Annotated in this window: 48 protein-coding genes (1 of these 48 only partly in view); 26 read left to right on the forward strand and 22 right to left on the reverse strand. The window is 66.9% G+C overall.

Features of this window, described 5'->3' with window-relative positions; all coding sequences use genetic code 11:
- The 3 genes in view from IF64_RS0111200 to IF64_RS0111210 are tightly spaced (at most 46 nt apart) and all read left to right on the forward strand, a layout consistent with a single transcriptional unit that may run on beyond the window.
- On the forward strand, window positions 1–232 hold the end of the coding sequence (locus IF64_RS0111200; protein WP_030532003.1) for an HpcH/HpaI aldolase/citrate lyase family protein. It extends 632 nt beyond the left edge of the window; only the last 232 of its 864 coding nucleotides appear in the window; the start codon falls outside the window, past its left edge; it ends in the stop codon at window positions 230–232.
- Between the two features lie 46 nt (window positions 233–278).
- Window positions 279–1,616 (forward strand): TRAP transporter large permease subunit, encoded by a 1,338-nt coding sequence (locus IF64_RS0111205; RefSeq protein WP_030532004.1) that lies wholly within the window; start codon window positions 279–281, stop codon window positions 1,614–1,616.
- 16 nt (window positions 1,617–1,632) lie between these two features.
- The gene (locus tag IF64_RS0111210; protein WP_030532005.1) at window positions 1,633–1,860 is read left to right on the forward strand and encodes a hypothetical protein; all 228 of its coding nucleotides are present in this window, start codon (window positions 1,633–1,635) and stop codon (window positions 1,858–1,860) included.
- Window positions 1,861–1,890: 30 nt separating this feature from the next.
- Here IF64_RS0111210 and IF64_RS0111215 read toward each other — a convergent pair whose 3' ends face one another.
- Window positions 1,891–2,874: an Lrp/AsnC family transcriptional regulator gene (locus IF64_RS0111215; RefSeq protein WP_030532006.1), complete on the reverse strand. Its 984-nt coding sequence runs from the start codon at window positions 2,872–2,874 to the stop codon at window positions 1,891–1,893.
- Window positions 2,875–3,035: 161 nt separating this feature from the next.
- Here IF64_RS0111215 and IF64_RS0111220 point away from each other — a divergent pair, with 161 nt between their 5' ends.
- From IF64_RS0111220 to IF64_RS0111255, 8 genes are all read left to right on the forward strand, one after another.
- Window positions 3,036–3,914 carry a substrate-binding periplasmic protein gene (locus IF64_RS0111220; RefSeq protein ID WP_084705794.1) on the forward strand — a complete coding sequence of 293 codons (879 nt, stop codon included), beginning with the start codon at window positions 3,036–3,038 and terminating at the stop codon, window positions 3,912–3,914.
- 43 nt (window positions 3,915–3,957) lie between these two features.
- Window positions 3,958–4,725 carry an amino acid ABC transporter ATP-binding protein gene (locus IF64_RS0111225; RefSeq protein WP_036876276.1) on the forward strand — a complete coding sequence of 256 codons (768 nt, stop codon included), beginning with the start codon at window positions 3,958–3,960 and terminating at the stop codon, window positions 4,723–4,725.
- Entirely contained in the window at window positions 4,722–5,381 is a 660-nt protein-coding gene (locus tag IF64_RS0111230; protein WP_051757733.1) for an amino acid ABC transporter permease, read from the forward strand. The genes IF64_RS0111225 and IF64_RS0111230 overlap by 4 nt, the downstream gene beginning before the upstream one ends.
- Window positions 5,378–6,025, forward strand: a complete 648-nt coding sequence (locus IF64_RS0111235; protein ID WP_030532010.1) for an amino acid ABC transporter permease — start codon at window positions 5,378–5,380, stop codon at window positions 6,023–6,025. Before IF64_RS0111230 ends, IF64_RS0111235 begins: the two co-directional genes overlap by 4 nt.
- Window positions 6,026–6,075: 50 nt before the next feature.
- Complete coding sequence (locus IF64_RS0111240) at window positions 6,076–8,118, forward strand: oxidoreductase (RefSeq protein WP_030532011.1); 2,043 nt, start codon at window positions 6,076–6,078, stop codon at window positions 8,116–8,118.
- Window positions 8,119–8,123: 5 nt separating this feature from the next.
- On the forward strand, window positions 8,124–9,335 hold the full coding sequence (locus tag IF64_RS0111245; RefSeq protein ID WP_169741940.1) for an FAD-dependent oxidoreductase: 1,212 nt from the start codon (window positions 8,124–8,126) through the stop codon (window positions 9,333–9,335).
- A gap of 44 nt (window positions 9,336–9,379) precedes the next feature.
- Window positions 9,380–10,081 carry an HAD family hydrolase gene (locus IF64_RS0111250; RefSeq protein WP_036876279.1) on the forward strand — a complete coding sequence of 234 codons (702 nt, stop codon included), beginning with the start codon at window positions 9,380–9,382 and terminating at the stop codon, window positions 10,079–10,081.
- Window positions 10,082–10,201: 120 nt separating this feature from the next.
- Entirely contained in the window at window positions 10,202–10,660 is a 459-nt protein-coding gene (locus tag IF64_RS0111255; RefSeq protein WP_030532014.1) for a DUF3592 domain-containing protein, read from the forward strand.
- 89 nt (window positions 10,661–10,749) lie between these two features.
- Here the strand turns inward: IF64_RS0111255 and IF64_RS0111260 are convergent, their stop codons facing one another.
- Window positions 10,750–11,706 carry a peptidoglycan DD-metalloendopeptidase family protein gene (locus IF64_RS0111260; RefSeq protein ID WP_211252564.1) on the reverse strand — a complete coding sequence of 319 codons (957 nt, stop codon included), beginning with the start codon at window positions 11,704–11,706 and terminating at the stop codon, window positions 10,750–10,752.
- A 385-nt stretch (window positions 11,707–12,091) separates the two neighbouring features.
- Here IF64_RS0111260 and IF64_RS0111265 point away from each other — a divergent pair, with 385 nt between their 5' ends.
- Together IF64_RS0111265 and IF64_RS0111270 are read left to right on the forward strand one after the other, a co-directional pair.
- The gene (locus IF64_RS0111265; RefSeq protein WP_048807853.1) at window positions 12,092–12,520 is read left to right on the forward strand and encodes a hypothetical protein; all 429 of its coding nucleotides are present in this window, start codon (window positions 12,092–12,094) and stop codon (window positions 12,518–12,520) included.
- A 5-nt stretch (window positions 12,521–12,525) separates the two neighbouring features.
- Entirely contained in the window at window positions 12,526–12,906 is a 381-nt protein-coding gene (locus IF64_RS0111270) for a hypothetical protein (protein WP_157575512.1), read from the forward strand.
- Between the two features lie 87 nt (window positions 12,907–12,993).
- On the opposite strand, the gene IF64_RS0111275 is transcribed toward IF64_RS0111270, so the two are convergent.
- Entirely contained in the window at window positions 12,994–15,447 is a 2,454-nt protein-coding gene (locus IF64_RS0111275; RefSeq protein ID WP_030532018.1) for a beta-glucosidase, read from the reverse strand.
- A 213-nt stretch (window positions 15,448–15,660) separates the two neighbouring features.
- Here IF64_RS0111275 and IF64_RS0111280 point away from each other — a divergent pair, with 213 nt between their 5' ends.
- The 7 genes from IF64_RS0111280 (at window position 15,661) to IF64_RS0111310 (ending at window position 23,428) form a co-directional block, all read left to right on the forward strand.
- A complete protein-coding gene (locus tag IF64_RS0111280) occupies window positions 15,661–16,605 on the forward strand; it encodes a LysR substrate-binding domain-containing protein (protein WP_036876283.1) in 945 nt (314 codons plus the stop codon).
- Between the two features lie 92 nt (window positions 16,606–16,697).
- Entirely contained in the window at window positions 16,698–17,888 is a 1,191-nt protein-coding gene (locus IF64_RS0111285; RefSeq protein WP_030532020.1) for a cytochrome P450, read from the forward strand.
- A gap of 30 nt (window positions 17,889–17,918) precedes the next feature.
- Window positions 17,919–18,245: a 2Fe-2S iron-sulfur cluster-binding protein gene (locus IF64_RS0111290; protein ID WP_030532021.1), complete on the forward strand. Its 327-nt coding sequence runs from the start codon at window positions 17,919–17,921 to the stop codon at window positions 18,243–18,245.
- Window positions 18,223–19,527, forward strand: coding sequence for an NAD(P)/FAD-dependent oxidoreductase (locus IF64_RS0111295; RefSeq protein WP_030532022.1), 1,305 nt, complete (start codon window positions 18,223–18,225; stop codon window positions 19,525–19,527). Before IF64_RS0111290 ends, IF64_RS0111295 begins: the two co-directional genes overlap by 23 nt.
- A 26-nt stretch (window positions 19,528–19,553) precedes the next feature.
- Window positions 19,554–20,753, forward strand: coding sequence for a cytochrome P450 (locus IF64_RS0111300; protein ID WP_030532023.1), 1,200 nt, complete (start codon window positions 19,554–19,556; stop codon window positions 20,751–20,753).
- Between the two features lie 164 nt (window positions 20,754–20,917).
- On the forward strand, window positions 20,918–22,264 hold the full coding sequence (locus tag IF64_RS0111305) for an MFS transporter (protein ID WP_048807856.1): 1,347 nt from the start codon (window positions 20,918–20,920) through the stop codon (window positions 22,262–22,264).
- Window positions 22,265–22,399: 135 nt separating this feature from the next.
- Window positions 22,400–23,428 carry an AraC-like ligand-binding domain-containing protein gene (locus tag IF64_RS0111310; protein ID WP_048807857.1) on the forward strand — a complete coding sequence of 343 codons (1,029 nt, stop codon included), beginning with the start codon at window positions 22,400–22,402 and terminating at the stop codon, window positions 23,426–23,428.
- Here IF64_RS0111310 and IF64_RS0111315 read toward each other — a convergent pair.
- Together IF64_RS0111315 and IF64_RS0111320 are read right to left on the reverse strand one after the other, a co-directional pair.
- Complete coding sequence (locus IF64_RS0111315; protein WP_030532026.1) at window positions 23,407–23,709, reverse strand: EthD family reductase; 303 nt, start codon at window positions 23,707–23,709, stop codon at window positions 23,407–23,409. The genes IF64_RS0111310 and IF64_RS0111315 overlap by 22 nt on opposite strands.
- Window positions 23,709–24,968, reverse strand: coding sequence for a styrene monooxygenase/indole monooxygenase family protein (locus IF64_RS0111320; RefSeq protein WP_030532027.1), 1,260 nt, complete (start codon window positions 24,966–24,968; stop codon window positions 23,709–23,711). The genes IF64_RS0111315 and IF64_RS0111320 overlap by 1 nt, the downstream gene beginning before the upstream one ends.
- Window positions 24,969–25,300: 332 nt before the next feature.
- On the opposite strand from IF64_RS0111320, the gene IF64_RS0111325 reads away from it, so the two are divergent.
- On the forward strand, window positions 25,301–25,801 hold the full coding sequence (locus tag IF64_RS0111325) for a flavin reductase family protein (protein WP_051757737.1): 501 nt from the start codon (window positions 25,301–25,303) through the stop codon (window positions 25,799–25,801).
- Between the two features lie 50 nt (window positions 25,802–25,851).
- Here IF64_RS0111325 and IF64_RS0111330 read toward each other — a convergent pair whose 3' ends face one another.
- Genes IF64_RS0111330 through IF64_RS0111360 form a run of 7 tightly spaced genes read right to left on the reverse strand, consistent with a single transcriptional unit; the run spans window position 25,852 to window position 35,745 of the window.
- Window positions 25,852–27,249 (reverse strand): aldehyde dehydrogenase family protein, encoded by a 1,398-nt coding sequence (locus IF64_RS0111330; RefSeq protein WP_036876383.1) that lies wholly within the window; start codon window positions 27,247–27,249, stop codon window positions 25,852–25,854.
- A gap of 30 nt (window positions 27,250–27,279) precedes the next feature.
- Complete coding sequence (locus IF64_RS0111335; protein WP_030532030.1) at window positions 27,280–29,181, reverse strand: FAD-binding monooxygenase; 1,902 nt, start codon at window positions 29,179–29,181, stop codon at window positions 27,280–27,282.
- 55 nt (window positions 29,182–29,236) lie between these two features.
- Window positions 29,237–30,703, reverse strand: coding sequence for an NAD-dependent succinate-semialdehyde dehydrogenase (locus IF64_RS0111340; RefSeq protein ID WP_030532031.1), 1,467 nt, complete (start codon window positions 30,701–30,703; stop codon window positions 29,237–29,239).
- Window positions 30,700–31,773, reverse strand: a complete 1,074-nt coding sequence (gene hpaD, locus IF64_RS0111345; protein WP_051757738.1) for a 3,4-dihydroxyphenylacetate 2,3-dioxygenase — start codon at window positions 31,771–31,773, stop codon at window positions 30,700–30,702. Before hpaD ends, IF64_RS0111340 begins: the two co-directional genes overlap by 4 nt.
- A gap of 29 nt (window positions 31,774–31,802) precedes the next feature.
- Complete coding sequence (hpaE, locus tag IF64_RS0111350; RefSeq protein WP_030532033.1) at window positions 31,803–33,296, reverse strand: 5-carboxymethyl-2-hydroxymuconate semialdehyde dehydrogenase; 1,494 nt, start codon at window positions 33,294–33,296, stop codon at window positions 31,803–31,805.
- A complete protein-coding gene (gene dapA / locus IF64_RS0111355; RefSeq protein ID WP_030532034.1) occupies window positions 33,293–34,252 on the reverse strand; it encodes a 4-hydroxy-tetrahydrodipicolinate synthase in 960 nt (319 codons plus the stop codon). Before dapA ends, hpaE begins: the two co-directional genes overlap by 4 nt.
- Window positions 34,249–35,745: a fumarylacetoacetate hydrolase family protein gene (locus tag IF64_RS0111360; protein ID WP_030532035.1), complete on the reverse strand. Its 1,497-nt coding sequence runs from the start codon at window positions 35,743–35,745 to the stop codon at window positions 34,249–34,251. Before IF64_RS0111360 ends, dapA begins: the two co-directional genes overlap by 4 nt.
- Window positions 35,746–35,858: 113 nt before the next feature.
- Here IF64_RS0111360 and IF64_RS0111365 point away from each other — a divergent pair, with 113 nt between their 5' ends.
- The 4 genes from IF64_RS0111365 (at window position 35,859) to IF64_RS0111385 (ending at window position 41,344) form a co-directional block, all read left to right on the forward strand.
- Window positions 35,859–36,536, forward strand: a complete 678-nt coding sequence (locus tag IF64_RS0111365) for a GntR family transcriptional regulator (RefSeq protein ID WP_036876289.1) — start codon at window positions 35,859–35,861, stop codon at window positions 36,534–36,536.
- Between the two features lie 557 nt (window positions 36,537–37,093).
- Entirely contained in the window at window positions 37,094–39,412 is a 2,319-nt protein-coding gene (locus IF64_RS0111375) for an ATP-binding protein (RefSeq protein WP_030532038.1), read from the forward strand.
- A 124-nt stretch (window positions 39,413–39,536) separates the two neighbouring features.
- Window positions 39,537–40,832, forward strand: a complete 1,296-nt coding sequence (locus tag IF64_RS0111380) for a styrene monooxygenase/indole monooxygenase family protein (protein ID WP_030532039.1) — start codon at window positions 39,537–39,539, stop codon at window positions 40,830–40,832.
- A complete protein-coding gene (locus IF64_RS0111385) occupies window positions 40,829–41,344 on the forward strand; it encodes a flavin reductase family protein (RefSeq protein ID WP_030532040.1) in 516 nt (171 codons plus the stop codon). The genes IF64_RS0111380 and IF64_RS0111385 overlap by 4 nt, the downstream gene beginning before the upstream one ends.
- 446 nt (window positions 41,345–41,790) lie before the next feature.
- On the opposite strand, the gene IF64_RS0111390 is transcribed toward IF64_RS0111385, so the two are convergent.
- The 10 genes from IF64_RS0111390 to IF64_RS0111435 all read right to left on the reverse strand — a co-directional run bounded on the left by IF64_RS0111390 (window position 41,791) and on the right by IF64_RS0111435 (window position 52,705).
- A complete protein-coding gene (locus IF64_RS0111390; protein ID WP_084705796.1) occupies window positions 41,791–43,188 on the reverse strand; it encodes an MFS transporter in 1,398 nt (465 codons plus the stop codon).
- 46 nt (window positions 43,189–43,234) lie between these two features.
- Window positions 43,235–44,350 carry an alcohol dehydrogenase catalytic domain-containing protein gene (locus IF64_RS0111395; protein WP_030532042.1) on the reverse strand — a complete coding sequence of 372 codons (1,116 nt, stop codon included), beginning with the start codon at window positions 44,348–44,350 and terminating at the stop codon, window positions 43,235–43,237.
- Window positions 44,351–44,404: 54 nt separating this feature from the next.
- Entirely contained in the window at window positions 44,405–45,412 is a 1,008-nt protein-coding gene (gene dmpG / locus IF64_RS0111400; RefSeq protein WP_030532043.1) for a 4-hydroxy-2-oxovalerate aldolase, read from the reverse strand.
- Entirely contained in the window at window positions 45,409–46,356 is a 948-nt protein-coding gene (locus tag IF64_RS0111405; RefSeq protein WP_030532044.1) for an acetaldehyde dehydrogenase (acetylating), read from the reverse strand. The genes dmpG and IF64_RS0111405 overlap by 4 nt, the downstream gene beginning before the upstream one ends.
- 31 nt (window positions 46,357–46,387) lie before the next feature.
- Window positions 46,388–47,329, reverse strand: a complete 942-nt coding sequence (locus tag IF64_RS0111410; protein WP_030532045.1) for a 3-carboxyethylcatechol 2,3-dioxygenase — start codon at window positions 47,327–47,329, stop codon at window positions 46,388–46,390.
- The gene (locus IF64_RS0111415) at window positions 47,326–48,213 is read right to left on the reverse strand and encodes an alpha/beta fold hydrolase (protein WP_030532046.1); all 888 of its coding nucleotides are present in this window, start codon (window positions 48,211–48,213) and stop codon (window positions 47,326–47,328) included. Before IF64_RS0111415 ends, IF64_RS0111410 begins: the two co-directional genes overlap by 4 nt.
- On the reverse strand, window positions 48,210–50,012 hold the full coding sequence (locus IF64_RS0111420) for an FAD-dependent monooxygenase (RefSeq protein ID WP_051757740.1): 1,803 nt from the start codon (window positions 50,010–50,012) through the stop codon (window positions 48,210–48,212). Before IF64_RS0111420 ends, IF64_RS0111415 begins: the two co-directional genes overlap by 4 nt.
- A gap of 113 nt (window positions 50,013–50,125) precedes the next feature.
- Window positions 50,126–50,926, reverse strand: coding sequence for a 2-keto-4-pentenoate hydratase (locus tag IF64_RS0111425; RefSeq protein ID WP_030532048.1), 801 nt, complete (start codon window positions 50,924–50,926; stop codon window positions 50,126–50,128).
- Between the two features lie 62 nt (window positions 50,927–50,988).
- Window positions 50,989–51,612, reverse strand: a complete 624-nt coding sequence (locus IF64_RS0111430) for a cysteine hydrolase family protein (RefSeq protein WP_030532049.1) — start codon at window positions 51,610–51,612, stop codon at window positions 50,989–50,991.
- Window positions 51,613–51,631: 19 nt separating this feature from the next.
- A complete protein-coding gene (locus IF64_RS0111435) occupies window positions 51,632–52,705 on the reverse strand; it encodes an LLM class flavin-dependent oxidoreductase (protein ID WP_030532050.1) in 1,074 nt (357 codons plus the stop codon).
- Between the two features lie 188 nt (window positions 52,706–52,893).
- On the opposite strand from IF64_RS0111435, the gene IF64_RS0111440 reads away from it, so the two are divergent.
- The gene (locus tag IF64_RS0111440) at window positions 52,894–53,613 is read left to right on the forward strand and encodes a GntR family transcriptional regulator (RefSeq protein WP_030532051.1); all 720 of its coding nucleotides are present in this window, start codon (window positions 52,894–52,896) and stop codon (window positions 53,611–53,613) included.
- Window positions 53,614–53,766 lie beyond the last annotated feature (153 nt).

The raw sequence follows: 53,766 nt of genomic DNA on the forward strand, positions 1-53,766 counted from the left end.
GCTCGGCATGTTCGGACGCAGCGCGCTCCATCCCAAACAACTGCCCACGATCAAAGCAGCCTTCGCACCGACGGATGACGAGGTTCGCAGGGCCCGCGAAGTCGTCACCGCAGCAGCCGGCGGAGAAGCAGACGGAACGGGAGCGTTGGCACTCCCCGATGGCCGGTTCATCGACGCGCCGATCATCGAGTCCGCCCGCCGAACCCTCCAGCTAGCAGAACGGCTCACCTGAGCCGTTATCCCGTTCCCCTTTTTCCTACAACGAAGTGGATTCCCTCATGCTCGGCATCTGGGCGCTGGTCGCCTACATCGCGATCATCATCGTGTGGAACGGCGTATTCAAACGCAACATCGGCGAGGCCATGATCCTCGGCTTCGTCGCGGTCGCTGCCTTCGGCGGTAGCTCGTTCTTCGACACCTTCTGGGCCGGCATCGAAGGAGCTGCGACCGAGGAGATCGTCTTCGCGGCACTGACGTTCGTGTTCATGGGCTTCGTGCTCAGTAAGACCGGGGTCGTCGACCAGCTGATCGCGATGCTCAACTCCCTATTGGGCAGACGTCGGGGTGGCGCTGGATACGTATCGACGGTGGCGTCCGGCTTGTTCGGCGCGGTCTCCGGCTCGGGTTCGGGCAATGCCGCGGCCGTAGGGTCGGTGACGATTCCCTGGATGGAGAACTCGAACTTCAGTCCGAAGCTCTCCGCGACCGTGGTCGCAGGCAACGCCGGGCTCGGTATTGCCATTCCGCCCAGCTCCTCACTGTTCATCCTCACCGGGTCCGCGGCCGTTGCAAGCTACGTAACGGCCGATCAACTCTTCGTCGCCTTGTTCCTGGGCGGCGCCTGGACACTCGTCTATCGCCTGTTGGTGATGTTCTATTTCGTCCGCCGGCACAAGATCGGCGCCGTCGATCCGGCGCTTATCGAGCCCTTCCGGCGAACCTTTGCAGCCGGGTGGTCGAGCCTGCTCGTGTTCGTCGGTATCGCGATCCCGGTGCTGCTGACGTCCGGCTCCACTGGCGATGCGATCGTCACGTGGATCGGTGAAGGGCCCGCCGATGAAATCTCCATCATCACGTGGATTCCGGTACTCGTGACGATGATCGGCCTCGTCCTCGGCCGCAAGGCGTTACCGCGCCGTGCTTCCGGCTGGTGGCAGTTACTCGGCGAGGTCGGCCCACGGTACGCCGTCATCGGCGCGACACTCTTCTTCGCCTTCGCCGCCGCCGAGTCACTCGGCGAGCTCGGTCTCGCGGAGCAGCTCGCGTCACTGTTGGGCGACCTCGACATGCCGCCGTTCTTGGTGGCGCTCGTCATCGGCCTGATCGTGGTGGGCGTCGCGGCACCACTGACCGGCACCGCGACCATCGCCGCGGTGGGCCCGGTCGCCTTCACCACGCTGCTGTCCGCGGGCGTGTCGCCCGTGCCTGCCGCGGTCGCGATCCTGGTGTTCGCCTCGACCGAAGGCGCATCCCCGCCCGGGGCCGCACCGATCTACATCGCCAGCGGTATCGCACGCGTCAACCCCGCTCGCACGTTCGTCCCGCTCGTTCTGTGGTATGTCCTGCCGATCCTCGTCATCGGCTCGCTGATCGCCGTCGGCGTACTGCCGGTCTGACACGAAGGAGACTCTGATGATCACACGGACTGTGGACGGTACGTTCCGCGTCTGTTTGGCGCTGTTCCTCATCGGCGGCGTGATCGTGGTGGCCGCTCAGGCATTCGGTCTCCTCGTCGGAAACGGACCGCTTGTCGAAGCCGCGGTCGAATGGGCGGGAACGCCGACCTTCGTCCTGGCGGGAGCAGCCGGCCTACTCGGCTTCATTTTGTCCTATTTGAAGGGATGGGACACCAGCGACTGATCCTTGACACGCTGCGGCGCAACGGAGGGGTCACTCGAGAAACTCCATCGGACCGGACTGTTCGGAGTACCGTCCGTCGACGACCATGTTCCACACGCGCTTGTAGGTACTGGTCTGGATGAGAATCTCGACACGCCGGACTCCCTCGATCCGTCCCAACACACCGGTGACGTAGCCGTACATGTCCGGGTGGTCAGGCAGCACGATCTGCCCAACGAGATTGTTCCGACCGGCTGTAGCGGCGAGGTACTTCGTACCCTCGTTGCGCGCCAGCGCTTCGCCGACGTGCCCGAGGTGAGCCGGTTCGACCTCGAGCCACACCCAGAACTCGGCGTTGAACCCAAGGACTTCGGGCTCGATGAGCACGCGGAAATCGAGCAGCTCCCGCTCGCGAAGCGAGTCCATGATGCGGCGCGCGGTGTTCTCCGATTTGCCGATGGCGGAGGCCAGCTCCGGTAGAGGTGTCCGGCCGTTGCGGATCAGCAGTTCGAGAACGGTCCGTTCGGCCTGAGTCAACTGCGCACGCGGCAACTCGCGAGACCGCACATCCACCCGTCGCTCCACCGCTTCCGGCAGCCAGTCCTGACCGGACGTGTAGGTGTGCATCACCACGAAAACCTCCGCGGAGACGTCGAACTCGGCCGACAACCGCCCGATGCGTTTCTGCAACGCGGCCGCGTCGGGTACGACGAACTCCGCGACGCTGCCCACGGAACCCACGACACCGCCGAGGAACCGCACATCACCCCTGGCCCGCAAGGTCTCGAGGAACTCCGTGTCCCCCGCACGCGGCCCCGTGAACTGCACCATCGCGGGTACACCGAGCCCCAACCGCGCCACGTCCGTACGACCGATCAGACGCAGCATGCCTGCGCCGTGCATCGCTTCGAACCGTCTACGCGCCGTGCTCGGGGAGCAGCCGAGCTCGTCGGCGACTTTCGGCCACGGAGCCCGGCCGTCGGAGTGCAGGACACGGATCACAGCCGCGTCCACCTCGTCGATGAGTGGTCCCACCTGTCCACCTCGGCTTGCCTTGCGCGCTCGAAACATCCGGATTCAAGAACTTACATGATTGAATCATCCGCACTATTGCCATTCAGTGACTCGATCCTCCAAACTGTCAGCCACGCCACACCTCCCCGCCGTTCGCACCCACCGACACAAGCGAGGTCGCGATGTTCCGTCTCCGCCAGAGCACGAGAGCCGCCGGGAACCAACGTTTCACACCAGTCCTACTCGTCGGCATCACCTCCCTCATCGCTGCGGGCGCCTGCGGACTACCGGGCACCGGTTCGACAGTTCCCGAGGACTGCAAGCCCACCGCCGATGTGCAAACCCTCAACGAAGGCGAACTCACGGTTCTGGTCGCTGAGCACCCACCGTTCGTCTCGATGAGCGGCAACGAGTTGACGGGCATCGACGGAGAACTGATCAACGACATCGCGGCGGATCTGTGCCTCGAGCTCAATGTCAGGTCGACGTCGTTCTCCGCGGTGATCGAGGGCCTCAAGACCGGGCGCGCAGACCTGTCCGCCGGCAACTGGACACTCGACGACGAGCGCCGGCGACTCTTCGAGGTCAGCGACGGCGTCTACACCAGCGGTATGGGCATCGTGACTCGCGACCGAGGCTGGTCCGCGGTCGGCGACCTCCAGGGCAAGTCTCTCGGAACGCCCCAGGGCTACCTCTGGGTCGACCAGCTCAACGATGTCTACGGCGCTGACAACGTCCGCCAGTACCAAACGGACACCGCCGTCCTCGACGACGTCAAAGCAGGCCGAATCGAGGCCGGTGTCGTCAGCCTGGCCGCCAACACGTGGCGCCTACGCCAAGACCAATACGCAGGGCTGACGATGACGGAAATGAAGCCGACCCGGCATATTCCGTACACACAGGACCCGGCGACGTCGGTGGCGCTCATCGCCAAGGGCAACACCGCGCTCAAGAAAGCCACCAACACGGCTATCAAGGACTACTACACATCCGGCAAGCTCGGGAAGGCGCTGGAGAAGGCAGGCCTCGACCCTGACACCGCCTACCCCGGCGGCGCGTGATTCCCGTCCGTCACGCCCTTCCCGCCGAAGCGATTGGCACATCATGACTTTCGACAAGGCCCGCGTCCTCCTCCGAGCCGAGGCGATTGAGAAGTCCTTCCGCGGCAGCACCGTGCTCGACGGCATATCCATGGATGTCCACGCCGGTGAGGTCATCGCGCTCATCGGGCCGAGCGGCGCGGGAAAGAGCACGTTCCTTCGCTGCCTGAACTACCTCGAACAACCGACCAGCGGACACCTCAGCCTCGACGGCGAACCTGTGTTCGCCGATCCGTTGAAACCGTCGAAGTCGGAACTGCTGAGCCTGCGCAGACGTGTGGGCATGGTGTTCCAGGCGTTCAACCTCTTTCCTCATCTGTCGGTCATGGAGAACGTCACCATGGCGCAGCGACTCAACGGACGCCGCGCCAAGGACGAGGCCGAGGAGTACGCGCTGAAGCTGTTGAGCCAGGTGGGGGTCGAGGAGAAGGCCAAGGCCCGCCCCTCCGAGTGTTCCGGCGGCCAACAACAACGCGTCGCCATCGCGCGAGCGCTCTCCCAGGACCCGGACGTCATGCTGTTCGATGAACCGACCTCGGCGTTGGACCCCGAGGTCGGCAACGACGTTCTGAAGGTGATGCGCGATCTGGCCGACGCCGGCACGACGATGATCGTGGTCACGCACGAGATGCGGTTCGCAGAACGGGTCGCAGATCGGGTATTGCTCCTCGACGAGGGGCGAATCCTGGAAGAAGGACCGCCGACCCGCGTGTTCCATCAGCCCGAGCACGCACGCACCAAGCGCTTCCTTGAGGCGGTGCTCCACCGATGAGCGGCGGAGCGGACGTCGGCACCCTGTTCCAGGTGATCGGCACGGGTTTGGTCGTGACAGTCGTGATGACCGTCGTCGCCTTCTGCGCAGGCGCAGTGATCGCGGTGCCCGTCGCCTTGATGCGCACCTCACGAACGTGGCCGCTGCGCGCTCCTGCCGTCGCGTTCATCGACCTCGTGCGCGGCATCCCCATCCTGGTATGGCTGCTCATCATCTTCTACGGACTCGGCAACATCGTGTCGCTGGATCCACTACCCGCGGCTCTCATCGGCCTGACCCTCATCTCGAGCGCGTATCTCGCCGAGAACTTCCGTGCCGGCATCGAGAACGTGCACGCCGGACAGAAGGAAGCGGCAGCTGCGCTCGGCCTGAGCCGCGCCCATCAGTTCTGGCGCGTGGTCGCACCACAGGCCGTCAACATCGCCATGCCGCCCTCCGCCTCGTTCGCCGTAGCGTTACTCAAAGACACGGCGATCGCCGCGATCATCGGCGTTACCGATATCATCTTCTTCGCCCAGCAGGAGGTGGCACGCGGTGCACCGGCCGTCGCAGCCTTCCTCATCGCAGGGGTATTCTATCTGATCGTCAGCATTCCCCTGTCGTACTTCTCCCGCTTCGTGGACCACAGGATTCGCAAGAAGGTGGTCGTCGTATGACATTCCTGAACGACTGGGCACACTGGCTGCCAAGTCTACTGCAGGGACTCGGGACGTCACTGCTTCTGACCCTGTGCGTCGCGGCGATAGGGTTCCCACTCGGTCTCGCTCTGGCACTGCTGAGCATCGCCCCTGTGCGAATAGTGCGAATCCTGTCGATCGCCTTCATCGAACTGTTCCGTGGCATTCCACTTCTGGTCGTGATATTCTTTGCCTACTTCGGGTTCCCGGACATTGGAATCGTGATCAGTGCGTTCGCCACGATCGTGGTGGCACATTCACTGAACCTGGGTGCCTATTCCAGTGAGGTCTTCCGGGCCGGGATCCTGCACGTGGGAGCCGGACAACGCGAGGCGGCGACGAGCCTCGGACTGACCCAATGGCACGCGTTCTCCCGAGTCGTGCTCCCCCAAGCCTTGCGGGCCGTGCCCGGACCCCTCATGTCATTTCTCATTATGGTCTTCCAATCGACGTCACTGGCGTTCGCCATCGGCGTCGGAGAGATGACCAGTAAATCATTCTCCATCGGATCGACGACATTCGACTACCTTTCGGTTCTCGTACTGGCCGGCATCATCTACGCCGTCATCTGCATCGCCTCCGCACGCGTCGTCGCCAGGGCCGAAGCGAAGATGCGCACATAAATCGCCTATCCGACTGAATCCGAACCTCTCACTCGCACGAAGGCAGATTCATGATCGAGGATCCACTTCTGACTCCTTACCAGCTGTCCGGCTTGAATCTCAGGAATAGAATAGTAAGCACTGCACATTCATCCCGATACACGAGCGGAGGAATCCCCACGGAGCGGTACCGGGCCTACCAAGAACAGAAAGCCCGAGGCGGGGTCGGTCTCGTCACACTCGGCGGATCGGCCGTCGTCTCACGTGATTCTCCGCCGGCCTTCGGCAACATCACGATGTACAAGGACGAGGTCGTCGGCGCCCTGGAACGCGTCGTCGATTCGTGTCGAACGTACGGTAGCGGCGTCTTCCTCCAGCTCACCCACCTGGGTCGGCGTACGACCGACCACACCGGCGACTGGCTTCCCACTGTGTCGTCGGCGTCCCTGAGGGAACCCGCGCACCGCGCATACCCGAAGGCCGCGGAACCGTGGGACGAGGACCGTATCGTGGCAGACTTCGCCGCAGCTGCGGAACGGGCCATGGCAGCCGGCGTCGATGGGATCGAACTCGAACACTACGGACACCTCCTCGATGCGTTCGCCTCGCCTTGGCATCTGTCGAGGCTGTCACCGGACGACCGTGCCCGTGCGACGCAGCTACCGGAACGCGTCATCCGCGCCATCACCGATGTCATCGGCGACGACATGGTCCTCGGCGTACGGATGGCCGTTGACGAACGTCGGGCCGACGGGCTGGACCTCGATGCAGCACACTCCCTGCTGAGACGCTACGTCGCCCTGGGGATTCGCTTCGTCAACGTTGTCGTCGGGACGATCGAGTCGGCCACCCGCCTGTCGGAGGTCATACCGGGTGCCGGCCACAAGTCGGCACCGTTCCTCGATACCGTGGCCGAGGTGAAACGTTCGCATCCGGACGTCACCGTGCTGCACGCCGCCAAGATCGACGATGTCGCTACCGCCCGACACGCGATCTCGAACGGCTTTATGGACCTCGTCGGGATGACCCGTGCGAATATCGCCGACCCCTATCTCGTGACAAAGATCCGGGAACGGAGGGAACGCGATATCCGCCCGTGCATCGGCGCGCGGTACTGCCTCGAGGGCGGTACGACCGGTGGCGTCGTATGCGTGCACAACCCGGCTGTCGGACGTGAAACGCACTTGCGTCACGAGATCGACACCACCGCACGGCGTTCTCGCAAGGTGGTCGTCGTCGGCGCAGGCCCTGCCGGACTCGAGGCAGCACACGTCGCCGCCAAGCGGGGACACGAGGTCACCGTGCTGGAAGCCGCGTCCGAGGCGGGAGGCCAGGTCAACCTGCTCATCGCCAACGACCGCAGGCGCGACCTCGCCGGCGCCGTCGATTGGCGGCTCGAGCAGGCCAGGAAGTACGGCGTCGAGTTCCGTTTCGGCGTGTTCGCCGACGAAACCATCGTGCTGGCGACGAAGCCGGACGTCGTCGTCGTGGCCACCGGCGGTCTCGCCCGCACGCCGTCGGAGGCCGGGCTGCATCTCGCCGACCAGGTCGACGACATCTGGACCGTCTTCGAACAGCCCCACAGACGTTACGGACGGGTGCTGCTGTACGACGATGACGGACGTTACCCCTCACTCGATGCCGTGGAGGTGCTGGCAAAAGCGGGCAACACAGTGACCTACGCCAGCCCCGAACGGTCGGTAGGTGTGGAGGTCGGAGCGTTGAACTTCGCCGATTTCCAGGCGACGTTCGACCGCCACGGCGTGACCTTTGCCATCGCCCGCGGCCTTCACTGCGTGGAACCGCACGAGAACGGGGCGACGATGACGGCCACACTCGAGACAGAAGCCGGCGCTCCGGCCGAGCGCGTCACATGCGACGCGGTCTTCTACGCAGGAGGAACAAACCCCAACGACGAGTTGTACCACGCACTGCGCGCCCACTCATCGAACGAGGGGCGGGTAGACTACGACGCGTTCATCCGCGGTGATCCGCAGCCGCAGCCACACGTTCCGGACTCGCGATTCGCGCTCTACCGTGTCGGGGACGCGATCACCAGCCGGAATATGCACGCGGCGATCCTCGACGCCCACCGCCTGGCGTTGGGGGTGTGAGTGGCGTGCACCGAACCAGTAACAAGGCGCTTCGCGTCGCGGTCGTCGGCCTCGGTGCAGTGGGTTCGCAGGTACTGTGGCAACTCAGCCGTCGATCCGATGTGGACGTACATGGGTTTGAGTCCTCCTACGCCGGGCACCCGGAAGCGGGAGCAGGGGGCGAGTCTCGTCTGTACCGCAACTTCGAAATGGACGACCCCGCCTACGAGGCGGTGATCAATCGTGCCGACGCCCTGTGGCACGAACTCGAATCGACAACGGGGCGCCGGCTGCGGTACCCGACCGGCGTCCTTCTCGTCGGCGACCAGTCGAGCCCGCAATTGCAACGTGCTGTGCAGTCGGCCGACCGTTCCGACAAGCCGTCTCGTACTCTGACCCCTCAGCAACTGCGGTCCGAACACCGGCAGATCTCGGTCGCCGACACCGACGTCGGCCTCTGGGACCCGCACGGCGGCGTCATCCGCCCGGAACTGACGGTCTCCACCACCGTCGATCTCGCCAGGCACCACGGCGCGGTCGTCCACGAGTTCAGTAGGGTCACGTCGATCGATGCCCACGACGGGGGTACCAGGCTCGAGACTGCGGAAGGAGCGCAGATCTTCGACCGCGTCGTCGTGGCCTGCGGCGGATGGACCACCAAGCTGCGGCCGGCACTACGTGACACGGTCGTCGTTCGCCGTCTCACATCCGCGTGGTTCCACGCTCAGGATGAGGAGTACCTGGGCGACATGGTGCCGTTCATGCGCACCGCTCCGAGCTACTGCTACGGGATACCCGCCCCGGGGGGTAGCACCATCAAGCTGGGCCTGGGCTTCAACGACCACCTCCCGGTCGCTGACCCCGACACCGTCGCGCGGACGCCTCCACCGGAGGAAGCCGACCGTTTCGCCTGGATCGTCGACAAAGTACTGCCGGGCCTGCAATCACGGCCCGTCCGGATGAGCACGTATCTCGAGAGCTACACCACGTCGATGCACGACTACATCGGTTTCGACCCGCACATGTCGGACGTCGTGATTCTCACCGGATTCTCCGGCCACGGATTCAAGGTGAGTCCGGCCATCGGCGAGATCGGCGCTCAACTGGCTGTCCACGGAACGAGTGATATCGACCTGCAGTTCCTCCGTGACGCGCCTGCAGTGTTCGACATCGTCGACCCCGTCGCAGGAGAGACGACCTACAACGACATCGTCTCGAGCCGACCGTCCCAGAAGTGACCGCTTTCGCACACCTCCGTCACCGAAGGTAAGGAGCAGCACAGATGAAGAACACTCGACCCATCGCCACGTTCGACTGTTACCGGACGCTCATCGACTTCGACCTCAACCGCGCCACCCTTCCCATCGTCCGTGCGGAACTGGACGAGATCGGGATCGACCATGCGACCTTTCTGGATAACCTTCGCGTAATGAGATTCCACGCAGTCGCGCAGGGGCCTTATCGGCGCTACCAGGATCTCGTTACTGAAACGCTGGAATGTTGCATGTTGATGCACGGTGCGCGGTATCGTCCCGAGTTCGGAGCTCGACTCCTCGACAAAGCACGTAATTTTCCCGTCTTCCCCGAAGTGCCGGACGCTCTTGAGGAGTTGAAGGCGTCCGGCGTTCAGCTGGCGATCATCAGCAACTCCGACAACGACTTCATCCGACACCACGTCCGGACCATCGGTGTCGAGTTCGACTACGTAGTGACCGCAGAGGATGCAGGCTGGTACAAACCGAGGAAGGGCGCCTTCGAACATCTCTGGTCGGTGATCGACCGGGATCCCTCCCTCATCACCCATGTGGCTCAAGGCTGGGACTACGACATCATACCGACCAAGCAGTACGGCATCCGCCGAGTCTGGGTGAATCGCTACGGATTTCCCGGTAGCTCCTTTTACCAACCATATTTCGAGGTCCCCAACCTGATCACCCTCCCCGACCTGTTCAACCAGCACGTGCTCCAGGGGGCCACTGCATAACGTTTTGGAGCCCCCGCATCCAGGACGCCATCGTCGTGCGGCCGTGGCCACACGACGGAACCGGGTGGCTTGCGCATCCGTCCCAGCGGTTCGCACCAGCCTCCCGGAAGGACTCCCCCCATGGCGATCGGACCCACACTCGCTCTGCTGGCACTGATCGCGGCGTGCGGCGGGGTTGCCGTCGTCGGGGTGCGGAAGGTGCGCGGGCACAGGCGGCTCCTGCGCACCGGTGTTCACGTGCGGTCGGTCATCGTCGGCGTGCGCCAGCTGACGGTGCCGGACACGATCCGGTTCGCGCCCATCGTGCGTTACCAGCTGCACGGGCGGGTGTGGGACTCCGAGCCACGCGGTGGACAGCATGTGCTCAAGACCGGACGCATCGTCAACACACATCGCAGCGGCGAGGCCTGCGTCGGCCAGCCGATGGACGTGTGGGTCGATCCGGAGAATCCGCACGTTTCGGCCGTCGGGGGCACCGACCGGCTAGGGGTGCTGCTCATCGTCGTCGGCACGGCGTTCGGCCTCCTGTTGCTCCTGATCGCCCTCATCGCCTTCGCCGCCACCGCCGCGCAGTCGTAGGCGCCAGGGTCGTGAGAGTTGGGGGCGCGAGAGCGGCAGGCCACGACAACGCTGCCGCGGCCCGCCGCCCCTTCACCTCGACGGTCCGATCACGCGCCGCTCTTCAGCGCGCTCCAGGTGTCGGGGCCGACGACACCGTCGGCGGCGAGACCCCGCGACTCCTGGTACTGCTTGACCGCCGACAACGTCGCCGAACCCAGTTTTCCGTCGATCCCCAGGTCGATGCGCAGCGTGGCGTTCAGGCCACGCTGGAGGTACTTGACCTCCTCGCCGCTCGAACCCTCCCGCAGCTTGTCTCCGGCCGCAGGTGCGGTGAGCAGCGCACCCCAGCTCTTCGGGCCGAGCACCGCGTCGACCTCGGCACCGACCTCCTCCTGGAACGCCTTGAGCGAGGCGACGGTCGCCTCCCCGAAGACCCCGTCGACCTCCGTGTCGTAGCCTGCCTGGGTGAGCAGGGTCTGGGCCAGCTCCACCTTCTCGCCGCGGTCACCCTCCCGCAGCTTCGGGAAGTCGTTCACCACGTCACCGCCACCGGGCAGGCCCGGGAAGCTGTAACCGATCGCCGATCCCTGGCTCACCGTGGAGTGGCAGGTGAAGTCGTCCAGCAGCGACCCGTCACGGATGACCGAGTCGTTGCGCTCGATCTGGAAGTGCAGGTGCGGACCGGTCGACGACCCGGTGTTGCCGACCGTGCCGATGACCTGCCCCTTCGTGACCGACTCCCCGGTCGACACAGCCTTCGAGTCGAGGTGCAGGTAGCGCGTCTCCCAGCCGCTCGCATGGTCGAGCACGATGCGGTTACCGGGACTGTCGGCGTAGTCCGCCTGGCGGACGGTGCCGTCCGCCGACGCGACCACCGGCGTGCCCACGGACGCCGCGATGTCGAATCCGTCGTGGCTGTTACCGGACGTGCAGTAACCGTTGGGCGTGCCCGTCACCTTGCCGCTCGCCGGCACGATCATCGCGCCCTCCTCGGCGAGCGCACTCGGCGCACCGAGCGTCAGCGCCATCCCGGCGGCGAGGCCCACTGCGGCAACCCCGGACACGGCACGTCTCGCAGCGAATTCACGATTCCGCGCAATCATGGTTGTTACCCCCATGTTCGTAGTGATCACCTGTTGCGGCGATCGCCTGTCGCGATCACTCACGTGGCCATCGTTGCAACGCGGCCACCGCCTCGGCCATGGAAAACACCGAAAGTCCGATCAGGACGGAACGAAGGTCGTAGATTCGGATTCTCTGCTGTGCCCACGGAACGAGGATCGACGGTGGCACGTCGAACCCGCGTGGACAGACACAAGAAGCTCGCACTGTGCGACGCTGATCCTCGTTCTCGCGCCCTTCGCGGTGTACATCGGCTCCGAGTCGTGACGGAGTCCGGCAGCAAGGGCTTGTGTACGCCGAACGCATCGAGCCTGGAACGATAGACGCGTGTGGCGCAGGACCGCGATCCTCGGTGTCGCCGCGAGCGCGCTCACGGCATGCGGCGCCGCCGGGCGCCCCCGTGCCGACGTCCCCGCTGTGGAGGCCGCACTGCACGCGGCGGTCCGAGCCCGCCCCGGGTACGTCTCCGGCCGTGTCCGATACCAGGACGGCGTCGGGCCCGGGACCCGCATCAGCGGCAACATCACCCTCGCCGCCGACGATCACGGGCGGGCCATCGCCGAGTTCACCGACGTGTTGCGGGCAGTGCACGGCGCCTACCGGAACCAGGAGAACACCAGAACCGCGTCCGTCCGGTTGCGTGCCCATTGGGGTGGCGACACCCGAAACATGATCGATCCGGACGAGGTCGTTCGGCCTGCGGACGGCCTCACCGTCGACACCGACGACCTTGCACGGCACTTCGGACCGCCGTGAGCCGGATGGGAACCACCTGCGATCGACACCCGTCACAGCTGCCGATGGGACTGTTCAAGAAGCTCTTCAGCAGCCGTGTGACCACCGGGCCCGCGACCGCCGGCGACGGCGCACCGTGGACCGCGCTCTCCGACGGCCACCTCGTCATCCAGGCCAGGGAGTGCTTTCCGATCACCGGCCGCGGCGTGATCATGACCGGCGAGGCACTCGTGCCCATCGCGGTCGACCAGTGGTGTGCCGTCACCGGCGGCGGCGACTCCCGGCAGATGCGGATCAGCACCATCACCCTGGAGGGTGATGACCGCCCACTCCCCTCGGCAGCACCGGGGATGAGCGTGACCGTGATGTTCAGTCTGCCGCCGAAGGGCGGCGGTTCCTGGACGTGACCGGCCCTTATCGAGCAGGACGAACCGTCGGATCCAGCTCGTCGAGGTGTTCACCGGCCGGGAGTCCTTATCGACGCCGGTGTCCCGTCACACGCGGACGGTCGTCGTATCCGCGATGTCGAGGACGCTGGAACCGACATGGATGTCGTAGTCGCCCGCCTCGACCTGCCAACCGCCCTGCCAGTAATCGAGGTCGCGGCGGCGGATCGAGACACGTGCCGTCACCGTGGCACCGGCGTCGGCCCGCACCACTGCGTGTCCGACGAGCCAACGGGCCGGTCGATCCACCACGGACTCGGCGCGCGAGGCATACACCTGCACCACGTGTTTTCCGCGACGTGCGCCGGTGTTGCGGACGGCACACTCCACGATCGCGGTCCCGTGGGCGTCGAAGTCCGAAACGGACACATCCGCGATGGACCATGTCGTGTAGCCGAGTCCGTAACCGAACTCGTAGGCCGGTTCGACATCCGCGCGGAGCCAGGCTCGATATCCGATGTGGACACCCTCGTCGTAGGCGAGCACACCGTCCCGCGGAGTCACCCCGAGCACCGGGACGTCCTCCGTCCGAGCGGGCCACGTCGTCGGGAGTCGCCCGCCGGGTTCGGCCTTGCCGGTCAGGATGTCGCCGACGGCCGCGCCGTACTCCTGCCCGCCGAAGTAGGTGAGCAGGACCGCGGCCGCATCGTTCCGCCAGGGCAGGAGCACAGGCGATCCGGAGTTGACGACGACGATCGTGTTCGGGTTCGCCGCCGTCACCGCGCGCACCAGGTCGTCCTGCCGGCCCGGTAGCGACAGGTCGGTGCGGTCGTACCCCTCGGATTCGACCCGTGAGTTGGTACCGACGACCACGACCGCCACCTCGGCCGAGGCCGCCGCCCTGGCGGCGTCGGCCAGCAACGCTTCGGCGTCCGTCCGCGCCGGTTCGGTTCCGACCGTGATACTCAAGGCGTTGCCGAGCCCTTCCTGCGCCGGCAACGGCTCGAGCTCGACGCGCAAGCGCACGGTCTCGCCTGCCCGCAGTTCCAACGGAACCGTCGTCGAGGCCGGAGAGAGGAAGGCGGCACCCAGATCCTCTCCGACCGGGTGCACGGTCTCCTCGGCCCGCAGCTCACCGTCGACCCGGATGCGCCCCTTGCCCACCGACGCGAACCCGAATCGGACAGAAGCGGATTCGCCCGGCGTGTAGTCGGTCTCGAACACCAGAGATGCCGTCTCGCTGATCGGTGCGTCACCGCCGAAGTACACGAGACCGCTTGCGAACCGATCCTCCGAGTACAGGAGCTCGCCGCGCGCGTCCCACATCTCCACCCGCGCCCCGGGGCCGCCGGTCGCCGGGTTGCGCATGGCCTCGCGATCGAGCTCCGCGAGTCCCTCCTGCACGATGGCGCCGAGGGTATAGGTCACGTCCGCATGCGGGAAGGCGGCGCGAATGCCCTCCAACGGAGAGACGACGTGTTCGGGCAGCACGGTCGCACTGCCACCACCCTGGGTGCGCGCGTTCTCGGCGTTGTGCCCGATGACCGCAACGCTGCGCGGCGAGCCCAGCGGCAGCAGACCGTTGTTCTCGACGAGAACGGTTCCCTCCACCGCTGCCTCGCGGGCGAACGCCACGCCGTCCTCGCGGTGCGGCGGCTCAGACACGGCAGGTTCGAAACCGTCCAGCGCACCCACTCGTGCCGCGAGACGCAGGATGCGCTCGACCTTCCGGTCAACGGCCGCCTCGGCGACCTCGCCGCGGCGCACCGCATCCACCAATCGCTCGTCCCACGGCCCGGACGGCCCCGGCATCACAAGGTCCTGCGGGTACTTCGCGCTCTCGATGCTGCGCACCGCCGTCCAGTCGCTGACGACGACACCATCGAACCCCCATTCGCTGTTCAGCGGCATCTCCAACAACGGGTTCTCGGTGGCCGTAGCACCGTTGATCGAGTTGTAGGCACTCATGACCAACCACGCGCGAGCGTCCACAACGGCATCCTCGAACGCGCGCAGGTACAACTCGCGAAGCGGACGCTCGTCCACCCGAACGTCCGCGGTGAACCGATCCGTCTCGAAGTCGTTCGCCACGTAGTGCTTCGGCGTCGCGCCGATCCCGTTGTCCTGGACCCCACGCACGTAGGACGCGGCGAGAACCGCGGTGAGGACGGGGTCCTCGCTGAAGGCCTCGAAGTGCCTACCACCCAACGGGGACCGATGCAGATTGATCGTCGGGCCCAGCACGACGTCGACACCTTTGCGCCGGGCCTCCGCCGCAGCCACGGCGCCGTATCGCCAGGCGATCGCCGGATCCCACGACGAGGACAGCGCGGTCGCCGACGGCAGATTGAGCGACGGCGAGCGTTCGTCCCAGACCTCGCCGCGCACGCCGCTCGGCCCGTCCGAAAGCACCATGCGACGCAAGCCGATCTTCTCGAGCGGCCACGTGGTCCAGAAGTCCCTGCCGGTGAGCAGCTGGACCTTCTCTTCCAGACTCAGTCGCGCGAGTACACCGTCGAAACAACGTTCGCGGGTGACAGCATCATCGATGTCGTCGGCCATCGCCGCATCCTCCCGTTGGTCGTGCCCGTCCGCCCGGCAATGGTGACGGCGTCTGCCCACCGCAACCCTCATACCCCCGGCCCCGGCTGGCGGCTCGGCCCGCCGCGATGCGGACGGGTTGCGCTCCGACGTGGGCGCCGGCTCGGCTTCCGGCTAGCGTATGTTCCGCACCGCGCTTTCAACGATGAAGCCGACCGAGCACCTGAGGTTCACATGCCGACCTACACGCTGCGCCAGCTCGAGTACCTTGTCGCTGTCGCGGATGCGGGGTCGATATCGGCGGCCGCGGGCGCACTGCACGTCACGCCGACGGCCGTCGCCTCGGCCATCACCGAGCTCGAACGCACGCTGCACACGCAGTTGATGGTCCGGCGCAAGGCGCACGGGGTCGTCCTCACCCCCACCGGCACGTTCCTCTACAACCGCGCCACCACGCTGCTCCGCGACGCCGAGGAACTCCAGCTCGCCACGGCGAGCGGTGGCGCCGAACTGGTCGGACCTCTGGTGCTGGGCTGCTACGCCACGCTGGCCCCCACCATCGTTCCCACGCTGATGCGTTGGGTCGCAGAGCAACACCCTTCCGTCGACCTCACCGTCGTCACCGGCAGTCAGGCCGAGTTGCCACACCGGCTGCTCACCGGCTCGCTCGACCTGGCGGTCGGTTACGACATGGCCCTGCCGAGCGGGCTCGACTCGGTCGTGCTCTACGAAGCGCCGCCGTACGTGCTCTTGCCGGAGGATCATCCCGCTGCCTCGGCCGCGTCGGTCAGCCTGGCCGATCTCGCGGCAGAGCCGATGATCCTGCTCAACTTCCCTCCCGCCCAGGAGCACACGCTGATGCTCTACGCGGACGCGGGCGTCACGCCGAACATCGTGCAGCGGACCACGGACTTCGAGCTCACCCGCTCGCTGGTGGCACACGGCTTCGGATACACGATCCTCATCCAGCGACCCGTCTCCCCCACGACCTACGACGGCATGCCCGTGGTCGTGCGCGACATCAGCCCCTCCGTCCGGCCCGCCGTCGTCCGCATGATGTGGCCCCACGACGTGCGGTTGACCGACCGAGCCAGAGCCCTCGTGGACTTCGCCGAGGCGCACGGTGACCTGCTCGACCCACGCACTCACCAGAGCGGACCGCGCGTGAACCAAACCTGAAGTTCGGTCCATGCCAATTTTTCGGAAGTTTACTTCGGGAGGCGGTCGAACTCACACTTCTGACCAACGGAGTCAGAAGGGACACGTCAACGATGACCGTGGACACGACGCACCCGCGATCCATTCCCTCGGCGGACTGGGTCACCATCCCCGATCTCTACGCGGATCCGTACCCGATCTACCGACGCCTCCGCGCCGAGGCACCGATTCACTGGGTTCCCGCGGTCAACCGCTACCTGGTCATCGGGTACGAAGCCTGCCACACGATCGAGCTCGACCAGGAACGCTTCACCGCGGACGAGACCAACTCGCTCATGAAGCGCTCGATGGGGCACAGCATGCTCCGCAAGGACGACCCGGAACACGACGTCGAACGTAAGGCCTACGGCGGCGTGCTCCGCCCCAAGGCGATCAAACAGGAGTGGAACCAGGTCTTCGAGCGGAGTTTCGCTACCTATCTGGAACGCCTCCGCGAGGCCGGGCCCGGCGCGGACCTGGTGACGGAATTCGCCGCGCCGTTCGCCGCCGAGAACCTCCGCGTGATCATGGGATTCGAGAACGCCACCCAGGAGGACGTCCAACGGTGGTCGCAGACCCTGATCGACGGGACCGGGAACTACGCCGACGACCCCGACGTGTGGGCCGCGGCCGAACGCTCCTCCCGGGAAGTCGACGTGGCCATCGACGAGATGCTGCCGATCCTGCGCGATCGTCCGAACGGCAGCTTGTTGTCGGCACTGGGCGCGTCCGGTATGCCACTCGAATCGCTGCGAGCGAACTTCAAGATGACCATCGGCGGTGGGCTCAACGAGCCTCGCGACGCGATCGCGACGACGACGTGGGCGCTGCTCAGCCACCCCACACAACTCGCCTCCGTGCTCGCCGACGGGCGCTGGTCCGAGGCGTTCGAGGAGTCGATCCGCTGGGTGGCCCCCATCAGCATGTACCCACGCGAAGCCACCCGGGACACCGAGCTGTGCGGTCTCCACATCCCCCGGGGTGCGCGCCTCGGCGTCGCGGTCGGTGCCGCGAACCGGGATCCGGAGGTCTTCGTCGACGCCGAGTCCTACGACATCGACCGCCCCAGGAAACCCCATCTCGCCTTCGGCGGGGGCAACCACTTCTGCGCGGGAGCCTGGGTCGCCCGCGCCTCCGTGGTCAATGTCGCGCTGCCGGGTCTGTTCCGCGAGTTGCCGGGCCTGCGGCTCGATCCCGACCGGCCCGCGGTGTGCGGCGGCTGGGTGTTCCGCGGCGTGACCTCGCTGCCCGTTCTCTGGGACTGACCGCCGAATCCGATCTTTCGAGGAGTTCCCATGCCCACAGTGATCTTCCACCACGCCAACGGCGAGACCGACGTCGTCGAATCGCCCGAGGGCACCTCCGTGATGAAGGTGGCTCTGCAGAACGACGTCGCCGGCATCGTCGGCGAGTGCGGCGGCCAGGCCATGTGCGCGACCTGTCACGTCTACGTCCGCGACGGCTACCGCGACCGGTTGCCGGAGATCAGCGAGGACGAAGAGGAGATGCTGGAGTGCACGGCCGCTCCCCGGGATGAGGCCCGGAGCCGACTCGGGTGCCAGGTGGTGCTCGGCCCGGATCTCGAGGAGGTCGAGGTCGATGTGCCCGGCTCCCAGGTCTGAAGCGGCCGCCGCGAACGTTGTCGTGATCGGCGCCGGCCACGCGGGCGCCGCGACGGCCGAGGCCCTCCGGGCCATGGGCCACACCGGCCCGCTGACGCTCGTCGGTGACGAGCCGGCGCCTCCCTATCAACGGCCGCCGCTGTCGAAGGAGCACCTCGGCCCCGCCGACGCCGAACCGCTTCCCCTGCGGGGCCCGCAGTTCTTCGCCGATCAGCAGATCGAGCTGTGCACGGGCGTCACGGCCACGATGATCGACCGGACGGGCAGGCGGGTGCACCTCTCCGACGGGCGCGCACTGCCCTACGACCACCTCGTGCTCGCGTGCGGCGCCGCGAACCGCAGCCTGCCGGTACCCGGCTGCGACCTCGGCGGCGTTCATTCCTTGCGCACCCTCGCCGACGCCGAAGCCGTACGGGCCGCGATGGCCGGATGCGACTCCGCGCTCGTCGTCGGAGCCGGGTTCATCGGCCTCGAGTTCGCAGCCGCCGCCCGGAAGCGTGGCATCCCCGTCACCGTGGTGGAGGCAGCGGAACGTCCCCTGGCCCGTGCGCTGTCGGCCGAGATGGCCGAGCACATCGCCGAGGCGCACCGCAGCACCGGAGTCGACCTGCGCCTCGGTACGGGCGTGGCGGCGTTCCTGGACAGCAACGGCAAGGGCAAGGGCAGCGACAACAGCACAGGCACAGGCCGGGTCCGCGGCGCGATCGGCACGGACGGCGCCGAGTACACCGCCGACCTGGTGCTCGTGGGCATCGGGGTCGTCCCGCGGGACGAGCTCGCCGCACAGGCCGGGCTGGCCGTGGACAACGGGATCGTCGTCGACGAGCACCTGCGCACGAGCGACCCCGACATCTATGCGATCGGGGACTGTGCCAGCTTCCCGCATGCATTCACCGGCGCCCGAACGCGTCTCGAGTCGGTGCAGAACGCCACCGACCAGGCCCGGCACGTGGCGGCGGCGATTCTGGGCCGCGAGGACCCCGGTGGATACCGGGAGCTGCCGTGGTTCTGGAGCCACCAGGGGCAGTTGAAGCTGCAGATCGCCGGCCTCCGACTGCCCGGCGACCGTGCGTTCGTCCTCGGCGACCGTGCCGAGGGCAGGTTCTCCGTGTGCTGCTACCGCGGGGAACGACTCGTCGCCGTGGAATCGCTGAATCGACCGGCCGACCACATGGCCGCCCGCAAGCTGCTGGCGCAGGGACGTTCGCCCGCACCGGAGCAGCTGGCCGACCCCGACTTCTCGTTGAAGGGCTTCGCCAGGGCGCTCGCACCCACCCCCTGAGCACACAAACACCCCGAGGAACCGCCATGACCACGCCCACCACCGAGGCGCCCATCGCCGACTGGGTCGATCCCGCGGACCTGATGCGCGACCCCTACCCCACCTACCGACGGCTGGTGCGCGACATGCCCGTGGCCTGGGTACCGGCGCTCGGCCGATACCTGGTGACCGCGTCCGAGGCCTGCCGTGCCATCGAGGAGGACCAGGAAACATTCTCCGCTGCGGTGCGCGGTAGCGGCGCGACCATGGCCAGAGCCATGGGCGCGACGCCGATGCTGCGCAAGGACGACCCCGACCATGCCCGGGAACGCACAGCGATCAACACGACGCTGCGCCCGAAGAGCCTGCGAGCGCACTGGGCGCCGATCTTCGAGCGGAACGCGCGCACGCACCTGGAGACCCTGCGCTCCTGCGGCCCGGACGAGGCCGATCTCAACCGGGACTACGCGGCACCGGTGGCGTCGCAGAACCTCATCGACCTGCTGGGGCTCAGGGACGTGACCGTCGACGATCTCCGCCGGTGGTCCCACGCATTCATCGCAGGCACGGGAAATCTGCTCGACGACGCGGAGATATGGCGTCGCTGTGACGCAGCCCAAGACGAGGTCGATGCGCTACTGGCCGAGCTCATCCCGTTCTATCGGAAGGCGCCCGACGAATCCATCACCTCGGCGCTGATCGCGAGCGGTCTTCCCGTCGAGCAGGTCACCGCGAACGTCAAACTGGTGATCTCCGGCGGCATGAACGAGCCCCAGCACGCCGTGACGAACGCGGTCTGGGCGCTGTCCCGGCACCCCGCGCAGCGCCGCCGCGTCCTCGCCGACCCGTCCCTGTGGGCGAAGGTGTTCGACGAGGTCGTCCGCTGGCAGTCGCCGATCGGCATGTATCCGAGGGAGACCACTCGGGCGGTCACGCTGCACGGCGTGGCACTGCCGGCCGGAGCGCCCCTCGGGGTGGTCGTCGCTGCGGCCAACCGCGACCCGGACGCGTTCGCCCGTCCCGACGAGTTCGACATCGACCGTGAGCGCAGGCCGCACCTGGCGTTCGGCAGCGGCGTACACCTCTGCGCCGGGCACTGGGCCGCCCGGATCGCCATCGGCGACGTCGCGGTCCCGTTGCTGTACGCCGAGCTCCCGGACCTGCGCACGGACCCGCGGCGTCCCGAGTCCTGGGACGGCTGGGTCTTCCGCGGCTTGACCGAGCTGCCCGTGACTTGGCACGCGTGACCGCACCTCCCGGCACCGTCCGCCGCTCTCCCCGGCGGCGCCGTTTCACCTCGGTGCCGTTTCACCTCAACGAAGAGGAACAGAGAATGCCGAACACATCCCCATCGACGCCCTCGTCGACACCCCCATTCGCTGCACACACGACCGCACAGAACTCACGGCGCGTGGCCTTCGCGACGGTCATCGGTACGACCATCGAGTGGTACGACTTCTTCATCTACGGCACGGCCGCCGGGCTCGTGTTCACCCAGCTGTTCTTCGCACCGGCAGGTCCGCAGATCGGACTGCTGCTGTCGTTCGCGACCGTCGGGATCAGCTTCGTCTTCCGGCCGCTCGGCGCGTTCCTCGCCGGCCACTTCGGCGACCGCATCGGCAGACGCGCCATGCTCGTCATCACGCTGGTGATGATGGGCGGGGCGACGGCCGTCATCGGGCTCCTGCCGACCTACGAGGACGCGGGCGTACTCGCCCCGATCCTGCTGCTGGTCCTGCGCATCCTGCAGGGGATCTCGGCCGGTGGCGAGTGGGGCGGTGCCGTCCTGATGGCCGTCGAGCACGCCCCGGCACATCGTCGCGGCCGCGCGGGAGCGTTCCCGCAGATCGGCGTACCGCTCGGAATGCTGCTCGCCTCCGGTGTGACGGCGTTGATGACCGGCGTGATCGCGCCGGGACAGGCCTTCCTCGACTGGGGCTGGCGGATCCCGTTCCTGCTGAGCACGGTGTTGATCGGCGTGGGCTACGTGGTTCGGCGCGCCGTCGACGAAAGCCCCGTGTTCGCCGAGATGGCAGCGAAGAAGCAGCGCACCAAGGCGCCCATCGTCGAGCTGTTCCGCAGGCATTGGCTGCTCATCGTCCTCGCCGCCTTCGTCTTCGCGGGGAACAACGCCGCGGGGTACATGACCACCGGCGGCTTCATCACCAACTACGCCACCGACCCCGAAGGAGAGGTCGCGCTCGAGCGAACCCCGGTGCTGCTGGCCATCACCGGCGCGGCCGCCCTGTGGACCCTGACGACGTTCCTGTCGGGCATCATGGCCGACCGCTTCGGCCGTAAACGCACCTATCTGATCGGCTACGCCAGCCTGATCCTGACCGTGATCCCGATGTTCGCCCTGGTCAACACCGGCCGCATCTGGCCGCTCTTCCTGGGCCTCGCGCTGTTCACCGTCGGTCTGGGCCTCGCGTACGGCCCTCAGTCCGCCTGGTATGCCGAGATCTTCCCGGCCTCTGTGCGGTTCTCCGGGGTGGCGATCTCGTACGCGCTCGGCGCGATCCTCGGCGGTGCGTTCGCACCGATGATCGCCACGACGCTGGTCCAGGCGACCGGGAGCATCTACACGGTGGCCGGCTACCTGCTCGTCATGTTCGCGCTCGCCGTCGTCGCCTGCGCACTCCTGCGGGACCGCACCGGAATCGACCTCGGTGTCGACAACCAGGCCGAGCAGGAGCGCGGGGCGACCGTGTTCTCGCAGGCCGGCTCCTCGGCCGACCTGGCGGCACACGTGCGATAGGTCCCGGCCGCCCGCCCGACGTCGTCGACGGCGGGCGGCCGCACGGGGCTCGGCGTTCACCGCGACGCCGAGCCCGGCCGGGCGCGATACTCTCCGGGTTCGAGCGCCAACGTCGTCGCTACGGAAGGAGCGCGCATGACCGGATCAACGGTCGCGGGTGTGCGCGGCGAAGCCCCCCTGCCCCCGGTTGCCTTCGCCACCGAGTCGGTGCTCGCGTGGCAGCGCGTGGTGTCGTCGTCGTTCGTGCCCCTGGTGGTCGACGACCTCAGCGACGGGCGGTTCGCCGGCACCATTCGCGGCCGGGTCATCGACGGGGTGTTCTTCTCCCGACTGCGGGTCAGCCCCCACGAGGTGCACCGCACGCCGGCGCTCATCGACGCCTCCGAGCGGCTGTTCTACAAGATCATGCTGCTGGTCGACGGCCGCGGCGAGCTCGTACAGGACGCCCGCAGCGCGACGTTGGTGCCGGGAAGTGTGACCGTCTACGACACCGCACGGCCGTACGATCTGCGCTTCCCGGACCACGTCGACGCCGTCGTGATCATGTTTCCGCGCGATCTGATCGACCCGAGCCCCGACCACGTCCGCGCTATCACGGCGATCTCACTGGGCCCCGAGGAACGACTGACCAGGCTGGTCACCCCGCTGTTGACGGAGCTCTCCAGCGACTTCGGTGCACTGGAGGGACCCGTCGCAGCGCGGGTGGTACGCACCGCCGTGGACCTGATCTCCGCGCTGCTGAGCACCGCGGCCCTGGCCCACACCGCGGAGGGCGACCACGAGCACCTGTCGCTGATGCTGCGCATCCGCCAGTACATCACCGACAACCTCGGCGATGCCGACCTCAATCCGGACAGCATCGCCCGCGCGGTCTACATCTCCACGCGCCACCTGCATGCGCTTTTTCACGAGCAGGGCACGACCGTCTCGGCGTGGATCCGCGAACAACGGATCGACGCGATCCGCAGGGAACTGGCCGATCCGCTGCATGCCAACCGGTCGATCGCCGACATCGCCACCAGCTGGGGCTATCCGGACGCGTCCCATTTCTCGCGCACGTTCCGCCACCAGGTCGGGCTCTCGCCCAGCGCGTTCCGCCGCGCCGCACGGTCCGACGCGCGGCGCGGCGAACCGCGGCCGGCTCAGGGAGAGGCCACCGGATAGTCGAGCACGATCGCGCCCCCGGTGGCGTAGTTCGGCACATCGGCCTGCACCGCTTCGCCCTCCGGCGAGGACAACGCGGCCGCCAGTGTCTCGGCATCGGGGAAATCGGCCTCGAACACGGCGAAGTAGTTCTCCTCCGGCGCCGAACGCACCGACAGGCTGTACCGCCAATCGAGCATGCCCGGCAACTGCGCAGCCAGCGGCAGGTGCGTGTTCTCGTAGTACGACCGGAACGCCTCGGGGTCGGTCGGATGCGGGTAGAGGACCAACAGTTTGTGCATCAGTGCGCCTTCGCGTCGGTGGGATCCTGGCCGATCTCGGCATGGCGGGCGATCGCGGCGTCCACGCGTTCAGGGGTGGCCACCATGTCGCCGTTGCGGTGGGGATAGCTGAAGTTCTCGGTGAACTCGTCGCACAACGTGCGCATCTGCGACATCGCGCCGATGAGCTTCTGCAGATGCGGCGGCGTGGGCGTCTCGATCATGGTGTTCACCCATGTGCTCAGCCCGTCGACGCGTTCCCTGCGCCGCAATGCGACCTTCTGCGCAAAACGCTCGTCGACCACTCCGTCCTCGATGATCGCGTCCGCGGCCACCTGCGCCTCGAACGACGCGGAGTTGGCGCCCTGCCCGGTCACCGGGTCCACGGTGGCGTGCGCGTCGCCCAGGGCCAACACGACGGTTCCGTCGGCGAGCAGCCGGTAGTCCTCACGCACCACCGGGCGCACCGCGCCCTGCAGGATGTCACCGGGACGCATCAGGGCGAACCGGGATTCGTCGATGCGTTCGTACACCGTCGGGTGGTGTTCCTTCAGCTTCTCGAGGGTGAGCTTGCGGTAGGCCTCGGGGTCCTCGGACTGCTTCTGCGTCATCAGCACCTCGAGGTCGCCGCCGGGCACGTTCTCGAACAGCAACGCACTGGCCCAGCCGTCGAAAGTGGTGATGGGCAGGTCGAGCAGTTCGCCGTGACCGGGCGAGATGCTCAGGGTCACCGCGCGCGGTTCGGTCTGCGCCACGCCGTCCCAGAAGCCCACCGCCAGGTGCCGCTGCGGCTTCGCATAGGGCGAGACGTCGGGCCGTTCGCCGAAGTACTCCGCGAACGAGCGTTTGCCCGCGGCGACCACGATCAGGTCGTGCACGCGCGCGAGCCGGTCGAAGTCGGCGGGCTCGATCGAACGCTGCTCGATGGTCCCACCGCGCTCCTCGTACTCGGCCATCAACCGCGGCAGGTAGATCCGGTAGTCCAGCACCCGGGACGGGCGCAGGAAGTCGCCGCGGAACACCGGAGGACCGTCCGGAACGTTCAGGTGGTGGTAGTGCACCTGGTAGCCGTACTCGTCGGCAGGCCAGAAGTCGACGCCCATCGCCTGTTCCCTGGCGATGGTCGGCGCGTGGTGCGACACGCTGTTCTGCGGCGGTCCCGACGCGATCTGCTCGGCGGTCTGGTTCGTGTAGATCCGGGTGCGGACCCCGGCCTGCTGGAGCAGCAGCGCGAGGTGCAGCCCCGCCGTGCCCGCTCCGATGATCCCGATGTCTGGCATCTGCGTCTCCTCGTTGAGCCGTGCCCGTGGTAGCGCCGACGTGGTCGGCCGCCGTCATCCTGACGCGCGGAGTGCGTCCCGGCACAGCCTCACGTGCCGCTGTTCGCTCAGGCGCAGAAGCGGTGCACTGGCTGTCAACTCGCCGCACCGGCCGCCCTGCGATGCCCGGGTCGCACTGTCCAACGGACGCACGAGTCTGTGCAACCACGGCAAGGCAGCGGAATCGGGGTAGCGGCCGTCACCTCCGGTTGCGGACGCTGCGTGAGGCAGATGTACCTCCGGCGCCGACCCCACCGCATGTCGGCGACCCCGAAAGACAGGAGCGATCGACGATGACCGCACCGTCCACCGCAGCTGCTGCCTACGAGGACCCGGCCGAGCTCGCGCAGGTGCTGCGCGGCTGCCTCGGCCGGTTCGCGACCGGCGTCGCCGTGGTCACGTTCGACGGCGTGTCGAAACGCCACGGGCTGACGGTCAATTCGTTCACCTCGGTGTCGCTCGACCCGCCACTCGTGCTCGTGGCCATTCAGCGATCGGTGCGTGCCCACGCACTGCTGAGTGGCAGGCCGTTCACGGTCAACGTGCTCGGCGCCGACCAGCGTGACGTGGCGATGCACTTCGCGGGCAAGCCGAACCTCGAGCCCGACTGGGTCGAGGGTGCCTACGCTCCCCGGTTGGCCGGCCCCGCCTCGTGGTTCGAATGCACCCCGTGGGCCGAGCACGACGGCGGCGACCACACCCTGTTCCTGGGCCGGGTCGAACACTTCGGCCATCGCAGGGGCGACTGCCTGGCCTTCGTCGACGGCGGTTTCGTCACCATTCCCGAGGCGTGATCCCGGGCGGGTCCCCGGGTTGCCGGGGACCCGCGCGGGATCTCGTCCGGTCAGCCGCTGATGACCTGCGGCTGGCCGAGCTGTTTGAGCCCTTCGACACCGAACTCGAGGCCGTACCCGGACTGCTTGGCACCGCCGAACGGAACCCGGGGATCGATCGCCCCGTGCTTGTTGATCCAGACGGTGCCTGCCTCCAGGCGCGCGGCGATCGCCGTGGCCCGCTCCCGGTCGGCGGACCACACCGAGGCGCCCAGTCCGACGTCGAGTCCGTTGGCCATCGCCACGGCGTCGTCGACCGACGTGTACTTGACGATCGGAAGAACCGGGCCGAACTGCTCGCGCGCGACGAGCGGGTGCGCATTGTCGATGTCGGCCACGATGGTCGCCGGATAGAAGAACCCGCGCTGGTCGTCGGCCGGATTCCCGCCCACGACGATGCGGGCGCCCGCGTCCTTGGCCGCCTGGACCAGGTCGGCCACGATCTCGTACTGCGCCTTGTTCTGCAGCGGCCCGAGGACGTTCTCCTCGTCGAGACCGATTCCCATCGGTGTGGCCGCAGCGACGCGCGCCAGCGCGTCGACGACGTCGTCGTAGACGTCCTCGTGCACATACAGACGCTTGAGTGCGGCGCACGTCTGGCCGGTGTTGATGAACGCACCCCAGAACAGATCCTCGGCGATGGCCGTGGGGTCCACGTCCGGCAACACGATGCCGGCGTCGTTACCCCCGAGTTCGAGGGTCAACCGCTTCACCGTGTCCGCGGAGGACCGGATGATGGCCTTGCCGGTCTCGGTCGAGCCGGTGAACATGAGCTTGTCGACGCTCTCGTGTGCCACCAGCGCCTCCCCGACGTCGCGACCGCCGGAGACCACGTGGAGCACATCGGCGGGTAGCGCGGTGTTGAGCACGTGCACCAGCGCCAGTACCGACAGGGGCGTGTACTCCGACGGCTTGAGCACGACGGTGTTGCCCATGCGCAGCGCAGGCGCCAACTGCCAGACACTGATCATCATCGGCCAGTTCCACGGTCCGACGGCGCCCACGACCCCGAACGGCCGGTAGTGCAGTTCCGCGTCCTCTGCGACCGTCTCCGGTTCGAGCTCGAACGCAGCGGTGGCGCGCAGCCACCCCACGCACGCATCGACCTCGAACCGCGCATTGGGCCCGTTGAGCGGTTTTCCCTGCTCCCGCGACAGCAGCACCGCTAGCGCCTCCGCGTTGTCCTCGACCGCCTGCGCAGCCCGGGTGAGCAGGGCGCTGCGCTCGGCGTGTCCCCGTGCTGCCCACGCCGGTTGGGCCGCGCGGGCGGCCTCGACAGCCGCATCCAGCTGCGCGCGATCGTGCTCAGGAGCCCGCCCGACGGGCTCACCGGTGGCCGGGTCCACGATCTCCCTGCCACCCGTGGACGGCTGCACAGCGGTGAGCAGGTCCTCGGCCTTCGCGAACATGATGTTCTCCATTCTCGACGGACCGGCGGTTCAGACGCCGGCGTAACGCTCGCCGCCGACGAGGTTCTCGAAGAACGTCGCGAGTTCGTCGGTGGCCGCGAGCGGAAGGATGGTCGCGACGTAGTGATCCGGGCGGACGACCACGACGACGCCGTCGCGGTCGATGCCGCGTCCCTCGAAGATGTCCTCGGCCGGGTCGGCGGCGTAGACCTTCTCGTAGTCGACGCACGCGTACGGACCGACCTGCGGCAGGTACGCCCTCGGCACCGCGTTCATCTCGACGCCCACATGGTCCTGCTGGTAGACGACCTTGACGTCGAACCAGGCGTCGATGTCGGCACCCTCGGGCGTACGGGCCAGCGGCGAGCGCGGCGAGGAGGTGAGCCAGTCCGCGAAACGGGTGGCCTTCGACGGCTCCCCTGCGGCCGGACGGTCGGCGAACACGTAGATCCGCCAGCGCCCGTCCGCCCGGTGGTGGTGCCCGAGATGCACCGGGTTCGCATCGCACACTCGCGTCACCGGGTGGGACTTGAAACGTTTGCCGATCGGAAAACCCGTCGCCAGTTCCTGGTACGTGGCCTCGCCGGTGATCAGCGACCGCTCGTACCGGGTCATCATTCCGGCGGGGAACTCCGCGGTCTTGACGTAGAAGTCGGCCAGGGCGTTCGGGTCACCGAGTTCGTCGGGCTTGGCGGCCATCATGCTCGACCATTCCCGGTCGAAGTCGATCAGGTTCTGCGCGATGACCTGCCGTTCGGCCGAGTAGGTTTCCAGCAGCGACTCCGGGGCACGGCCGTCGAGCACGTGTCCCAGTTTCCACGCGATGTTCCATCCGTCCTGAATGGACACGTTCATGCCCTGGCCGGCCTTGGCGCTGTGCGTGTGGCAGGCATCGCCGGTGATGAACACCCGCGGCGTACGAGTGCCCACGAGTTCGGCCGGCACGTCGTCGAACCTGTCGGCGATCCGGTGACCCACCTCGTACACGCTGCGCCAGCAGACGTGCTTCACGGTCAGCGTGTACGGGTGCAGGATTCGATTCGCCCGCGCCTCCACCTCGGCCTGGGTGGTCTCCCGGACCTTTCCGTGGTCGTCCTCGGAGACCTCACCGAGGTCGACGTACATCCGGAACAGGTGGTTGCCCTCCCGCGGGATGTGCAGGATGCTCCCGCCGTCGTGGGACTGGATGGCGCATTTGGTGCGGATGTCGGGAAAATCGGTCTCGGCGAGTACGTCCATCACGCCCCAGGCGTGGTTGGCCTGGTCGCCGACCAGTTCCCGTCCGATCGCCTCGCGCACCCGGCTGCGCGCGCCGTCGCAACCGACCACGTACTTCGCCCGGACGATCCGCTCCTGCCCCTCCTTCGGGCCCGTGCTGCGGCGCAACGTCACCGTGACCGGGTACTCCCCCTCGTCGGCGACCTCGCACGTGACGAACTCGTATCCGTAGTCGGGTTCCAGCCTCGCCGGCGCGTTGCGCGCGGCCTCCGCGAAGTAGTCCAGCACGCGCGCCTGGTTGACGATCAGGTGCGGGAACTCGCTGACGCCCGCCTCGTCGTCGGGAGCACGGGACGTGCGCACGATGTTCTCGGGGTTGTCCGGATCCGGCGCCCAGAAGCACATCTCGGTGATCCGGTAGGCCTCCTCGGTGATCCGCCCGGCGAACCCGAACGCCTGGAACGTCTCGACGCTGCGCGCCTGGATGCCGTCGGCCTGCCCGACCTCCAACCGTCCCGGACGGCGTTCGACCACCCGGGTCACGATGTGCGGGAAGTGGGCGAGCTGAGCGGCGGCGACCATCCCGGCGGGGCCGCTGCCCACGATGAGCACATCGACCTCGTCGGGAAGCTCGGACGGTCGATCCACACCGGTCCCGGCAGCCGGCTGAACGCGGGGATCACCGGAAACGTAGCCGTGATGGTGGAACTGCACGATGTCTCCTCACGTCATTGCGAGAATGTCGGCGTTTCTGCGCTGCGAACAGCCTTCACGCATAGGGGTTGGGCATCAGGGTGTACTTGGTCTCCAGGTACTCCTGGATCCCTTCGTGGGAGCCCTCGCGACCGAGACCGGACTGCTTGACGCCGCCGAACGGCGCGGCCGCGTTGGAGACGACCCCGACGTTGAGGCCCATCATCCCGGTGTCGATCTCGTCGATCAGGCGTTGACCGCGGCGGGTGTCGCGCGTGTAGGCGTAGCCGACGAGTCCGTAGGGAGTGGCGTTGGCGAGTTCGACCGCTTCCTCCTCCGAGGAGAAGGTGGTGATCGCCAGCACCGGCCCGAAGATCTCCTGCCGCATCACCTCCGCGTCCGGCGGCACGTCGGTGAGCACGGTCGGCGCGTAGAAGGTGCCCGGACCGTCTCCGCTGGACCCGCCGGTGCGGACCCGCGCGCCGCGGCCGACCGCGTCGTCGACGAGGGCCGCCACGCTGTCGACGGCCTTGCGGTCGATCAGCGGCCCGATGTCGACGCCGTCGTCCGTGCCGCGTCCGACCCGCAGCGCCGCAACGCGTTCGGTGACGCGCCGGCTGAACTCCTCGGCCACGGCCTCGTGGACGTAGAAGCGATTGGCGGCGGTGCAGGCCTGTCCGATGTTGCGGAACTTGGCGGCCAGCGCGCCGTCGACCGCCGCATCCAGGTCGGCGTCGTCGAAGACGAGGAACGGCGCGTTGCCACCCAGCTCCATGCTGGTGCGCAGCACTCCCCCGGCGGCCTGCTCGAGCAACCGGACACCGACCTCGGTCGAACCGGTGAACGACAGCTTCCGCAACCGGGGGTCGGTGATCAGCGGACCGCACACGGCACCGGACTTCGTCGTCGTCACCACGTTGACCACGCCCTCCGGCACTCCCGCCTGCTCCAGCAGCCGGGTCAGCATCAGGGTGGTCAGCGGGGTCAGAGCGGGTGGTTTGATCACGACCGTGCAGCCTGCGGCCAGTGCCGGCGCGATCTTCCGGGTCGCCATGGCCAGCGGGAAGTTCCACGGCGTGATGAGCAGCGAAGGGCCGACCGGCCGGTGGGTCACCACCATCTGGCCGTTGCCCTCGGGGCTGGCACCGTAGCGGCCGTCGATGCGGACCGCTTCCTCACTGAACCACCGCAGGAACTCTCCGCCGTAGCCGACCTCACCACGTGCCTCGTGCAGTGGCTTGCCCATCTCCAGCGTCATCAGCAGGGCGAGGTCGTCGGCGTGCTCCTGCACCAGGTCGAAGGTTCGGCGCAGGATCTCGGCGCGATGCCGCGCCGGGGTACGGGCCCATGCCCGTGCGGCGTCCACGGCAGCGTCCAACGCGGCGCCGCCCTCCGCGGGCTCGGCGTCAGCCACCTCGGCGATCACCGCTCCGGTGGCGGGATCGTGCACCGGAAAGGTGCCCCCGCTTCCCCTCATCCACCGTCCGGCGACGAACAGGTCGGTGGGAACCCCAGCCAGAAGTTCGTGCTCTGTCCCGGTCACAGCGAGGCTCCCAGTTTGAATCCCTGGTCCTCGTCGCCCTTGCGGGTGTAGGAGAAACCGTCCGCGCCGACCGTGACGGCCATTTCGCTGCTGTCGGTGCGCTTCACGAGCGGCTGCGGGTTTCCGTCGAGGTCCAGCACCGGCGAGGCCTCGGTGTACCACGACGGCACGACGGGGTTACCCCACCAGTCGCGCCGCTGGTTGTCGTGCACGTCCCAGGTCACCGTCGGGTTGTCGGGGTCGCCGGTGTAGTAGTCCTGGGTGTAGATCTCCACCCGGTGCCCGTCGGGGTCGCGAATGTAGAGGTAGAAGGCGTTCGACACGCCATGACGGCCGGGCCCGCGTTCGATCACGTCGGACATCCGCAGCGCCCCGAGTTTGTCGCAAATGGACAGGATGTTGTGTTTCTCGTGCGTGGCGAAGGCGATGTGGTGCAGCCGCGGTCCGTCGCCCCCGGTGAGGGCGGTGTCGTGCACGGTGTCCTTGCGCCGCAGCCACGCCGCGTAGGTGGTGCCCTCGTCGTCCTTGATGTCCTCGGTCACCCGGAAACCCAGCTCCTCCAGGTACTTCCGGCCTGCGGGAACGTCGGGGGTGACCTGGTTGAAGTGGTCGAGGCGCACCAGCGCGCCCGGGGTGTAGAGGTCGTACCGCCACGCGAGCCGCTCGACGTGGGTGACCTCGTAGAAGAACTCGTACGGGAAACCCAGCGGATCGGTCACGCGCACGGAATCGCCGATGCCCTTGGCGAAACCGCCGCCGCGACGTTCGGTACGGCACCCACGCGCGGCGAACCACGCCTCGGCGCGGTCCACGTCCTCCGGAGTGCGCACCCGGTAGGAGAACGCCGCGGCCGCGGCCACCGGCCCCTTGCGCAGGACCAGGTTGTGGTGGATGAACTCCTCCAGCGTGCGCAGGTAGATCGCCTCGTCGTCCTCCTCCGTGACGACCATGCCGAGCACGTCGACGTAGAACGCGCGTGCCCGGGCCAGGTCGGTGACCACCAGGTCGAGGTAGGCGCAGCGCACGATGTCCGGAGGCATCGGACCCGCTGGAGTTTCCGAGACAGTCATCGTTGAACAGTCCTTCGTGTGCGTGGCGCTCAGGCGCCGAACTTGGGGGTGTGGGCGGGAGCCAGCGAGATGTGCATGGCCTGCTGGTCGGAGTAGAAGTCCAGCGAGCGGTAACCGCCCTCGTGACCGAGGCCGGAGGCCTTCACACCGCCGAACGGGGTGCGCAGGTCCCGGACGTTGTGCGAGTTCAACCAGACCATGCCCGCGTCGATGCGCTGGCCGAAGTTGTGGGCCCGCTCCAGGTTCGAGGTCCACACGTAGGCGGCCAGTCCGTACTTGACGTCGTTGGCCAGCCGCAGTGCTTCCTCGTCGGTGTCGAACGGAGTGATCGCCACGACCGGTCCGAAGATCTCCTCCTGGAAGATGCGCGCCGTCGGCGGCACGTCCACGAACACGGTCGGCTGCACGTAGTTCCCGGTTTCCAGCCCCTCCGGACGGCCACCGCCCGCGGCCAGCGTCGCTTCGGTCTTGCCGATCTCGATGTACTCGGTGACCTTCGCGTAGTGCTCCGGGTGCACCAGCGCGCCGACCTCGGTGGCCGGATCGTGCGGATCACCGACCTTGATGTTCTTCGCCCGCTCGGAGTACCGGCGTACGAACTCGTCGTAGACGGAACGTTCGACCAGGATGCGGCTTCCGGCCGTGCAGCGCTCCCCGTTGAGCGAGAACACGCCGAACACCGTCGAGTCGATCGCCGCGTCCAGGTCGGCGTCGGCGAACACCACGGCCGGGCTCTTGCCGCCCAGCTCCATCGACAGTCCCTTGAGCGTCGGGGCCGCATTGGCGAAGATCAGGCTGCCGGTTGCGGATTCGCCGGTGAACGAGATCAGCCGCACGTCCTCGTGCTTGACCAACGCATCCCCTGCCTCCTCCCCGAAACCGTTGACGAGGTTGAACACGCCGTCGGGAACCCCGGCCTCGCGGAAGATCTCCGGCCACAACCCGGCCGACAGCGGCGTGAACTCAGCGGGTTTGAGCACCACCGTGCACCCGGAAGCCAGCGCGGGGGCCAGCTTCCAGCTCTCCAGCATGAACGGCGTGTTCCACGGCGTGATCAGCCCCGCGACGCCCTTCGGCTTGCGGTTGACGTAGTTGACCTGCTTGCCGGGCACCTTGTAGGTGTCGTCGGCCTGGGCGACGATCAGGTCGGCGAAGAACCGGAAGTTCTCCGCGGCGCGCTTGGCCTGCCCGAGCGCCTGCGTGATCGGCAACCCGGTGTCGAAGGTCTCCAGCTCGGCGAGCCGTTCATTGCGTGTCTCGACAATGTCGGCGATCCGGTAGAGCACCCGGGCCCGCTCGCGCGGGAGCATCCCCGGCCACGGACCTTCCTCGAAGGCTTGGCGAGCCACGGCCACCGCACGATCGATGTCGGCCTGTTTGCCTGCCGAGGCCTCGAGATAGGTCTCGTTCGACACGGGGTCGAGGACGCCGAAGGTGCCGCCCTCGACGCTGTCGACGAACTCCCCGCCGATGAAGTGCTGAATGCGCTTGGGCAGATTCTCCGGTACGTGCTGAATGCTCATGCTCGGTTCCCTCCAGCGATAGTGTCGGCGCCGGTGACCGGCGACAGGTAGTCGGCTCCCTCGTCGAGCAGGGCGCGGATCTTGTCCTTGCCCGCGTCGGTCGGGGTGATCAGCGGCGAGCGGACATGGCCGGAGCGGATCAGGCCCCGCTGGGCCAGCACCCACTTGACCGGCGCCGGGTTGGTCTCGACGAAGATCAGGTCGACCAGCGGATGCACGCCGTAGTGGATGTCCAGCGCCTCATCCATGCGTCCACTGTGGAAGGCGTCGTACATCTTCTTCGTCGCCGCGGGTGCGATGTTGGCCGTGGCGCTGACGAAACCGGTGCCGCCCAGTGCCAGCAGCGGCAGACACAACAGCTCGATCCCGGACCACACCAGCAGATCCCGGCCTGCGGCCTTGATGACGCGCGAGAAGTGCTCGAAGTCCTTGGTCGTCTCCTTGATGCCGACGAAGTTCGGCACGTCGCGGTGCAACCGGGCCACCGTCTCCGGTGCGATCTCCACGGCGGTGCGGCTGGGCACGTTGTAGGCGATGATCGGCAGCTCGGGGTATTCCTCGGCCACCGTCTTGTACCAGACGTAGAGCGCCTCCTGGGTGGGACGCGCGTAGTACGGGGTGATGACCAGCGCCGCGTCCACGCCCGCGTCGTAGGCCGCACCGGTGAGCGCGATCGTCTCGTCCAACTTGGCCGATCCGGTTCCCGGCACGACCGGCGCACGCCCGTCGACCGTCTTGAGGACCGTGCGGATCGCGTCGGCGCGCTCGTCGATGGTCTGCGCGCTGGGTTCGCCCGTGGAGCCGCCGATGGACACCCCGTCGGAGCCCTGCTTCAGCTGCCAGTTCACCAGATTGGCCAGGGACTCGTGGTCCACCGCGCCGTCGTCGGTGAACGGGGTGATCACCGGGGCGATCGACCCGGTCAGTTGCTCGGGGCGGGTGCGCCAGTTCGTCATTGCGTTCCTTCCTGTCCTGTTCGCTCCGCCTCGTAGCGGCGACGCCATTCGCCGGTCAGCGGATACAGCCCGTCGACCGCGGCACCGTCGGCCACCCTGGCGGCGATCCACTCCTCTTCGGCCTCCTGCTCGATCGCGGCGTCGAGCACCTCGTCGAGCAAGGCGGGCGGGATGACCAGCACACCGTCGTCGTCACCGACGATGACGTCGCCCGGCTGCACGGTCGCACCGCCGCAGGCCACCGTGATGTCGCTGTCCCACGGCACGTGCCTGCGCCCGAGCACCGCCGGGTGCGGACCGTTGGAGAACGTGGGGATCTCCAGGTCGGCGACAGCGGCGTAGTCCCGCACCCCGCCGTCGGTGACGATGCCCGCCGCGCCCAACACCTGCGCGCGCAACGCGAGGATGTCGCCGACGGTGCCGGTGCCGCGTTCCCCGCGCGCCTCGACCACCAGCACGTCGCCCGGAGTCAGCGCATCGAACGCGCGCTTCTGCGCGTTGTAGCCACCGCCGTGGCTGCGGAACAGGTCCTCCCTGGCCGGAACGAACCGCAACGTACGAGCGCGCCCGATGAGTTTGGCGCCGGGCTTGTTGGTCCGCACGCCGTCGATGGACACCTGGTTGTAGCCGTGCTTGCGCAGTTGGGCCGACAGCGTGGCCACCGCGACCCGCTGCAGCTTGGCCCGGTGTTCGTCGGTGAGTTCGAACGGAGCAGGCAGACCGGCGGCCTCGGCGCTGCCCCACGCCTCCGCGCGCTGGTGGTCGTCGACCGACGGCTGTGCACTGAACTCCGGGAGCGGCTCGGTGCCTTCCACGACGGTCGTGCGCAACCTGCCGGTCGTGTGCTCGGTGCCGGGCACGTCCACCTCGACCTCGACGACGTCACCCGGCGCGACCACCGACGCACCGGCGGGCGTACCGGTGAGCACGACGTCACCTGGTTCGAGGGTGATCAACTGGGACAGATCGGCGACCAGCTCGCCGAAGGGAAAGACGACGGTGCCCGCCGAATCGTCCTGGACCAGCCGGTCCCCGACCCAGGCACGGACCCGCAGGGCCGCCGGGTCGAACCGGTCGGCGGGGATCAGGTCCGGACCGAGCGGCGTGTAGCCGTCGCCGCCCTTGGACCGCAGGTTCGAACCCTTGTCCGCGGCGCGGAGGTCGTAGAGGCCGAGGTCGTTCGCTGCGGTCACCGCAGCGACGTGGCTCCAGCCTTCCTCCTTCGACACCCGCCGGGCCGTCGTGCCGATGACCAGTGCGATCTCGGCCTCGAAGGCCAACAACTCGGCACCGGGCGGGCGTTCCACCTTCCCGGCGGTGACCGCCAGGGACGTCACCGGCTTGAGGAAGTACGACGGCTTCGACGGCGCCCGTCCACGCTGGGCTATCCGCGACGGGTAGTTCAGGTGCACCGCGATGACCTTGCCCGGCCGCCCGACGAGCGGGTGGTGAGCGAGGCCGTCGGCTGAAGAACGCACTGCATCGGACGACATGCCGCAGGATCGTATACGATGACATATCTGATCACAACCGAAGACGGACACGCATCTCCGGGCGCGGACCACGGTCCGGCAAAATGGAACGTCGATCGTCGAAACGAGGGCTCATGACTAGCGATGCACCGGCCGAAGGCATGACCACCAGCAAGTCACAGCTGGCGTACGAGTGGCTTCGCGACCGGATCGTCTCGCACCGCTTCACGCCCGGCTACCGGTTGGTGCTCAGCCAGCTCGCCGCCGAACTCGGCGTGAGTACCGTCCCGGTCCGCGAGGCCGTCCGCCGACTCGAAGCCGAGGGCCTGGTCACCTACGAGAAGAACGTCGGCGCGCAGGTCGCCCTGGTCGACGAGGGCGAGTACGTCACCACCATGCAGACCCTCGCCGTCGTCGAGGGCGCCGCCACCGGCTTTTCCGCACCCCTGTTGACCGCCGACGAGGTGGCCACAGCGCGCGAGATCAACCAGCGCATGCGCGACAGCCTCGAGCACTTCGACCCGCGCCGCTTCACCGAGCTCAACGAGGAGTTCCACAAGGCCCTGTTCCTCCACTGCCCGAACGAGCACCTGATCGACCTGGTGCACCGCGGTTGGAGCCGGCTACGGATGCTGCGCAACTCGACCTTCAGCTTCGTTCCCGGCCGTGCCGTCGAGTCCGTCGCCGAGCACGACGAGCTGGTCGACCTGATCGAGAACAAGGCCGATCCCATCGAGATCGAACTCGCCGCCCGCCGCCACCGCACCGCCACGCTCGAGGCCATGCTGACGTTCCAACACGCCCACGACTAGCGTGGGACGCACCGTAGCCCGACGGACAGAAGCACATCCGGTCGCTTCACCTGTGCTGCGGTGGCGAAGTCCCCAGCCGTTAAGGGCACGTCCGACACGTCCACAATTCAGTTTCGGTGTTTAGTTAGTTTTTTGAGCTTTACTTGGTTAGATGTGGTGGCTCACACTGTGGCCGGTCCTGCAAGGAGGGCGACGCCAACGAGGACCGTGGACATGAGTGAGTCGCGGCCGACCCCCGACGGCCCAGTGGGTAAGGCCCCCGAATCTCCGGGCGTTCTGCTGTCGGTTCTGGGCGTATCCGGGATGCCTGTCGAATCCTTGCGGACCGACCTCAAGATGACGATCAGAGGGGGTCTCAACGAGCATCACGAGGCTCTCGTAACGACGGTCTGGACCCTTCCGGCCCACCCTGATCAGCTGGCGAGTGTGCGGTCTGGGGACCGCTGGTTCGACTCCTTCGAGGAGTCCATCCGCTATACAGCCCCGCGCGCTGAGACCGATCTGGCGACGGGGAGAACATAGGCTGTTTACACCCTCAACGACGCGGGGAGAACACAATGAGCGGGGCTGCGGGGCGTGTACCCGCCCAAGTGACGAGTTTCGTCGGCCGTGACGACGAACTGTCGGCCGTGCGGGAGTCGCTGGCACAGTGTCGCCTCGTGTCCTTGGTCGGCCCTGGGGGCGTGGGCAAGACGCGCCTGGCTGTTGAGACTGCGCGAGTGCTCGACAGCGAGGTTCCGGACGGCGCCTGGTTCGTGTCCTTGGCTCACCTGACCGACCCGGCACAAGTGGCGCAAGCAGTGGTCAATGCGCTGGCAATGAAATTCTCGACGACCAACGTCGTGGACCACCTCGTGGCCAGCCTCATGGACCGGGACATGCTGGTCGTGTTGGACAACTGTGAACACGTCCTCAGTGGTTGCCAGGCCTTCGTTGCCCGCGTACTGAGCATGGCGCCGGGAGTGCGTTTCCTGACCGCGAGCCGTCAGGCACTGGGCATCAGCGGTGAGCGCGTCGTCGAAGTACGCCCTCTGGCGGCCCCGGACCCCGACGCCGCGCTGCGGGTGCAGGACGCGAGCCGCTATCCGGCGATCCAGTTGCTCGACGAACGCGCCAGCGCGATCAGTTCCCACTACCGGCTGACCGACGAGAGCATCGACCTGGTGGCACAACTGGTGCGGCGGCTCGACGGGCTCCCGCTGGCCATCGAACTCGCCGCCGCCCGTTTGCGCTCGCTGTCCCTTCGCGAACTGCTCGAGCGGGTCAGCGACCGCTTCCGGATACTCGGCGGGGGCGATCCGACGGATCTCCCACAACACCGCACACTCCGGGCGCTGGTCGAGTGGAGCCACGAGTTGTGTTCACCGGACGAGCAACGCCTCTGGGCGCGGATGTCGGTGTTCACCGAGAGCACCGATCTGGCCTCGGTCGAGGCGATCTGCGCAGACCACGAATCCACCGACGTGGTGGATACCCTCGATGCCCTTGTCGCCAAATCCATTCTCATCACCGAGACGACGCCCTGTGGACTGCGGTATCGGATGCTGGAGTCGATCAGCGAGTACGGCCGGGAACGGCTACACGCCAGAGGCGAGGAGCAGACGCTGCGACACCGCCACCGCGAGCACTTCCTCGAGCTGGCCAACCGGGCCGGCGCCGCGTTCTGGGGCCCGGACCAAGCACGTCACCTCGCGCATTTGACGACCGAACTGCCCAACTTCGGCACGGCGCTCGACTCGTTCGGCGGTGACGATGACAAGCAGGCGCAACGGAACGCTCTGGCACTCGCCGCCCGATTACGGATTCTGTGGGTGATGGGCGGCCACTTGCAGGAAGGCCGGCGGCGTCTGGAACAGGCGCTCGCCGCTCACACCACGGCGTGCCCGGAACGCGTGGAGGCGTTGTGGTCCTGCGCCTGGGTTGCCCTCCTGCAGGGCGACCAGGACGCGACACGAGACCGCCTGGACGAATGCGCGAGCCTCAAGGCCGCCGCGGACCCGCACACCCGCAGCTTCTGCGCCACCTGGCAGGGATCGCTTGCCCTGTTCCAAGGCGATCTCGACGCCGCCGTGGAGCACTTCACCGCGGCGGCGGCCGGGCACCGCACGGAAGGTTCGGCTGAAGGCCTGCTCATGTCGCTGTTCCAGCTCGCACTGACCCACGCGTTGCTCGGTAACCCGACCGAAGCGCACCGGCTGTGCGACGAAGCGGTGGCCGGCAGCACCACCATCGGCGACGACTGGGCCCACTCCTACGCACTGTGGACCCGCGCGCACGTCGCCGTGGCCGAGGGCCGGCTCGAGGATGCGATCACAGCCGGATGTCAGAGCCTCGAATTGAGCATGCCGCTGGACAACCAGCTTGGGATCGCACTCGTGTTCGAGGTACTCGCTGTCGCCTCGGTGGCAGCAGGCCGCCATCATGAGGGCGCCACACTCCTGGGCCTGGCCGAGACGGCGTGGCGCAAGGTCGGAACCGACCTACAGGCTTTCGGTCCGCAACTCGCCAACCTCCGCGGCCAGGCCGCTGCGCGGGCCCGCGCAGCGCTGGGCGCCGCGAAGTTCCAGCAAGCGCATCGGGAAGCCGCAGGTTTCAACTACGCCCAGGTGTGTACCTATCTCGACATTCTCGCCCGCACCTACAGCGATGACGCGGACGTCGCACCAGCCTCGCCGGAACCGATAACCCTGACCCGGCGCGAGCGCGAGGTCGCGGCACTGGTCGGCAAGGGCCTCAGCAACCGGGACATCGCCGCCCGGCTCGTCTTGTCCCACCGCACCGTCGAAGGGCATGTCGAGCACATTCTCGCCAAGCTCGGTTTCCGATCACGCGCCGAGATCGCGGTGTGGGCGACCACCCGCGAACCCGCCACGTGACCGGTTCCGAACGAACCACGTGGTCCACCCACGTGGTTCCCCGGATCTCCTGACCTGAACGGCGTCACATCCTTGTGAACAGACGCGATCCGCAATGCGGATCCACACCTACAAGGAGGTAGACGTGCGTTCGATCGCCATCATCGGTGCCGGCCAAGGTGGGCTGCAGCTCGCGTTCGGCTTGCTCAGCGACGGCTATGAGGTCACGGTGTACTCCGACCGCACTCCGGAGCAGATCGCCGCCGGCCGCCTGCCTTCGAGCAACGGCCTCTTCGGACGTGCGGTCGCTCGCGAGCGCGCTCTCGATATCTGTTTCTGGGACGGCGAGCCGCCGCTGATCGAACAGACGGATGCCAAGCTCACCGACCCCGAGGGTCACCTCGCCGTCGAGTTCACCGGCCGGTTCGCCCAGTACGGGCAGTCGGTCGACCAGCGGTTGAAGTTCAGCACCTGGCTCGAGGCATTCGCCGGTCGCGGGGGCAAGATCGTCTACGGTGCGGTCGACCTGGCAGGTCTCGACGAGATCGCGGCGGTCAACGACCTCACAATCGTCGCCGCAGGCAAGGGCGAGATCGCCAAGATCTTCTCTGTCGACCAGACACGGACGACCTATCAGCGCCCGCAACGCTCGATCGGCATGATCTCGCTCATCAACACCGAGCACCCGGCACCCGACGGCGTCTCCTACAACATCCGGCCCGGGGTCGGTGAGGCGTTCGGAATCCCGATGCTCACCGCCGCCGGACCAGCCGTCACCTGGGTGATGGAGGCTCTGCCCGGCGGCCCCATGGATCGCTGGTCCCAGGCCACTACGGCCGAGGAGATGCTGGAGCTGACGAAACGCACGTTCGCCGACTTCTTCCCCTGGGAAATGGCGCGCTACACCGAGGCCCACATCTCGGACCCGAACGGATGGTTGTGCGGAGCCGTGCCCCCGCTGGTGCGTGAGCCGATCGCCCTGCTGCCATCCGGCCGGAAGGTGGTCGGCATGGCTGATGTCCTCGTGCTCAACGACCCGTGTTGCGGTCAGGGCGCCAACAACGCGAGTACGCACGCCGAGGTCATGCATCGGCTGATCCTCGACCGTGGCTCACAACCGTTCGACGAGACCTGGATGCAGGCCACCTTCGACCGGTTCTGGGACCAGGCCCAGTACCCCACGAAGTTCACGAACACGATGCTGGCCTTCAACAACCCGGGCTCCGCCCCGCCCGAGCACGCGATGGAGCTGCTCGCCACCGCGACGCAGGTGCCGGAAGTCGCCCACCGCTTCGCCAACGCCTTCAATGACCCCTCCGACCTGGAGAGCTTCTTCTACGACCCGGAATTGACCACGCGGTACCTCGCGGAGGCACGCGCACGCCACGAGTTGCGACTGCGCGGGCGCGCCGACCTGAGTGCGGCGGGAGGGAAGGGATGACGACTCTCGAGGAACGGCCGCTGCTCCCGGCAGACGACCCGCGGCATTATCGGCGCGCGCTCGGCTGCTTCCCCACCGGCATCACGGTCATGACCGCCGCGCACGCCAGCACCCGGGTCGGGGTCACCGCGAACTCGTTCGCCTCGGTCTCGCTCGACCCGCCTCTCGTGCTGTGGGCGCTGCGAACCGACTCACCAAGCCTGTCCGTGTTCCACGACGCGAGACACTTCGCCGTGAACGTGCTCGCCTGGCACCAGGAAGACCTATCCCGGCGCTTCGCCAAACCGGCCGACGACAAGTTCGACGGCCTGACAGTCACTGAAGGCCTGGGCGGTGCGCCCCTGCTCGACGGGTGCGCCGCGCGGTTCGAAACTCGTATCGCACATCAGATCCCCAGCGGGGACCACGTCCTGCTCGTCGGGGAAGTCATGCGCTACAACAACTTCCACCGCGAGCCCCTGGTCTTCCTACGGGGCGACCATCTCTGGCTCGACCAGCCCACCATCGGCTGATCGCGAGAGGAACCCACACACGCGAAACCAGCGATGCGACCGCGCTGGCGACCTCCGGAACGGATGCGAGCCATACCCGGAGCGACCACTCCTGAGCCAAACCCGCGCCCAAAGGTCGAAACCCAGCTGGGCGACCGAGTTAACATGCAGGTCAGAAGGGTGTGCGGGGTCGGACTTGAACCGACGGCCAAAGGATTATGAGGCCGCCAAATCACCCGTCAGGAGTCGATAACGTAGGTGGAGCAGCGAACCGTCGGCCGCATCGTCGCACCCGAGGCACCGTTCGGAACCAGTTCATGGACAGAACCATGGACAAGGCGCCACCCGTACGGAAAGCGTGCAGCATCGCCGGCCTCACAAGCTCCGATCTGTAGCGCAGTTCTCGGGACCGGCTGCCCGAGCGTGGGCGACCGGTCCCGAGCCTTGGGCGACTGGCGACCATGTAGCTACCGCACCGTACTGATCCGTTCGTGGCTACCGGGGAGCTTGTTCCCGTCGCGGTTGGCAATCAGGTCGGTGTGTCGAGACTCCGGTATGAGCACGACCGCGATGAACGAGATCACCGCCATAGCGGCGACGTAGCCCGCGATGACGTATCCGGACTGGGTGAGTTCGAACAGGGTCGTGGCGACGATCGGGCTCAACGCCGCACCGAACACACCGGCAAGCTGGTACCCCACCGATGCACCGCTATAGCGCACCTGTGTCCGGAACATTTCCGAGAACATCGCCGCAGTCGGGCCACCGGCCAGGCTGAGCGCCAAGCCGAAGATCAGCATGTGGCCGGCCAGCATCAGCCGGAAACTCCCGGTCTCGAACAGTGCGAACGCAGGAAAGATCAGCACTCCCATCCCGATCACCCCGGCCAGATAGACGGGTTTGCGTCCGTAGCGGTCGGACAAGGCACCGGCGAGGATGTGGAGCACTGTGCTGACGATCGCCGAGGCCATGATGACGCCGAGTACCGTGGACCGCGACGCTTCGACCACGGCCGTTCCGTAGGTGGCGAGGTAAGAGATGAAGATGTACGCCACTGTGCTCTGGACGAGGAAGGCACCGGCCACGAGCAGCACCTGTCGTGGATTCTCACGCAGTACGGTGACGATCGGAGCACGCGTCTGCTTCTTCTCGACCTGTACTGCTTGGAACGCCGGGCTTTCCGACACTCGTAATCGGACCACGAGGCCCACGGCGATCAGGACCGCGCTGGCGAGAAACGGGATGCGCCATCCGAAGCTCATGAACTGCTCGTCGGGAAGGAGCGAGACGAGGAAGAACGCTCCCGTCGCAAGGAGTGTGCCCAAGGGTGCTCCGGCTTGTGGCCAGCTGCCGTAGAAGCCGCGCCGACCCGGTGATGAGTGTTCGACGGCCATCAGTACGGCGCCACCCCACTCACCGCCGACGGCCACACCTTGCACGAGGCGCAACACGACCAGCAAGGTCGGGGCGAGCATGCCTGCCGCGGCGTGAGTGGGCAGCAAGCCGATGGCAACGGTCGACAGTCCCATGATCATCATGGAGAGCACGAGCATCTTCTTCCGGCCGACGCGGTCACCGAAGTGTCCGAAGATGACGCCACCCGCGGGGCGTGCCACGAAGCCGACTCCGAAGCTGGCGAAAGCGAGCAGTGTGCCGATGAACGGACTCGCTTCGGGGAAGAACAGTTTCGGGAACACCAGCGCCGCGGCGGTGCCGTAGATGAAGAAGTCGTAGAACTCGATGGTGGTGCCGGCCAAGCAGGCGGCTGCGACTTTCCGGACCGGTGTTTCGGATGCCGCCGGCCGCGTGAGATCGGAATCCGCGCGAGCCAGAGGTTCTTCGGACATGGCGTGTCCCTTCAGCATTGGAGGAAACAACGGGCTGTGTTGCGAACTGGAGCGGCCGTACTCGTCAGGATTGCGGTGCGGCGATGAAGTTGGTGAAGCCGCCGTGCCGTGCGGGGAGCCCTTCGTCGAGGGCGTCGTTGATCTCTTCCAACGGGAAGACGTGATGCTCGAACACGGACAGGTCCAGGGCTCCGGTGCCCGCGAGCTCGGCCATCTCCTGAGCTTCTCCGGTCGAGAACCACAGGCTTCCGAGCACGCTTTGTTGGGCGCACATCATGGCGAACAGATCGAGCTGGGGGCGTTCCATCATGCCCCCGATGTCGACCGCGACTCCGCCTCGCCTCAGAGCCGAGACCGCATGCAGGAACGACTCGGCTGGAGCGCCCGGCCCGAGAGCGTCGATGACGATGTCGACGCCGTCGCCGTCGTTGTGTTCGCGCGCCCAGTCCCGGACGTCTGCGGTGCCCGCGGGTAGGACGTCGATCCTATCCGGGGCTATCGCTTTGACATCGTCGAGCAGAGCCGCGTTCCGACCCGTGCCGAGGATCCTCGTCGCCCCGAGCGCGACCGCGTTGAGACAGGCTCCCAGACCGAGAGTTCCGCTGATGCCGTCGATCAGCACGGTACGGCCCGGCCCTGCTCCAGCTTTACGAAGTGCGGAGTAGGACGTGCCGAGGTATCCGAAGCGCGCACCCGCTTCGAAACTGACGGTGTCGGGCAGTTTCACCAGGTTCTGTTGTGGTGCGGTGAGGTACTCGGCAAGGCCGCCGTAGGGGTAGGCGTCGAAGAGTCGCTGTCCGCCCGGCCCGAAGGCGAAGTACCCCATGAAGGTGTAGTCGTCGCAGTTCTGGTCCTCGCCGCGCCGGCACGCCCGGCAGCCGCCGCAGGAGAGTCCGGGGTTGACGTAGACGCGGTCGCCCACGGAGACACCAGTGACCTGTTCCCCTACTTCGGTGACCACTCCGGCCGCGTCGAGTCCGAAGACGGCGGGCAGCTTGGGCAGCGGCAGGTAGGGAAACCACTCGGCGTACGTTGCCAGCACGTTCTTCAGGTTGGGCACGATATTGCAGGCTTTGACCGCGACGACCACATCGGTCGACCTCGGTTCGGGAACCGGAACCTGTTCGAGTTCCATGGGTTCGCCGATGGCGTGGAGGCGGGCGGCGAGCATGGTCTGCATGGGTTCTCCTGTCACGACGGTGTGGCGGAAAGAAGAGCTGTATTGCGATTCCGGTCAGTTCCGGTTGGCGAGGTCCAGCGCGACGTCGACGATCATGTCTTCCTGGCCTCCGACGAGTCCGCGGCGGCCGACTTCGACGAGGATGTCGCGTGTATCCAGTCCATACTCCGTAGCGGCGCGTTCGGCGTGCCGCAGGAAGCTGGAGTAGACGCCGGCGTAGCCGAGCGTCAGGGTTTCGCGGTCGACCCGTACCGGCCGGTCCTGCCAGGGGCGGACGAGGTCGTCGGCGGCATCTTGGAGCGCGAACAGGTCGCAGCCGTGTTGCCAGCCGTGCAGGTCCGCAGTGGCGATGAATGCCTCGATCGGGCAGTTGCCGGCTCCGGCTCCCTGTCCGGCGAGAGACGCGTCGATTCTCGTGACGCCTTCCTCGACGGCGACGACGCTGTTGGCCACCGACAGGGAGAGATTTTCGTGGGCGTGGATCCCGATCTGGGTTTCGCGTTCGAGGACATCGCGGTAGGCACGGATGCGGTCGCGCACGCCGGTCATCGTGAGTCTGCCGCCGGAGTCTGTGACATACACGCAATGCGCGCCGGCATCTTGCATCTGCTTGGCCTGTGCGGCGAGCGCGACAGGCGCAGCCATGTGCGACATCATCAGAAAGCCGGACACGTCCATCCCGAGCTCGCGAGCTGTGGCGATGTGCTGGGTTGCGATGTCGGCTTCCGTGGCGTGGGTCGCTACCCGCACGGACCGCACTCCCAGGTCGCGGGCTTTACGGAGGTCATCCACAGTGCCGATGCCGGGCAACAACAGGGTGGTCAGCTTCGCGTTGCGTACGACATCGGCGGCGGCGCTGATCCACTCGCCGTCGGTGTTACTGCCCGGGCCGTACGTCAAACTCGACCCGGCGAGCCCGTCACCGTGTGAGACCTCGATCGCGTCGACGCCGGCGCGATCGAGCGCCGCTGCGATGGCGCTCACCCGCTCCGGGGCGAGGCGGTGGCGAATGGCGTGCATGCCATCGCGCAAGGTGACGTCCTGAATGTAGAGCGGGCTCATCGAGCGACCTCCGCGGTGATGTCACGCTCGGCGAGCAGTTCTCCTGTGCGCAGCGCCGCCGACGTCATGATGTCGAGATTGCCGGCGTAGGCCGGTAGGTAGTGGGCTGCGCCCTCGATCTCGAGGAACACGGACACTTTCCACGTCGGACGGCCACGTCCCGGGGGGATCAGAGTGTCAAGAGGTTCGTCCTCGTCGACCGCATGGATCTGCACGTCCTGCTTGAGCCGGTATCCGGGGACGTAGCGCGCGACGTCCCCGACCATGGTGCGTACGCTCGCACGAAGGGCGTCGGGATCCGCATCGTCGACGAGAGCCAGCACCGTGTCCCGCATGATCATCGGCGGCTCGGCGGGATTGAGCACGATGATCGCCTTACCGCGTTCCGCACCGCCGACCACTTCGATGGCCTTGGCCGTCGTCTCGGTGAATTCGTCAATGTTCGCGCGGGTTCCGGGACCTGCCGACCTCGATGCGATCGACGCCACGATCTCGGCGTACCGGACCGGCGTCACTCGGGAGAGGGCCGCGACGACGGGAACCGTGGCCTGCCCGCCGCACGTCACCATGTTGACGTTGCCCGAATCGCGGTGCTGCTCGAGATTGACCGCCGGCACGACGAACGGTCCCAATGCGGCCGGGGTGAGATCGACGACGGTTTTGCCGTGGGGCCGGAGCTTCGCCGCGTTCGCCCGATGTGCCGTCGCCGAGGTCGCGTCGAACACGATCGCGACCTCGGCAAACTCGGGCAACGCGAGCAGGCCGTCAATACCGTCCGCTGTCGTTGCGATGCCCAGGCGCGCGGCGCGGGCGAGGCCGTCAGAATCTCGGTCGATGCCGACCATGGCACCCATCTCCAGCGTGTCCGACAGCCGGATGATCTTCATCATCAGGTCGGATCCGATGTTTCCCGATCCGATGATGGCGACCTTGGTTTTCGTCATGGCAGTGCTCCTCAGCAGGCGTGGTCGGCGCTCACGCCGGCAGTGCCGTCGTCAACCCGAATCCGGCGATGAGCTCGCGGATCGGGCGGTAGTAGCTGTACTGGACCGCGTACGGTCCTGCGGCGCCGAGGGCGGCGTAGGCTGCTATCCAGGTGCGGACCTCGTGGGAGGAGTTGCCGGCGGTGCGGGTCATCTCCTCCGGGGTCCACGCATCAAGCGGCGAAAGATCGCCGGAGGCGAGGATTCGCAGCAGCTCCTTGTCCCACTCCGGCGCGAGATCCTGGATCGTGGCGGTGCCGGCAGCGAACTCCCGCGCGGCATCGATCACGCGTTGTTGTCTTGCGGCGCGTGCATCGGGGGAAAGCGGTCCGCCGTCGCCGAGTAGCATGCTTCGCTGGTCGGGTGTCGCGGTGGCCAGCCGTGGTACCGGCGGGTCGTGCGAGAGTCCCCCGGAGGCAATCAGCAGGACTTTCTCGTCTCGCGTGGCCAGGAAACGGCCGATGGCTTCGCCCAGCAGCCGCACCCGGCTGAGCGGCGTGAACGGGGGCGCGACCGAATTCAGAAACACCGGGACGAGCGGTTTCGCGGTGATGTCGCCGTAGAGGATCTCCATCGGCTGTACCGCGCCGTGGTCGACCTGCATGTCCAACGACACGGCCAGGTCGATGCCCTTATCCAACACGTACTCGGCCAGTTCACGCGCGAGTTCCTCGGGCACGTCGAGCCGTCCGGCTTGGCTGCCGTAGTCACCGATACTCTCGGCCGAGTAGCCGATACAGAACGGCGGCATCAGCCGGTAGAAGAAGCCGTTGTAGTGATCCGGCCCGAAGTTCACCACAATGTCGGGGTCGAACTCGCGCACGAACGTCCGTGCCTGCTCGAACGCGTTTTCCAGTTCAGCTGACACGTCCGGAGCGAGCTCGACGTGATGGAGCAACGGGCTGTGGCTGGTGGCCACGAGCGCCAGGCTCATGCCGTACCCCCGTTCCCGCAGCCCAGCAGGAAGTCCAGATGGAGCCGATTGAAGGTCGGGGTGTCCTCGTACTGGGGCCAGTGCCCGCAGTTCTCCATCACGGCCAGCTGTCCGTTCGGGATCAGGGACGCGATCCGCTTCCCTTCCTCGACCGGGCCGGAGGGATCCTTGGTGGTCCAGATGACCAGTGCTTCGGCCCCGATGGCCCGCAGGTCGTCATCGGAGAGCATGTTCCGTTGACGGATTTCCAGGTCCTGCAGCGCCATGTTCATCTCACAGGCCTTGGGCCAGTCCGGCTGCTGGAAGATCGCCTGTCGGGTGCGGATGAGGTCGTCGGTGACCATCGACGGGTCGGCCATCAACCATTCCAAACGGGCCTTGACCCGCTCCCACGAAGGGTCCTTCGCAGCTTCCATCGAGAGGGTGTAGAGCCGTTCCATGACCTTCGGATCGGCCCGAGTTCCACCAGGTGTGTTCAGGACGATCTTCTCGACCCGTTCCGGATGCTCGATCGCGTAGCGCGCGGTGACCCATCCGCCCAGGGATTCGCCGCTGAAGTAGGCCGTGTCGACCCCCAGCGCGTCCAGGACGTGGTTGACCTGATCGATGTAGTGCGGAATCTCCAGCGGGTAGTCCGGTTTGGACGAGTAGCCGTGCCCGATGAAGTCGATCGCCCAGACGGAGAAGTGCTGCGCGTGCGCCGCAAGGTTGCGCACGTAGGCTTCGGCATGCCCGGTGATTCCGTGCAATAGCAGCAGAACCGGCTTGGATGTGTCGCCGGCGTGCAGGTAGCGCGTGCGGTACGGCCCTGCCTGCAGAAACCCTTGGCTGAACTCGACCTGATTGAGGTCGTCCCAGACACTGGTGTACGGACGGGTTGTCATCGAGGTACTCCCTTGTTCAGCACTGCGGAGAGCGCGTTTTCCAGTTCGTGCAACGCGAGCGCGTCGTCCCAGACGGACGCCGACCGCCGCCACGCGACGTAGCCGTCGGGGCGCACGAGAATCGCGCCCGCTTCGTCGACCTCCCGGACGGCCCGCCAGTACCCGTACGGGTCGAGCACTCCGTCCTCACCGACGACGATCGTGCGCAGGAAGGGGAGGTCGAGTTTCGTCGCGGCGTTCTTCCACGCCTGGCCACTGAGACCGGTCAGTAGCGTCATCCGGCCACCGCCCACGAGGTCCAAGGTCGAGACCCGCTTACCGTCACGACCGACCAGCCACGCGTGCGGCAGCTTGGCTCCAGGCCGCGTGGTGGCCTGCAGGTACAGCTCCGGATCACGCTCCCACCGCTCAGGACCGGCGGCCGAGTCAGGGATCACCGCATCAGATGTGTATCGCTGGTTCAGCTCGACGCCGTGCGCGTTGAACTCCGTGTTCTTCAGTTCCAGGGCCTCATACAACCGCTCGCGAAGCGCGACGCCCTCGGAGCTCGCTTCCTTCAGTTTCACCAGACCGTCCCGAACCGGGTCGTCGCTGTCACCGGCGAACCACTCGCGCAGGCCCGCGTAGTCCTTGCGTGACTGGTTCGCCCTGGCCACCACCTGTTTGCCCACCGGCATGCGCTCCGGGGTGTACGAATCCAGCAGACCCGGGCCGGCGTGCCCCTGCACCACGTAGGCGACCTTCCATGCCAGGTTGTGCGCGTCCTGGATCGAGGTGTTCGAGCCGAGCCCGCTGGACGGCGGATGCCGGTGGACCGCGTCGCCTCCGCAGAACACACGCCCCGACTGGTAGCTCGTTGCGTACTGCTGATTGACGTACCAACACGACCTGGACACGATCTCCGCGTCCAGGTCGGGGTCACCGACGAGCGTTCTGATCTGTTCGAGCACGACGTCCTCGGACAGATCCGGCTCGCCGTCGGCCATGTCGAAGCCCCACCCGGCGATCCATTGATGCCAGGGCTTGATCGCCCGCAACAAGCCCATGCCGATCTCGCCGAAGCCGGCCTTCGAATTGAAGATCCAGTGCAGAATGCTCGGGCGGTGTTCCACGTACCGGCTCAAGTCCGCATTGAAGAGGACGTATGCCGTTCCGGCGCGCGCCAGCTCACCCTCGAAGGGCAGCCCGATCTGCTCGGCCACGCGCGACCGTGCCCCGTCGAACGCCAGGAGATAGCGCGCCCGTTGCTCGAACACGTACCCACTGCGCACATCCCGGAATCGCACGGTGACACCGGACTCGTCCTGCTGGTGGTCCAGATACTCGGTGTGGAAACTGATGACCGCGCCGCGTTCAGCGGCATTCTTGATGAGTACGGGCTCCATCAAGGGCTGCGGCACATCCAGCATCGTGCACGGGCTGCCTTGCAGGTAGTCGCCGTACCGCCGATCACCGGTGCCCCAGGTCTGCAAGCGAATGATCTCCTCGCCCGCGAGACTGGTGGTGAACAGCGTATCGCCCATTTGCTCCCACGGTGTGGCGTACTTGCGTGCTTCCTGTTCGACACCGAGATCGCGCAGCACCTCGACCGCGCGCTGGTTGGTGATATGCGCTCGCGGGGAGTTCGCCACCCAGGGAAACATCGACACCGCATGCACGCGCACGCCGTAAGTCGCCAGCGCCAGAGCGGCCGTACCTCCGGCAGGACCGAGGCCGACCACGACGACGTCGGTGTCAAAACCCTGATCGTCCCGGCAGAACGGCACGAACTGGGGCTCAGGGAGATTTGGGGCATCCATGACACATTTCTCCAAGAATCGAGCGCGGCGTGAGCGTCCGCTCGCCGCTGGCTGTACTGAAATGCTAGTATTTCAGTACAGCTGACACAAGACCCGTCTCCGCATTTCTCGGACTAGCGCCTGGCCGCGAACTCCGCCACCACGCGACCGATGCCGGTGATCGTGGCCGTGTAGGTCTCGCCCGGCACGACCGGGACCATCGGGCCGAGCGCTCCGGACAGCACGACGTCGCCGGCCCGGAGCGGCTCACCGAGCTCCTGTTTGGTCCGTGCCAGCCAGCACAGTGCCGCCACCGGGTCGCCCAGGCACGCGGAGCCGGTGCCACTGCTGAGGCGTTGACCACGCGCGTCGGTCATCGTCATCTCGATCGTCCGCAGGTCCTGATCTCGCAACGGAATGCGCTCCGCGCCGAGGACGAACAGTCCACTGGAGGCGTTGTCGGCGACGGTGTCGACGATGGTGATGTCCCAGTCGGCCACGCGGCTGTCGACGATCTCGAGCGCGGCCACCATATCGCCCGCGGCCTTGCGAACGGTCGTTTCATCGAGCGGGCCGTCCAGGTCACCGGAGAGCACGAACGCTACCTCGGCCTCGATGCGCGGCTGCAGGAGCCGACGACTGTCGATGACCTGCCCCTGAAGGCACACCATGTCGTCGAACAGCACGCCGAAGTCGGGTTGGTCGACACCGAGCTGTTGCTGCACGGACGGGGCAGTCAGGCCGATCTTGTGCCCGACCGGGTGCGCTCCGCCTGCAATTCGGGACGCGGTCAGAACCTGCTGTACTGCGTAGCCGGTGGCGGGGTCACGACTTGGCAGCAGGTCGCGTACCGGGGCGCACGGGATTCGGTGACGCCGCGCCTGGTCGAGCCTGGCCGCGGCGTTCTCGATCCTCGTCGAGTCAATGTGGGTCATGATTGTTCTCCATGTCCGTGAGCCCGCCGCGCCTGGCGCCGCCCATGGACGACTGTTCGGTATCACACGGGCGCGGCAGCGGACTGCGCAGTCATCGCACCGAGGACTTCGTCGGCGGTGACCACCTCGGTGAGCAGTCCCAGCGACTCCAGGGAGGCAGCGTGCGCGGTCTCGGATCCGGCCGAGCAGGCGTCGGATACGACGAGGGTGCGGTAGCCCAGGTCGGAGGCCGCGCGGGCAGTGCCCTCCACCGACACGTTCGTGGCGACTCCCAGCAGCACGACGGTGTCGACACCGGCTCCGCGCAACACAACGTCGAGTTCGCTGGCGTGGAAGCCGGTCACGCGCTGATGGGTCACGACGACGTCGCCATCGTGCGGCGCGGTTTCGGGTGCGAGGTCTGCGCCGACTCTGCCGTCAATGAGACATCCGACCTGCGCGACCATGCCGAGCAGAGGTGAGTTCGCGACGAGATCCGGGTAACCAGGCCGGAACGCCACCCGGGTGTACACAACCTTCGTGCCCGCTCGGCGTGCGCCGTCCAACACGCGACGCGCTGTGTCGAGCACATTCGTGCGCTCGACCTCGGCGCGGAAGAACTGCGCGAATGCACCGTCGGCGCCGACGATGTCGTTCTGCAGGTGCACGGCCACAACCGCGGTGCGGCCGGGATCGATTGAAACCATTTGGAGACAGTCCTTCCTGTCAGGCGTCGGCGAGGATGGAGGAGCCGATGTCGGCGATGTCGCGTGAAGCGGTGAAGGGGTTCGACAGGAAGACACTGACCATGTCGCACCCCGAGTCGAGCATCAGCTGAGTCTTTTCCCGTAACTGGTCCGGCGTGCCATACAGACACCAGTAGTCGACCAGCTCCTTGGTGATCAGCGGGCGGTGAGCGGGATCCAGCCCGCGCAGGTACTTCGCCCAGACATCCAGGTGATGCGGAGCGTCCTCCGCTGCGGGGTCGCCGAGGTAGGCCATGGCCGCCTCCGTCGAGGCGTTGACGATGCCCTCACCGAGCTCGTCGACGTGCTCGCGCATGAACCCCGCGTTGGTGATACAGGAGCTGATGGGTCCCGAACCAAATCCCTCATCGATTCCGCACTCCCAGTCCTGCCCTGGACGCAGCTGATAGAACCAGGACAGTGCCACGAGCTTGACCGAACCGGGCGGACGTCCTGCATCGGCGACGGCCTTGTCCAACTCCCGGCGTACCACGCCGATCATGTCCGGCTTCGGGCCGAGGCAATAGGTCATGTAATCGGCATGCCGCGCGGCGAGCGCGAGCCCCTTCGGGCCGCCTGCCGACATCCACACCTCGACCGGATCCGCCAGGTTGTACCAGATCCCGTTCGAATCAAGGAACTCGATCTCACGGTCTTGCCCCAACCACTGATGCGACACCCGCTCCCCGGCGAGCAGACCACGAATCGTCTCCAACGCCGAATCCATTTCCGACATCTTCGCGGGACGACTACCCATGGACCGAAGAGCGTTGTTCGCCGTGCCGATCCCCAAGAACGTGCGCGCTGGCGCCAGTGCGTTCAACGTCGCGATGGAGTTCGCAGTCACCGGTGGAATACGGGTCAACGGATTGGTGACCCACGTCCCCAGCTTGATCGACGACGTCTGCTGCGCCGCCAACGCCAGATACTGATACGGATCACTGAAGAGCAGAGGCCCCTCACCGACACCGAAGTGACTCGCGCCGGCGTCCTCCGCCTGTTTCGCCAGGTCGACGTTGTCGATCTTGGCGCAGGTGCCAATGCAGAACTCCATCAGCTGCTCCTTTGCGGCTCCGAGTTCTTCGTGCGATCACAGCATCCCGGGCGACCGGCATGCTCCATCAGAAGAATACTGGAATGCTAGCGTGTTAGCATCACAGTACGAGCCGGGGTTCGCGGACACAAGAGGTGACTGACATGCCAGTTCCGTCGACGGAGGTACGGAGCGGCTACGCTGGCGCCGTGGATCTCCCCGAAGCAGCCGGTTCTGCCCTACGCAAGTCGGGCAGTCGCCTCAACAACGCCGTCTACGACCAGCTCAAGGACAGGCTCATGGAGGGCACCTACGCCGCCGGTGAGCGACTGTCGGCCGAAGCGCTGCGCGTCGAATTCGGCATCAGCAAGCAGCCCGTGATGGAAGCTCTACGCCGCCTTGCAGGCGACGGCATGGTCGAGATCGTCCCGCAGGTCGGCTCCCGCGTGATGACCTACCACCTGCGCGAGGTAGCCGACTTCTACGTCATGTTCGGCGGGTTCGAAGGAACCATCGCCGGAATGGCCGCACAACGGCGAACCAACGCACAACTCGAGGAGCTCGACTCGATCTCCGACCGGGTCGATGCACTGCGAGCGGACGCCGACCCCGGCAAGCGCTCCCGTGGCTACCGCGTGTTGAACCGCGAGTTCCACCACGCCATCCACGCCATGGCACACTCACAGATCGCGGCCGAAACCAGCCGCCGCCTCTGGGACCTGTCGGACTTTCTCATCAACACCACCGGAATCCCCCAACCCCTGAGCAGCGCGCTCGACGGTCGGCACGCCGACCACGAACAGATTCGAGAAGCCATTCACGCCCAGGACCCGGAATGCGCGCGCCGCGAGATGGAACGACACATCGTCACCACTGTCGACGTCATCCACAACGAGGCCCGCGCAGCCGAGAACGTGGACGCCTCCTAACACGTCGCGCTGACGCCGACACCACCAACCAGCCCAGGGCAGACCATTCCGGGGCTAAGAGCGTGTCTCGTTTGGATCTTGACCCGTCGTCCGGGATGATCGTCCATTGTGGTTGATGCGTTGTCGTGGCGGTTGGTTCCTGATGAGTTGTGG

The sequence above is a fragment of the Prauserella rugosa genome (assembly GCF_000719975.1).
Classification (GTDB): Bacteria; Actinomycetota; Actinomycetes; order Mycobacteriales; family Pseudonocardiaceae; genus Prauserella; species Prauserella rugosa.

Bases quoted from the DNA above. Each gene is read 5' to 3' on its own strand.
- IF64_RS0111430 (WP_030532049.1), bottom strand. From the start codon at position 51,612: ATGGTTTCAATCGATCCCGGCCGCACCGCGGTTGTGGCCGTGCACCTG.
- IF64_RS0111415 (WP_030532046.1), bottom strand. From the start codon at position 48,213: ATGACAACCCGTCCGTACACCAGTGTCTGGGACGACCTCAATCAGGTC.
- IF64_RS0111310 (WP_048807857.1), top strand. From the start codon at position 22,400: ATGACCGGATCAACGGTCGCGGGTGTGCGCGGCGAAGCCCCCCTGCCC.
- IF64_RS0111285 (WP_030532020.1), top strand. From the start codon at position 16,698: ATGACCGTGGACACGACGCACCCGCGATCCATTCCCTCGGCGGACTGG.
- IF64_RS0111225 (WP_036876276.1), top strand. From the start codon at position 3,958: ATGACTTTCGACAAGGCCCGCGTCCTCCTCCGAGCCGAGGCGATTGAG.
- IF64_RS0111360 (WP_030532035.1), bottom strand. From the start codon at position 35,745: ATGTCGTCCGATGCAGTGCGTTCTTCAGCCGACGGCCTCGCTCACCAC.
- IF64_RS0111270 (WP_157575512.1), top strand. From the start codon at position 12,526: ATGGGAACCACCTGCGATCGACACCCGTCACAGCTGCCGATGGGACTG.
- IF64_RS0111255 (WP_030532014.1), top strand. From the start codon at position 10,202: ATGGCGATCGGACCCACACTCGCTCTGCTGGCACTGATCGCGGCGTGC.
- IF64_RS0111315 (WP_030532026.1), bottom strand. From the start codon at position 23,709: ATGCACAAACTGTTGGTCCTCTACCCGCATCCGACCGACCCCGAGGCG.
- IF64_RS0111395 (WP_030532042.1), bottom strand. From the start codon at position 44,350: ATGCAGACCATGCTCGCCGCCCGCCTCCACGCCATCGGCGAACCCATG.
- IF64_RS0111435 (WP_030532050.1), bottom strand. From the start codon at position 52,705: ATGGAGTTCTGCATTGGCACCTGCGCCAAGATCGACAACGTCGACCTG.
- IF64_RS0111220 (WP_084705794.1), top strand. From the start codon at position 3,036: ATGTTCCGTCTCCGCCAGAGCACGAGAGCCGCCGGGAACCAACGTTTC.
- IF64_RS0111410 (WP_030532045.1), bottom strand. From the start codon at position 47,329: ATGAGCCTGGCGCTCGTGGCCACCAGCCACAGCCCGTTGCTCCATCAC.
- IF64_RS0111295 (WP_030532022.1), top strand. From the start codon at position 18,223: ATGTGCCCGGCTCCCAGGTCTGAAGCGGCCGCCGCGAACGTTGTCGTG.
- IF64_RS0111420 (WP_051757740.1), bottom strand. From the start codon at position 50,012: ATGGATGCCCCAAATCTCCCTGAGCCCCAGTTCGTGCCGTTCTGCCGG.
- hpaD (WP_051757738.1), bottom strand. From the start codon at position 31,773: ATGACTGTCTCGGAAACTCCAGCGGGTCCGATGCCTCCGGACATCGTG.
- IF64_RS0111365 (WP_036876289.1), top strand. From the start codon at position 35,859: ATGACTAGCGATGCACCGGCCGAAGGCATGACCACCAGCAAGTCACAG.
- IF64_RS0111290 (WP_030532021.1), top strand. From the start codon at position 17,919: ATGCCCACAGTGATCTTCCACCACGCCAACGGCGAGACCGACGTCGTC.
- IF64_RS0111325 (WP_051757737.1), top strand. From the start codon at position 25,301: ATGACCGCACCGTCCACCGCAGCTGCTGCCTACGAGGACCCGGCCGAG.
- IF64_RS0111235 (WP_030532010.1), top strand. From the start codon at position 5,378: ATGACATTCCTGAACGACTGGGCACACTGGCTGCCAAGTCTACTGCAG.
- IF64_RS0111385 (WP_030532040.1), top strand. From the start codon at position 40,829: ATGACGACTCTCGAGGAACGGCCGCTGCTCCCGGCAGACGACCCGCGG.
- hpaE (WP_030532033.1), bottom strand. From the start codon at position 33,296: ATGAGCATTCAGCACGTACCGGAGAATCTGCCCAAGCGCATTCAGCAC.
- IF64_RS0111300 (WP_030532023.1), top strand. From the start codon at position 19,554: ATGACCACGCCCACCACCGAGGCGCCCATCGCCGACTGGGTCGATCCC.
- IF64_RS0111320 (WP_030532027.1), bottom strand. From the start codon at position 24,968: ATGCCAGACATCGGGATCATCGGAGCGGGCACGGCGGGGCTGCACCTC.
- IF64_RS0111240 (WP_030532011.1), top strand. From the start codon at position 6,076: ATGATCGAGGATCCACTTCTGACTCCTTACCAGCTGTCCGGCTTGAAT.
- IF64_RS0111390 (WP_084705796.1), bottom strand. From the start codon at position 43,188: ATGCTGAAGGGACACGCCATGTCCGAAGAACCTCTGGCTCGCGCGGAT.
- IF64_RS0111250 (WP_036876279.1), top strand. From the start codon at position 9,380: ATGAAGAACACTCGACCCATCGCCACGTTCGACTGTTACCGGACGCTC.
- dmpG (WP_030532043.1), bottom strand. From the start codon at position 45,412: ATGAGCCCGCTCTACATTCAGGACGTCACCTTGCGCGATGGCATGCAC.
- dapA (WP_030532034.1), bottom strand. From the start codon at position 34,252: ATGACGAACTGGCGCACCCGCCCCGAGCAACTGACCGGGTCGATCGCC.
- IF64_RS0111210 (WP_030532005.1), top strand. From the start codon at position 1,633: ATGATCACACGGACTGTGGACGGTACGTTCCGCGTCTGTTTGGCGCTG.
- IF64_RS0111230 (WP_051757733.1), top strand. From the start codon at position 4,722: ATGAGCGGCGGAGCGGACGTCGGCACCCTGTTCCAGGTGATCGGCACG.
- IF64_RS0111330 (WP_036876383.1), bottom strand. From the start codon at position 27,249: ATGTTCGCGAAGGCCGAGGACCTGCTCACCGCTGTGCAGCCGTCCACG.
- IF64_RS0111205 (WP_030532004.1), top strand. From the start codon at position 279: ATGCTCGGCATCTGGGCGCTGGTCGCCTACATCGCGATCATCATCGTG.
- IF64_RS0111375 (WP_030532038.1), top strand. From the start codon at position 37,094: ATGAGCGGGGCTGCGGGGCGTGTACCCGCCCAAGTGACGAGTTTCGTC.
- IF64_RS0111275 (WP_030532018.1), bottom strand. From the start codon at position 15,447: ATGGCCGACGACATCGATGATGCTGTCACCCGCGAACGTTGTTTCGAC.
- IF64_RS0111280 (WP_036876283.1), top strand. From the start codon at position 15,661: ATGCCGACCTACACGCTGCGCCAGCTCGAGTACCTTGTCGCTGTCGCG.
- IF64_RS0111405 (WP_030532044.1), bottom strand. From the start codon at position 46,356: ATGACGAAAACCAAGGTCGCCATCATCGGATCGGGAAACATCGGATCC.
- IF64_RS0111425 (WP_030532048.1), bottom strand. From the start codon at position 50,926: ATGACCCACATTGACTCGACGAGGATCGAGAACGCCGCGGCCAGGCTC.